Source organism: Rhizobium sp. BR 317, assembly GCF_047445835.1.
Classification (GTDB): Bacteria; Pseudomonadota; Alphaproteobacteria; order Rhizobiales; family Rhizobiaceae; genus Rhizobium; species Rhizobium paranaense.
Genome location: NZ_JARWLB010000012.1, coordinates 115,344 through 173,014, shown reverse-complemented (window position 1 = coordinate 173,014; position 57,671 = coordinate 115,344). Strand labels below are relative to the sequence as shown.

Below are 57,671 nucleotides of genomic sequence, written 5' to 3'. Positions count from 1 at the left end.
GTCATCGCCCGCGACAGGCAGCACCTTGAATTAAGCTTCGGCTAGTACTGTTCAGAGCTTCACGGAATCGCTGAACTGCTCTATCTCTTTGTTTTCACGCAATTACAGACGGAGAGCGGCTCACGCACTTTTCCTGGAATTGCTCTAGCGTCGCTATTGCAACCGAAGCCTATCAAACTCTGCCGCGATCATGCGGACTCCCGAAGCATCAGATCGCCGGACAACAGGAAGCGACCCGTAGCGCTGAAGTTCTCTCTGTCCGAATCGGCCTCACCAAGCATGACGAGAAGCATGTTCACGGCGCGGCCGCCGATCTCGCTGACATTTTGAGCGACCGTGGTTATCGGCGGGCAGGCGTATCGCGACAAGGGATGGTCGTCGTGGCCGGCTATTCTGAGGTTTGCGTTACCCCCATGGCCAACCTTCAGCCCTAATTTGTAGGCGGCCGCGATCGCGCCGAATGCGATACGATCGTTGGCGCAGAGGATGGTCTTAGTGGGCAGGCCGCTTGGACTTCCTGCAAGACGCATGGTTTCCTCGAAGCCAAACCGTTCGAAGTCCCATGTGCGGACCTTCGGCACTGGCAGCACATGTGGCGTCATTCCGAACTGAGCCATTGCATCCAGATACGCATTCTCGCGTGTCCTTGCGTTGGTATTGACGTCCGGCATGCCGAGATAGCTTGGGGGCTCTCCGGAACGGCATAGGTAGTCGACGATAAGCCGGAAGCTCTGCGCATTATCGGTTCCAACGAATGCGGATGTGTCGTCCAACGGCGAGTCCACATAAACAAGGGGAACGCTCTGCCCATACTCGGCCAGAGTTTGCCGGTGAGACTCCACTCCCAGCGGCGCAATAATAGCGCCTGCCACATTCAACGATTTGAGGGTGCGGATCGCCCTGTCCTCGAGATCGGACTGGCCATCCGTCGACAAGACAAGCGGGAAGAAGCCCGCTTCCGTCGCCAGCGCCTCGATCCGCCGCGTCAGCGCCATGTAGAAGGGGTCGATCGAACTCGGAATGATTATGCCAACGATATTCGTGCGTCGGCGATTGAGATTGACCGCGAAAAGGTTCGGCCGGAAGCCGGACTTTTTCAGCGCGACCTCAATGGTTTCCCGCGTCTTCTTTCGAACGGAGCTCGGATCGTTGAAATACTTGGATACGGTAGGACGGGATAGACCGACAAACTCTGAAAAGTCCTCCATCGTTTTGATCGGTTTCGGCACGACCCATGTCTCCTGACGTTGCCACAGAGTCTCTATCCGACTCTCTTCTGATGGAAAAGAGAGTTCCCCCCGATCGGGAGAAACTGAGAGTCAATCCGCCACGAACTGCACCTTCATCGTGCGTGATCCGCCGCCTTTCTCGAAGAAGGGCAGGATCTCCGATAAGGGAAGCCGATGCGATATCAGCCGCGCCATGGCGCCGGTGTCGCTTTGAGGCAGCGAAAGAGCCTCTGGCCTTTTTCATCTCGCGCTCGACCTGCTTCTGGGCATTGTCGAGTGCAGCATCGACACTTTGCTGACCGGCGAGAGCCGAKGCGATCTGCTGACCGACGAGCGTGCCGATGCCCTGGAATTCAGGGATCGCAACGAACTGGACGCCGGTGTAGGGAACCGGATCCTTGGTCGGGTGCGCGGGATCGGCGGAAAGGATGGCCTTAACCACGGTACTCGCGAACGGAGCTGCCTTCTGATATTCAGGCAGCTCATAGGTCGACTTGCGGGTGCCGGGCGGAACCGCAAGCCAGCCCTCCTTTTCGCCCACCATCTTCACATACTGTTTGGAGGTGGCCCATTTGATGAGGGATTTCGCGGCTTCTTCTTTCGTGGAAGACGTCGGGATAGCGAGGTTCCACGACCACGACCAGCTTTATCCGTTCGGCGTCACGTTGACCGGAGCGCGCGTGAACGCAATCTTGTCCGGCACTTGGCTCTGCTTGGGGTCGTAGACGCGGCCGGCTGCGAAGTCGCGTCGATCCACATCGCGCAATGGCCAGTCGAGAACAGAGCCTGGTTCTCGTTGAAGCCGTTCGAGGTCACGCCGGGAGGGCCGTCCTTCTTCCTAAGGTCGACGTACTCGGCGATTGCCTTCTTCCATGGCTCGGAGTTGATCTGGGGCTTCCAGTCCATATCGAACCAACGGCCGCCATAGGTATTGATCATGGTTCCGAGGAATGCCATGTTCTCGCGCCAACCCGGCTTGCCGCGTAAGCAAAGACCGTACTGCTCCTTCGACTTGTCGGTGAGCTTGTCCGCGAATTCCTTGATCTGATCGTAGGTTGGCTGATCGGGCATCTTGAGCCCCGCAGCGTCGAACAGATCCTTGCGGTAGAGGGTAAACGAGCTTTCGGTGTAGAACGGAATGGCGTAGAGCTTACCGTCAACGGTCAGACCGGATTTGATCGGCGCAAGCAGATCGCCATAGTCGTAGTCGTCGCCAAGGTCGTCGATCGACTGAAGCAAGCCCTTCCTGCCCCAGATCGGCGCCTCATAGCCGCCGATCGTCATGATGTCGTATTGGCCGCCCTTGGTTGCGATATCCGTGGTCAGCCTCTGCCGCCGTTGTTGACGGTAGCGATTGTTAACTCTTCGGCTTGGGCAAGGCCCGCAGCCAAAACGCATTCGGCGACGGACGATAGCAATGCTCTCAGAAAATTCCCCATTGCCTTGCTCCTACGTTTACGAGCGTAATCGTACAAACTTACGTGCGTAAACAATAAATCCATCAATTATGGCCTGCTTGTCAACAAAAAGACTTTATCGGAAACCGGCTGGACTCCGCGGTATCAACGTAACGATTTGAAATATTGTAGCGAAATTTTATAAAGCACCGTTGCTGCCAGAATTTGCAGCAAAATCCGTGCGCTCAATAAGTTTTCGCGCGTCAAATTTGTATTTGACACGGCTACTTACGCCGATTATCCAGACTCAATAGTATGGAGGACGAACATGGCTAAGCCTGCCGGAAGACTAGCCCCTGAAAATCTAGGGCCAACGATCACCGTCGGTGAAATCCTCGTGGAACTCATGGCAACCACGACAGGCTTTGGTTTCAAAGAAGCGCAGACCCTGTATGGGCCGTTTCCGAGCGGAGCGCCTGCGATCTTCATCGATCAAGTCGCCCGCCTGGGCGGCGCGGCAGGAATTATCGCAAGCGTTGGCAATGACGATTTCGGAGCCTTGAACGTCGAACGACTTCAAAACGACGGAGTCGATACGTCCGCAATTTMGAAATCGACGGATCGTCCGACAGGCAGTGCCTTCGTCCGCTATCGAGACGACGGATCGCGAGACTTCATTTTCAACATCATGCATTCGGCCGCAGGCTCGATCGAGCTGAGCGCTCAGGCAAAGGCGCTCATCGCCCGAGCCGGTCATGTTCACGTCATGGGATCAGCTTTTGCGATACCCGGAGCGGGCCTTGCGATCCGGACTGCAATTGAGGCCGTGCGTGAAAGAGGCGGATCGGTCTCATTCGATCCGAATGTCAGGAAAGAGCTCCTCGGAAGTGGGAACCTTCGGCAACAGTTCGAATACATGCTTCAAAATGCCGATCTGCTTCTTCCGTCGGGAGAGGAACTTTTCGTTGCCGCCGGGACTGAGGACGAGGCCACCGCAGTAACACACCTGCATGATCTCGGCATCGATGAGCTTGTTCTCAAGCGTGGCAAAGATGGCGCGACCTACTTCGGCGCCACAGGCGCGCGATATGATTTCCATGGCTTTGTCGTTGAGGAAGTCGATCCTACCGGGGCAGGTGACGCTTTCGGAGCAACCTATCTCACATCGCGGCGTCAGGGACTTGGGCCAGAAGTCTCACTCGAGCGGGCGGCGGCGGCTGGAGCCCGCAATGTAACCCTGCAGGGACCGATGACGGGTCTTCCGAACACTACCGAACTCGACACATTCATTGCGTCTACTCCACGGAGAACAAAATGAGCGCTTTTCTTCGAAACCTCGCCGCGGCTCGACATGCAGGGCAACCGGTTGGAATAACCTCCGTATGTTCGGCTCACCCGTGGGTACTCGATGCAACCATGTCTCTGGCTCGCAAAAACCCGGGGCCGGTGCTCATCGAGGCGACCTGCAATCAAGTCAACCAATATGGTGGATACACCGGCAAAACTCCCGCCGCCTTCGCAAAAGAGGTCCTCGAATTGGCAAGGGCCAGGGGTGTCCCGACATCGGACCTCATCCTCGGCGGTGACCATTTGGGACCGAACCCGTGGCGCAAGGAGACTTCTGCAGTCGCTATGGCGAAGGCCGAGGAAATGGTCGCGGCCTACGTGAAGGCTGGCTTTACAAAAATACACCTCGATGCCTCCATGCTATGCGGCGACGATCCCAAGGTACTCGGTGACGCCATAGTCGCCGAGAGGGCAGCAAAACTTGCCACGGTCGCCGAGCGTGCTGCGAAGGAGATCGGAGCGCGACCGCTTTACGTTCTCGGAACCGAAGTCCCCGTGCCAGGCGGTGCGAACCACGCCCTTGATATCGTGGAGCCAACGACGGCTTCGGACGCGCAGGCAACGATAGACATCCACCGCGAGATTTTCACGCGCAATGGCCTTTCCGAGGCGTTCGATCGCTGCATCGCATTTGTCGTCCAGCCTGGGGTCGAATTCGGCAATGAAAACGTTGTGCCCTACAAGCCCGAACTGGCCCAGGAACTCACCAAGGTTCTCGACAAGGAAGACAAGCTAAATTTCGAGGCTCACTCGACGGATTATCAAACCGAAGCATCGTTGGCCGCTTTGGTTCGAGACGGCTTCCCGATTCTGAAGGTCGGACCAGGCCTCACATTCGCGCTGCGGGAAGGCCTGTTTGCCCTCGATTTGGTCGCGACAGAATTGAACCGTGGGTACTCAAGACGCCTCGCCTCCACGATGGAGCGGCTCATGCTGGAGAACAAAGGCGACTGGCAGGGTCACTATCATGGTAGCAACACCGAAATCGCTTTGCAGCTCCTCTATAGCTATAGCGACCGCATCCGCTACTATTGGGGTCTGCCGGCGGCGGCAGACGCAGTCCGAGAATTGGAAGACACGCTGCGGGGTCGCGCCATCCCGGAGACGCTGGCAAGTCAGTTCCTTGGACGCATTGCCGACAAGATTCGCCCAGGCGATGACGTTCCGACCATCGTAAAGCTTTATATCTCCGATGTGCTCGACACGTACGGCCGCGCGTGTCGCTCCATAACTTGATTTTCGCCCGGCAGCTTCCTCTCCAAGCCCCTGACATGGCTGGATCACGGCGAAGCGCATTGCCGGCGCAATTCCCGACTGCATGTGCAAACAGACGGTCCTGACAACTATCGACGCCATCGAGCTTGACCTGATCATCGTTGGACGACAAAGTTCTAATAGACCTGAGACGCCTCGAACCGCCCGGCTTCAGGAGAACATGCAACGAGGATTGTCAAAGTCGATTCAATGGATAGCGACATCAGCCGACTATTTGAACTATTCGAGACCGCCGTTGTTCTTGTAGCTGCCTACGATGAATTTGACCGGTTGCGCTACGCGAACAAGGCGTTTCGGGCGGCCTTTTTCATCGAACCGGATGGGACGCCTTTCTGGCCAGATCTGATGCGGCGGAATTTCAATGCTAAACGCGGCACCGTCATCCACGCTACAGACTTTGACGAATGGCTGATCTCCACTCAATCCCGACGCGGCAAGGTCGGCTTCAGAGCCTTTGAGACGGATCTCGTTGACGGACGTTGGCTTTGGATGACCGAGATGGTCCAAAAGGATGGGTGGATGCTGTGCGTCGCCAGCGATGTGACGGCTTTGAAGGCAAAGTCGCGCGCCGTCCGGCAGGACCGGGATCTAGCGATAAAGGCCTCCTATACCGACGAACTGACCGGTATCGCCAATCGCCGCTTCGTCACCGCCCGGGTCGAAGACATGTTGCGGCAGCGACAGGACGCTGAGCCATCGTTCGGCTGCCTCTGCGTCCTCGATATCGACCGCTTCAAGAGCATCAACGATCAATTCGGCCATCAGACCGGCGACCTGGTGCTCAAAGACTTCGCAAAGCGGGTTCATAGCCTGGTCCGGCGCACTGACTGCTTCGGACGCATAGGCGGGGAGGAGTTCGTGCTCACGCTCCCAGCCACACCCATCGGTCAGGCGCACTTGATCGTTGAACGGATGCTCGTTTCCGTTCGCAAAGCCAGGCCACTGCAGGAGCATCCAGACTTTCAATATACATTTTCGGCAGGCCTAGCGTGCGCCCAGCCGGGTGACACAGCCCTCAGCCTTTATGCCCGCGCCGACCGGGCACTCTATATGGCAAAACTTGCCGGCCGCGATCGGATTCACGCGGAAGATTCATCTGACGATCGATCCGCCAATGCGGTATGAGGCTAGCCTTGTCCGACAGCGCCCTTTGACGCAATCGAGAGCATTCACCAGTTGCCGGGGTCTGCGGTATGATCGATGCTGGCAAATTCTTCTGCCTTCGCCCGATCCAGGATTATGCTTGTGGTGGACTTTGACTCATCCACTACGGAAAAGCGAAGGGGTGGCGGTCGTTTCGTCAGCTCCTGGTACAGGAGCAGAGCGGCCTCTTCGGCGGTATCGGCTTCGATTTCGGTTGTGACGATAACGTTGAACTTTCGCATCTCAGTTCCCTTATCTGTGCACCGCCGATCTTAGCATCACTTCGGAAGACCGTCGCCTGCCGCCGAAGCAACGACCGATTTCACGTCAGGGGAATCCGCTTGATCATACCTTCTTTGACGATGAGATCTGGGGGCCTCTGCGCGCTGCGATCTTATGCCATCTCAGCGAAGCCAAAAGTGGCCCGCAAGCGCGTATCCTTCGGGCTTTCCCCAAAGACGCTGCGATAGGTCGCAGAAAATCTTCCCGCGTGAAAGAAACCCCATCTGGTGCAGATGTCGCGAAGACTTTGCTGATTCAAGGGATCTCGTAGCTGGTCGTGAACGGCCTTCAGCCTGATCGTGCGCAGGTAAGCGCCCGGTGACGTTCCCCTGAAAGCCTTGAAGCCCGTTTGCAGGGCGCGGATTGAAATCCMGACGTCATCCGCCACCATCGACATGGTGAAAGGCTCGGCAATATTGGCGTGCATATAGTCGATGGCGCGCCGCACATGCCAAGGCGCGACCGTCGACGTCTTCTTTTTTTCGAAATGTCCGGAAAGCCGATGCTGGCCAAATCGAATCACAAGGTCCGCGAGCGTCTCACTCATCGTCGACACGGCAATCGGCGAGGATAGAAGCGGGCCGCCATTGCGCATGCCCTGCATGATCGTTTGCGCCAGGTTGCCAATAAGCCGGCCCGATGGTGTTGCGAGGTCGATGACGGGCTCGAGGTCAAGCGATTCGAGGGTCGGCGTTTCCAGAAGCGAAAAAAGCGTTCGCTTCACCACTTTCCAATCGAGGAAAAGAGCGTCCGAGCAGTGAGGGTAGCCTTGGACAAGACGATTGCCAGCCTCATGGTTGTTGGCCATGAGAATGCGACCCGGTCCGCCCTCGACCGTCCTCTTATCGATGGTCAACCGAAAGGATCCCGCGTAGGGAATGTAAAACGCAAGATGCTGCGGGGTTTCATTGAGCGTTCGAATTTCCCAGGAGCTCTGATAGGTTGAATGAATTGCCGTAAGCGTCCCGCTTGTTCGCAAATCCGCTGCCCAGCCAAAGGATCGATCATTGCTCAGCGGCTTTGCGCCAAAAACACCATAGCCCGTCGTAAAGGCTTGCACCATCGACTCGAAATCATTGCCTTCATGTGTCGGTGCGAAGCCGTAATCGGGCTCTCGAGCGCGTGCCGGATTCTGAGATGTCAACCATGCCATGCAGTTCGGCTCTCCCTCATTTCCACAACCCCGTTGCCTACTCGCCCTCTCCTATCCTGCACCTGGACTCGGTCCCCTAGTCTCCGCTAAATGCCGCCACCTCGGCTCGCTTGACCGGTCTCGATAAGCTGAGCACGACGTACAAATTGAGGATCAATCCTTGGTCTGATAGGCTAGTTTCACACCTATAGTGTAAATCAAAATGATCCGAAAATGAAGTACGTTCCCCTAGACCATGTCGCCGCTCATTTTTTGCGGGATTCTCAACCTGCCCGAGTGGCGTCCCGCAATGAGCGAGACCTATTACGGCTGATCTGGAAATCCCCGGGGATCGAGCGCTCCGACCTGACCGAGCCGCTCGACCTTACGCAGCAATCGTTGCACAGGATCGTCGAGCGGCTTCGCGATCGAGGCATGATTGTTTTTTCTGCATCGGAAACCCGGCGCCCCGGACCGCCCAGCCCGGAACTCACGCTGTGCAGGGACTGGTGTTTGACGCTCGGCATCTCGGTGAATGTMGGTTCGATCGGCCTCTGCCTCATGGGTTTTGGTGAGCCTTTGKAAAACATGGAAATTCCGCAGGAGGGATCGTCGCTCGCCGCGGAGATGGAACGGATCGAAGCAGCCGTCGAAGAACTTCTTGCCCGCCGGGGCGCTCAGCGGCGCGACATTCTCGGCGTCGGTCTGGCCGTCGCCGGCCACCGCATGCTGGATACGGCCTTCAACTGCCCACTGCCGCTCGCTCATTGGTCATTGATCGATCTGGCGCCCGTGCTTGGAGAACAGCTCGGCCTACCGGTCTGGGCAGACAATGTGTCCAGAATCGCCGCCTTAGCGGAAGCGATTTTCGGTGTCGGCCGCGATTTCGCCGATTTCGCCTACATTGCCCATCTTCACGGATATGGCGGCGGCCTCGTTTCCGGAGGGATGCCGTTTCGCGGCAGTTTCGGCAATGCCGGCGAATATTCCGTTCTCTTCGGGCGTCAGGATTACGACGATCGCCCAGCTCTCAGTCAATTGCTTCAACATCTCCATGCCAACGGGCGCTCGGACTTGACGCTGAAGGACCTGAAAAACGAAGCCCTTGTGGATTGGGACGGCGTCGCGGAGTGGGTCGACCGCGTCGCGCCCGCGCATAATCGCGCCATCAATGCGATTTGTGCCGTCTTCGACCCGGCATTGATCGTCCTCGGCGGCGAGCTTCCGCATTCCCTGGCAAGAATGCTTATCGAACGAACCGAATTCAACAATCTGCCTCGCCATGGCGTATTGCGCGACGTCCCGAGCCTTGCCGTCGCGCAAGTAGCCGACGCCCCCGGCGCAATCGGCGCGGCTTTGATACCGCTATTTGAGACCGTTCTGTGATGATGCGGCCGGCTTCGTTGGACTAAGATGACCGGCGGGTGATCAGTGGCATCGTCTAGGTTACCATGCACCGACTCCAGTCTCGATGACGGGAGTCCCGCATTCCCGACCAAGGTTGTTCCGGAACTCCCGGCCCTCGCATGGGAGCCCCCGCTTCAGCACATGCAGTAGATCGCCCGTTGCCGGGTTAAACCAGTGCAAACCTCCTCGCGTCAAAAACGCGAGATTAATATCCACTGAGACATGTGCCGTTTCAGGCCGCGGCTGCGCAGAACCGCGGCATTAAAACCATGGAACAAGCGAAGTTTTTCGCCACGCGGTGGGTTGGCTTCAATGATGCGAGCGAAGGAGCACCATCGCCGGGCCGGCCAGAGCCGCGGCCGCGATCACCAGTKAAATCCCCACCTTCAGTGCCTTTATCCGGCGCGTCCTGACGCCGCTCCAATCATACGCCAAGTCATCCCCCCAAGTGCTGCTCCAGCGTAACTAGACCTAGCGGCCTCCTGCCGCACGGCAAGGGGATGAAAATAGCAATCCCCTAAAGAACTGTAGCCGAATGAAGAGGCCCTGCCTCGTGGCAGTGAGGCAGGGCCAAGGCACCGTTTACGGCTCATGCTGCGCGAACAATCTACCGGGTGGGCGTTTGGTTCGCGCAGGGTTTGCTACCACCGCAAGATGAGGTMAAACTGAAGGCACGTTGCGGCAATCAGTATCCGCGCTGGATGTTGTGCAGGAGTCGCTATCCGGGCATGATCGTTGCGTCCGCGCCGATGAAGGAATTTGTCCCGATTGAGCGACGCCCGACGAAAACACCGGCAACGGTCATAAACGCTGGTGAGGATGTAAACATAGAAATGGATGCTGATTTGTTCTGAAAATAGTACCGGGAGGAGGGCCCAATGACGACTATCCATCAGATGCAGTACCGCGAACGGCTGCGATCCGCAAAGGAGGCGGTCGCTCTGATCCCAACGGGCGCGAAGGTCGCGATGCCGATAGCGGCCGGTCAGCCACCCGCCATTCTTGCAGCACTTGCCGAACGGGCGCGGGCGGGAGCCGTCGAGAATGTGCGGCTCCACTATCTTCTTTGTACTGGCGTTGCGGGAACCAGCGTCTTCGATTTCGACCTATGCCACCGGATCATTCCGATAAGTTATTTTCATGGAGGCGTAGAGCGTGCGCTCGACAAGAGGCGATCGGCGGAAGCATTGCCGGCCATCGACCTTGTGCCCTGCCATTTTAGCCAGGTGCCGCGCTCGCTGGTCGAGCATGTCGGGGTCGATACGTTGATTGCAACGGTCGCGCCGATGGATGCGGATGGCAATTTCAGCCTCGGCGCCAGTACCGACTATGCGCTCACCGTATCGCGCAAGCCAGGAATTCGGCTGATCCTCGAAGTCAACGCCAAGATGCCCTACGTGCGGGGCGATTGCATGATCCCCGTATCGAGCGTGACGGCGCTGGTCGAAAATGACGTCAGCCTGCCAATCCTGCCGGCTGCTCCGAGTAATGATGTCGACGATGCCATCGGTGCGATCGTTGCAGGCCTGGTTGAAGACGGCGATTGCCTGCAAATGGGTATCGGCGCCTTGCCGGATGCGGTGTGCTCGCGGCTTTCGCACCATCGCAACCTGGGTATCCATACGGAAATGATGACGGTCGGCCTCGCCAATCTGGTCAAGGCAGGCGTGGTCGACAATAGCCGCAAGCAGACGCATGTCGGGCGGTCGATCTTCACTTTCGCGCTGGGAGATCAATCGCTTTACGACTTCCTGGACAACAATCCGGAAATTGAAGCCCATCCGGTCGACTATGTGAACAACCCCTTTGTCATTTCCCAGAACGACCGGGCGGTGTCGGTCAACGCGACGCTGCAGATCGATTTGAACGGGGCGTGCAATTCTGAATTCATGAACGGCAGGCAGTTCAGCGCATCCGGCGGCCAGGTCGATTTCGTGCGTGGCGCCTATGCTTCGCGGGGAGGGCGGTCGATCATCGCCTGTCATTCCACAGCGGCAAAGGGCACGCTCTCGCGCATCGTTCCGGCGCTGACCGGGCCGGTGACCACATCCCGCAACGACACCCATATCGTCGTCACGGAATATGGATGGATGAACCTCAAGGGCAAGTCTGTGGCCGAGCGAGCAAAAGCGCTGATTGCGCTGGCACACCCGGATTTTCGCGACGAATTAGACCGGGCAGCCCATGGGACAGGGCTTTATGCTGACACTGCTTGAATTCACGAACTTCACATAGCCAGCGTCGAGATGAGGAGGCCGTCGGCGCCTTTGTCATCACTGAGCAGTTCGAGGCAGCTATATTTTATTGTAAGTAGAGGCTTACGACATATCGAAAGCGCAATGATATGGTTCCAAGCTGCGCATTGACTATTGCTTTGATTATTGAGGATTTAGATGAAGCATTTTTTGAACCTCCTGGCATCCCTTCTAGGGCTGTTTGCGGTGACCGGGTTCGGCATTGTTATCAGCGCTCCGATCGCCTTTGCCGGTCAGAACGATTGTGCCGGCCGTGCCGCCGACATCATCCGCCAGGCCTATCCCACGGCGACAGCCGGTTCCGATGGTACCTTTGTGTTTGAAGATGCGACTATCACGCTGCCAGCGCCTGATAGCGTTCGCGATGATCCGCATGCCGTGATCTGTCGGATCTGGCCAGCGCAGCCGGAGCTGATGCTGGTCGCCGTGGCGCTGATGACAGAGCTGTCCGATACTGAAAACGAAGGGGATATAGAACTGCTGATGGTCGACAGTACCAGCCTCAAGGTGAAGCAGCGATTGCGTCTTGAAGGGTTGGTTTCAGACGACGCCGTTCGGGTCACAAGCGTCGCCTTTGATACGGCACGCTATCAACTTGCTCCGGGAAAAATGGCTTTCGGACTGCGTATTGCGCTGGAAGGCAGTTCGCGTCCCAATCCTTTCGGTGAAACGACGTTGTGGCTCTTCGCAATCGATAATGATCGGCTGAAGACAGTTCTCGACAACATCGCGGTCGGCAGGAGCGAGGGAGAATGGGATACCATGTGCGCAGGGGAGTTTCATGAAACCATCCGCACGCTCTCGATGGAATCGTCAGCAAATACTGCGGTTTCAGACATCCTTGTGAGCGAAAAAGTCACGACAACCGTCAACAAGGCCGGCAAGGCCGATGAGTGCAACACCGATGAGAAGGTCACGACCCGTAAACGCCGAGTGCTGTACGAGGGGTCGCAGTATAACGTTCCCAAGGATCTCAAGCGGTTTTGACGCGCGTGCCACTTCGGCGTTCGTGCCGGACGAACTTGTTCCGACAGACTGAAGGAAAATCTTCGCCGAATTCTTGACGTCGGTGGTTCTTCCGCGTCTATCACAAGGGATTTAAGGTAGGTATCAAGAGGGCCAAGTTTTCGAAAATGATTGAATCACCAGCAAGAATTCGAAATTGCGCATGAAGCACCATCCTGCCGTTCTTTTTATCTCTCTCGCTATTGCAGTCATCGTCATGAGTTCATTCGCCAGCCGCTCTGCTTTGGGGCTGGTCGTTAAAGCCTGCGAGATCAACTCTACCCTGACGGGATCGCCGTATCCGTGCCTCAAAGTCGTTGAGGCGCAGGATCCGTTGTCTTCCTTCGCCCTTCTTCGCGAGCCGACTGACAAAGAGCGAACCATCTTTGCGCCGTTAGCCGACGTGCCCGGCATCGAAGATCCCCGCCTTCTGGCGGCGGGAGCGCCGAACTATTTTGAGGCAGCGTTGAGAGAGCAATCAGCCGCAATCGGCCTGCGCGCAGGGAAGGTTTCGCCGCAGGAATTTGCGCTGGCGATAAACGCCGCCAGTTGGCGCACACAAGACCGGCTTCATATCCACATGGGGTGCGAGACGCCTCGCTTTCGCGCTCTGCTGAAGACGCATGCGGGAGAGATTGGAAGCAGCCGGTTTACAAACTTGAGGACCGACGCCGGCTGGTGGGCAACATTCTATGCGGCCGATGACTTATCAAATTTGAACCCGTTGAAGGCTGTTGCAGACGGTGTTGCTGGAGCCCGCTCAAATATGAAGAACGTGGTCGTTGGCGTCTTCGGCTCCACATTGCCGGATGGGCAGCATGGCTTCTATATTCTGGCGAGAATAATCGGAGCCAACAAATCCCGCGGGTCCGCGGAGGATATGATCGATCCCAAGTGCCAACTCTAGGGTCGCTCCTCTTGGCATTGCCGTAGGGTTTGCGATCACGGCCATAGGCACCGTCCTTTCTGGCGTGTATATGACGTCCGGTTCGCGCCTGCCTGCGTCATAGTGTTCGTCTCGCCGCATCCGGCTTGACACTTCGGCGACTGCACAGGACAAGAATGCGGCCTGTGCACATGCGGCGTTGGCTCGATATGGCAAATCGAACCTGGATGCTGAGACATGGCCGATACTTGTACGCAAGGCATAGACACGGGTTTTGTCGCGCTGGGCTACACCAAAACGGCGATATTGGGCGTCGTGCAGGGCCTTACGGAGCTGCTTCCCATCTCGTCCACAGCCCATATGCGCCTTGTCCCGGCGCTTCTTGGCTGGGAGGATCCAGGATCGGCGTTCTCGGCGGCCATGCAGTTGGCTGCCCTGGCCGCGATCGTGTCCTATTTTGGGAGCGATGTGCGATATGTGGCGTTCGGTTCTGTTGCCGCGGTCAGGCAAGGGAATTGGTCGTCGCCTGCATTGCGCCTCGCGTTCGGCATCGTCGTGGCCACGGTACCAATCGTCATCGCCGGCGTTCTGTTGTCCTCGTCTTTGAATGCGTGCGGCACACCCATCAGGCATCTGTGGGTTATCGGAGTCTCCTGCCTCGTCATGGCGATCCTTCTCGCTTTGGCTGAGCTTTATTGCCGGCACCGGCGAGACGTGAGCAGCATGAGCATCGTCGATGCCCTGATCGTCGGTCTCGCCCAGGTCGGAGCGCTTTTTCCCGGTGTTTCGAGGTCCGGATCGACTCTGACTGCCGCTCTGTTTCTTGACTTCAAGCGAGACGAGGCTGCACGCTTCTCGTTCCTGCTCGGACTGCCGGCCATTACCTTGGCTGGACTGAAGGAACTGTTCGAGCTTTACCGGGCGCATCTTTCTCTTCACGCTTGGTCGATCCTTGCCGTCGGTCTGATCGTCGGCAGCCTCTCCTCCTTTGCGACGATCTGGGGCCTCATGCGCTTCCTGGAACGTTTCTCCACTTGGCCGTTCGTGATCTATCGCGCCCTTCTGGGCATCGTCATCCTGGCGGGCGTATTCTATGCCGGCTGGGTATAGTTCAGGATGGATAGGTGCAGTCACATGTGTGGTGTGACCTGACAAAATCGCAGGTTTGCTAAAATGCGAACGATGTTTTTCTGAGTAAATTTGGCGGCATCGGAGCTATAGCTGCGACGACCGACAGCTAGTCGGCGATCGTTGGAAGTGCATCGCCGGGAGCGGCGGCGAGCAGGACGCCCCCCGCCACGAAAAGATGTTGCACCACTCATCCTCCACGACAATCGATCGAACGCGCCGTCGGCTGATGACCGCCGACAAGTAGACCCGGATGTAATCCACAGCGGGTCGGATACACCCGAACAGAATCTCTTCCGATTCGCTTAGGAGAAGAAGCGCTCAGCCTCGTTTCATGGAGCTGATCTAATACCGGGATGGCGCCGTGATCGGGATTTTCCACGAGAGCGCCTGCTGGATCCGCTATAGGCGGGCGCCGCAGGTTTCGAAGAGAGAACGAACGCGATGCAATTAAAATTACGAAAACATGATTTTACTCGGTTTAGGAAGGTTTGAATGCTGCGCATGATTGGAGCGTTCATTAGAAAGAATTTGCCGCTCGCGATGGCTGGTCTGCTCACCGTTCTCGCGATCATCATTTATAATATGGGCGAGTTGCTTGAGAAGTATCATCACAAGCTGATGGAGAACATCCATTACGCGCTCGCAGCCATCGTCCTCTTTGGCATATTCTACATCATTGCCATGCTTGTCCGCGCGGTTTGGACCGCCAGTCAGGACGATGACCCGTGAACCGAAGCTGCAGTCGCCAAGGGCAAGCGGATGTTCGCGGTCGTTGCCGGCCTCTCAGCCATGCCCACAGTTATGTGGGGTAGCTCAACTGGATCTTGCCGCCGCCGCGTGTCGAACTTTCACAACATGGCGGCGCGAGTTCTTAAATCCCTGATCCGTCGAGCTGCTGGGTGTCGTCGCCTTCCCAGGGGGAGGGCATCGAGGTGCGATTAAGATTGGCCGAGGGCATCGGCATCCAACACTTCAATTCCGGCTCGGCATATTCGATGATGTGGCCAGGCGAGGAATCGGAAGCGCGCCAGCTTTCTGCACCAAACTGATCGCCATTCGACCAATAGGCGAGGTCAACTTCTGCCGGGCCCTGTTCGGACGGGCGTATCGTCACGAGGATCCGACTGCCGTCTTTCGGTGCGCTTGCCATATGGCGCCAGCGGTCTGGCTCGTCCATCGTTTTTCCTCCTGACTTGCTTCAGTTTGCAAGTGTCGCCTCGCCATCGAAAACGGTCAACTCAAACTTTGCGCAACCTGTCCCCTATCCTACAGATGCTGGAGGATTGTTTGTGGAAAGGAGCAAGCTGTCTTAGAGCAGTTGCGCGCCACGATACCGTTGTCTTATGGCGAGGCTGTCTCACTTGCACTCTCGGCCCTCGCCAGCCCTTTCGGGCGCCACATCGGCACAGTCGAATGCCATCGCAACATATGACAGAACCTCATGATTGCGTGAGAACAAACCATTTTTGCTCATGAATATTTTCTGTTACGATTTGCACTCGTGAGACGCTAGAAGGCTGTTTTTCCTACATGATCTGGCTTTGGCGATCCTCACATGGATCAGCGGTTACGGAGGACTTCGAATGCTTGAATGGGCAAAATACCGGCAGAAATTATCATCGCGCGTGGGCGAATTAGGGCGGCTGTCGCCGGCTACGCTTGACGGCGTGCGCACGCTCGGCGGCGCGGGCCAGCAGACCGGCCATTTGGACGCCAAGACTCGCGAATTGATCGCGCTTGCGGTTGCAGTCACGACCCGCTGCGACGGCTGTATTGCCAGCCACACGGCAGAAGCAGCCAAGGTTGGAGCGACGCGCGAAGAGATTGCCGAGGCGCTTGGCGTCGCAATTGCCCTCAACGCGGGCGCAGCATTGGTATATTCGTCTCGTGTTCTGGACGCCTTTKACACGGTCGTAGGCTGATCGGATGATGCCCGCTTGGCGGAGAAATACACCTTCGTTCTTCCCGTCAAGCGCGGCGCCATGCACCTACTTATTCGCCAGCGCATCCGTGATTGCGTTTCGCATTTCCTCCAGACTCGGAGCGCCAGTTATTCTTTTTCCATTGATGAAGAATGTCGGCGTCCCTTCGACCTTGAAATCGTTCCTTGCCTGCTCGCTGAGCTTCGTCAATCCATTCAGCTCGGATTGGGCCGATAGCGCGGCATCGAACTTGGCACGATCGATCCCGGCAGAGCGTGCGATTTCCCGCAACGTCTGCTCAGGACTGGGCGAGTTCACGATTTCATCTTGGCGCTCATAAAACGCATCCAGAACTGGCTGTGTTTGGGATTCGGCCTGCGCGTCAGCAAGCATGAAGATGACAAGATCGACATTGTTGCGCAGCAGTGGTCGAAACAGGATCCTGACCTTTCCGCTGCGGACAAACTCCGCTTCTATTTTCGGCGCGACCTCCCTTCGATAGAGGGCACAATGGGGGCAGGTCGGAGATGAATATTCAATCACGGTGACGGGAGCCGAAGCTGAACCTAACGGGCGATCCGCGCGCCCAAGCGGTTGCCCCAGGTCAGCAGCCATTGAGATCATCGGCAAGAAAACAATCCAGATGACGAACTGCGCGGCCGCGAGGCGAGCAAGCTTCGAAGGAACGGTAAAGATAGCGGATACCTCTTATCTGCACCGAAGGTCAGTGACCCAGGATCTGGCCCAGGAATGTCCGGGTGCGTTCCGATTGCGGCGCGCTGAAGAAGGCCTTCGGTTCGTTTTGCTCGACGATCTGGCCCTGGTCCATGAAGATCACCCGGTCGGCCACCGCTTGAGCAAAGCCCATTTCGTGGGTGACGCAGAGCATCGTCATGCCTTCTTGGGCAAGGGCGATCATCGTATCGAGGACTTCCTTGATCATCTCTGGATCGAGCGCCGAAGTCGGCTCGTCGAACAGCATGATGCGCGGTTTCATACAGAGTGCCCGCGCGATCGCCACGCGCTGCTGCTGACCGCCCGAGAGCTGGCCCGGATACTTGTGCGCCTGATCCGGTATTCTGACCTTCTCAAGGAAATGCATGGCAAGGTCTCTTGCTTGCTTTTCCGGCACCTTGCGGACCCAGACCGGCGCGAGCACGCAGTTTTGCAGAATGGTCAGGTGCGGAAAGAGATTGAAGTGCTGGAACACCATTCCGACCTCGCGGCGCACTTCCTCAATCCTCTTCAGATTGTTGGTGAGTTCGATGCCATCGACGACGATCGTGCCGGACTGGTGCTCTTCAAGCCTGTTGATACAGCGGATCATGGTTGATTTACCCGAGCCGGATGGCCCGCAAATGACGATCCGTTCGCCACGCCGTACCTTGAGGTCGATATCGCGCAATGCGTGGTACTCGCCATACCATTTGTTCATGGCGGTGATCTCGACAGCGATGTCTTGAAGTCCAGGCCGGTCGTCCTGCGAATGCGCTTGTTTTGTCATCGTGTTGCTCATGCACACTCCTCCTAACGATGGTCGGTCTTCAGCCGGCGCTCGAGATACATCGAGTAGCGCGACATGCTGAAGCAGAAGACGAAAAACACGGCGCCGATGAAGATGAAGAGTTCCCAGTAGATGCCCTGCCAGTTGGTATCGGCCCGGATTGAATTGGAAAGCGCGATCGGGTCCAGCAGTCCAATGAACACGACGAGCGTCGTGTCCTTGAACAGGCCGATGAAGGAATTCACGATGCCGGGAATTGAGATCTTCAGGGCTTGCGGCAGGATGACCAACCGCTGCGCTTTCCAGTAGTCGAGCCCCAGAGCTTCCGCAGCCTCATACTGACCCCGTGGCAGGGCAGCCAGACCGCCACGAATGACTTCGGCCATATATGCGCTGGCAAACAGCGTCACCATGATGACCACACGCAGAATGAGATCGAAGTTCGTTCCGGGTGGAAGAAAGTAGTTGAGAAGAAGCGAGGCCGTGAAGAGCAGCGTAATCAGCGGCACACCGCGAATAAACTCGATGAAGGTGACGCTGAGGAGATGGATAAGCGGCAAGCTCGAACGACGGCCGAGCGCGAGCAAAATCCCGAGCGGCAGCGACAAAGCGATCCCTGTTACGCCGATGATGATCGAAAGGAGGAACCCTCCAACCTCACGCGAGGCGACAGAGTCAAGCGCGATCGGGAGTATCTCGTTTACGAGGGTCGAGGAAGGCTGGACGGCGTAAATCCACCAAAGCGCAGCGCCGAGAATGGCGGTAGCGACAGCAAGCCCTTGGTTGAGGCGCATAGTCACCGAAAAGAGCCCGACTGCAACCACGAAGCCACAATAGGCAGCAGCCGGAAACCACAGGCTTCCACCCCAGATCAGCCAATAGGCGAGGCCGGGATAGATGGCGCTGAACCAGAGAGCGCGTTGCGGCACGGTGCGAAACAAGATCGGCGCCAAGGCTGCGAACAGCAAGGCGAATGCCAGAACCGGCCGCCAATACAGGAGCGACGGATAGAAGCCAAACAGGAGTTGTGGCCAGCGATCTCTGATGACGCCCCAGCAGGCGCCGGGCGTGCCATCGAGGATCTGGCGACATTCGGCAAGCGAATTGGCCCGCCAGATCGAGTTTCCGAGCCACGGCGCAATCGCCATGGCGCTCCATGCGACTGCGACCAGGGATCCCACCGTCAGAAATGTGCTGAGCCAACCGTTGAAGAGATTGTTTTTGGCCCATCTCACGACGCTAGCCTGACCGACCGGGCGTGACGAGGAAGCGACCATGTCTTGGCGCACCCAGGAGACGTTATGCATGTTCATCTTAACGCTCCTTCAGCCTGACGCGACTGTTGTAGATGTTCATGACGGCGGAGATCGTGAGGCTGATGGCGACATAGATCAGCATCATCAGCAGCATGCCTTCCAGTTCGCGGCCGGTTTGGTTGATGGTGATGCCGCCGAGGGTGGAGCGCAGGTCCATGTAGCCGACTGCGAGCCCGAGCGAGGTATTCTTGGTGATGTTGAGGTATTGCGAGATCAGCGGCGGGACGATGATCCGCAAGGCTTGCGGCAAAATAACCAAACGCATTGTGCGTGCCGGGGAGAGACCAAGCGCATGAGCGGCTTCCGATTGCCCGCGGGAAATGGCTAGAATCCCGGAGCGAACGTTTTCCGCAATGAAGGCGCCGGTGTAGACACTGAGCCCGATCCACAACGCAATGAACGCGTTTCGCAGTTGCAGACCACCGACGAAGTTCAGACCCTTCAGGACCGGACAGTCCAGATGAAAGCCGAGCGCCCAAAGCAGAACAACGCTCGGCACCACAAAAACGCACAGGCTTTTCCACCAGGTCACAGGACGCTGGCCGGTAGCATTTTGGACCCGATGAGCGTGCTTCACCAATGCCCGATGAGCAAGAAGCGAAAGCGCGAGCACGGCCAGGATTGCCGCATAGTTGAGGTCGAATGATCCCAAAGCGCCGGGGGCTTGGCCTAGGCTTCGCGAGAAGTCCGGCACTGGCACATAGATGCCGCGATTGGTGACGGCAATACTGTCCCAGAACATCATGGAGGCTGCCGGGTTTTCGCCCCGAAATGCATTCGGTGTTGGCATGGCCTCCGACATGACGGCAGCGACGACGATGATCCAGAGCAGAGCCGGGATGTTACGGAAACTTTCGACGTAAACCGTCATCAGTCGGGCAACGATCCAGTTGTGTGAAAGCCTGAGAACGCCGGCCAGCACACCGAGAACGGTGGCCGTCGCGCAGGCCATCGCGGCGACTATCAGCGTATTGAGCAATCCGACCAGTGCCGCGCGGGCATGGGTGCTTGTGCTTGAATAGTCGATGGCGTGAGGCGCGATGTCATAACCGGCCCTGCTCCACAGGAAGCCGAACGAGAAGTCTTTCCCGAGCGCCGCGAGATTGCGGATCGTGTTGTCGACAAGCCAGGCCGCTGCAAGAGCGAGCAAGCAGAATGTGATGACTTGGATTGTCCGCGCCCGATAGCGAGCGTCATTGACGAGCATGCTCACGTGAAAGGCTTCGCGCGGAGAGCTGCTATTCATTGCCATGTGGAATCTCCCTGAAGGTTCGCTGCGCGACCTTCGGCACAGAAGCGAATGCCGCCGGGGCAAACGAGTACCGGAAAGGAAAGCGCGCGGGACTAGCCCGCGCGAGACAGCGTTCTTAGCGGAGCGGCAGGCCGTACATCAGTCCACCGTTGGTCCAAAGCGCGTTAAGGCCTCGAGAAAGCCCGATCGGCGTCTTGTCGCCCAGATTTCTCGCGAACATTTCTCCGTAATTGCCTTCGGCTGCGATTGCGCGCTTTGCCCATTCTGCATCCAGCCCCAGCATCTCCCCGAGTTTGTCTTCCTTGCCAAGGAGGCGGTTGACGTCGGGATTGTCGGTGCCGGCGGAAAGCTTCTCGACGTTTTCAGCGGTGACACCGAGTTCTTCAGCAGAAACCAGTGCGTTGAGGGTCCAGCGAGCAACGTCCGCCCACTGGTCATCGCCCTGGCGCACCAGAGGCCCGAGCGGTTCTTTCGAAATGACTTCCGGAAGGATGATGTAATCTCCCGGGTTCTTGAAGCTCGACCGAGTGGAAGCGAGGTCCGATCCGTCTGATGTGATGACGTCACAGCCGCCAGCGAGATATTTCTGCTGCACGTCCGCATTGTTCTCGACTGGAACCGGTTCGTATTTCATGTTGTTTTTCCGGAAATACTCCGCAAGATTGAGCTCCGTGGTGGTGCCGGTCTGAATGCAGACAGTCGCGCCGTCGAGACCCTTTGCGCTGCTGATGCCAAGTGATTTCGGCACCATGAAAGCCTGGCCGTCATAGTAGTTCACGCCAGCGAAGGTGAACTTGAGGTCCACATCGCGCGAGAAGGTCCATGTCGTGGTCCGCGACAGGATATCGATTTCACCGGAGGCAAGTGCCGTGAAGCGTGTTTGCCCCGTCGTCGGAATGAAGTTCACCGCCTTGGGATCCTTCAACACCGCTGCAGCGACCGCCCGGCAATAGTCTACGTCCATACCGTGCCAGGTGCCGGAGGCATCGGGCGCCGAAAAGCCGGCCTGGCCGCCGGTCACGCCACAGTTCAGCTTGCCGCGGGCTTGTACGTCGGCCATCGTTCCTGCTGAAGCGATGCCGGCCGTCAGCGTTGCCGCCGCGATCGTGGCTATTGCAATCGTCATTTTCATAATCATTCTCCCGGTTGGTGATCCGGCGGCGATGGCTATTGCCGTTTTTCTCGCCGAGCGGATCGATTGAGTTCCCGAATAAAGTTCACCGTTGGCCGATACCGACGATCCTCATGGTTCTTGAGCGATCTCGAGGATGGCTTCGATTTCGACTGGTGCGTTCATTGGCAGGGCTGCAACGCCGACCGCTGAGCGCGCATGCTTGCCCTTCTCGCCGAAAGCGCCGACCAACAGGTCGGAGGCTCCATTGGCGACGAGGTGTTGTTCGGTGAAATCCGCAGTTGAGGCCACGAAGACCGTGATCTTCACGATCTTTGCAATTCTCTCGAGGCTGCCAAGATTGGCTTCTGCCTGCGCAAGAATGTTCAAGGCACACTGCCTGGCAGCGAGCGCCCCTGCGGCGACGTCGAGATCCCGTCCAAGCAGGCCGGTAGCGATCAATTTGCCATCGGCGAGCGGTAGCTGGCCGGATGTCAGAACGAGACTTCCGCTTGCCATGACCGGAAGATAGTTGGCCACGGACTTCGCCGCTGCGGGCAGCTCGAGATTGAGTTCCACGAGCCGTTGTCTAATGGTTTGTGACATTGGTTCCTCCGCTCAAATCTCTGCGACGGCAGAGGTGATGCGGCGGATGGCCTCATCGACGGTGGAGCGCGGGCAGCCGAGGTTGACGCGCATGAAGCCGTGCCCCTCAATGCCAAACTTCTGTCCCTTGTCGAGCCAAACGCGGGCCTTGGTCAGCATGAACTTGTCGAGAGCCGCCGCGTCCATTCCCAAGCCCCGGCAATCCATCCATGTGAGATAAAGAGAGTCGGTCGAAAGTACCTTCAGGCGCGGATCGGCTTGATTGATCGCCTTGGCGAAATGCGCGTGATTTGACCGCAGATAGACGAGCATCTCTTCGAGCCACGGTTCGCCATGTGCATAGGCCGCTTCTGCCGCGACCATCCCGAGAACGTTGACCAGCTCGAAGACGTTGCGTTCATACTGGCGGTGCAGTTCATCCCGCAGCCGCCTGTTCGGGATGAAGACATTTGCGCTTTGCAGGCCAGGCAGGTTGAAGGTCTTACTGGGCGCGGTGCAGGTGATGCTGTTTTGAGCAAACTTTTCGCCGAGCGAAGCGAACGGGATGTGCTTCCTAGCCGGATTGAGGATCAGGTCCTCGTGAATTTCGTCGGAAATGACCAGCACGCCGTTGCGGGCGCAGATCTCGCCCATGGTCCGCAGTTCGTCCTCGGACCAGACATTGCCGGTCGGATTGTGCGGGTGGCTGAGGATGAAGATCTTCGTATTGGGACGGATCGCCGCCTCAAAGGTTTTCGCGTTGAAGCGGTAGCCATCGCCGGTAAATTCCAGCGGCGCGTAAGCGAGGTGGCGACCATTCAACAGGACGTCGTTGTGAAAATGCGCATAGACCGGCGGCTGGATCAGGATGGTGTCGCCGGGGGCTGAAAAAGCCTGTACTGCCGTCTTGAGCGTCGTGATGATACCCGAAGTCTGCAGGATCCATTCCTTGGCGATGTCCCAGCCGAAGCGCCGCCGCTGCCATCCAACAACGGCATCAATGTAAGATGCGGTCGCGCCGCCGGGATAACCGAACACACCATGGTCGGCGGCGTCATGAAGTGCATCGATGACGGTTTGCGGGGCTTTGAAGTCGGTATCGGCGACCCACATGGGCAGCGGGTCGGCCGCTGCCTCGTCCGGCGCCAGCAATTTGCTGGCGTAGGCCCACTTCATCGAATTGCTGTTCTTGCGGTCTATGACTTCGTCGAAGATCGACCGTGCGGCTTTTTCGTTTGCGTCAGGTTGAGGTGCGGTTGCCAGCTTCGCCACGGCAGTATTCCTTTTGTCGATCGGACGCCTTGATGGCGCTCGGTTGACGAAAAGCTTATTCGCAATGCATTATGAGCGGAAATGGTATGTTTTCATCTACCCATGAGCGAGCATCATAGATGATAGATCGACAGCATTTGGCGATCCTGCGGGAAGTCAGCCGGCGTGGCAGCGTCACCGCGGCCGCGGAGAAATTAAACGTGACGCAGTCGGCTCTTAGCCATACGGTCGCGAAGTTCGAAGAGCGGCACGGTATCAAGATCTGGATGAAAACCGGTCGAGGCCTGCGGTTGACGCAGACAGGAGAGTATCTACTCAGCGTCGCCGAGCGGGTCTTGCCGCAGATGGAGCACGCGGAGCGGGTGCTGAATGACTTCGCGGTCGGTCGGCGAGGAGCGCTGCGCATTGGCATGGAATGCCATCCCTGCCAACGCTGGCTGTCGCGCATTGCCATACCTTATCTGACACGCTGGCCCGACGTCGATTTCGATGTTCGCACTGCCTTCCGTTTCGACGGTGTCGAAGCGCTTCTCGGCTACGAGATCGACCTGCTCATCACGCCGGATCCCGTTGAGGCGCCGGACCTTATATTCACGCCGGTCTTCGATTACGAGCTTGTCCTGATGGTGCACGAGACGCATCCTCTCGCTAGCCAGCCGTGTGTGCAGCCTCAGGATCTGATCGACGAGGAACTGATCACCGTGCCGGTCACTTTGGAACGCCTGGACATCTACACGCAGTTTCTCGTTCCCGCGCATTGCCGGCCGCGTCAGCATCGCACTGCCGAAACCATCGATCTCATGCTGCAGCTCGTCTGCGCGGGCAGGGGAGTGACCGTGCTTCCGGATTGGCTGCTCAATGAGGATGCTGCCGGCCTGCCGATCCGGGCACTGCGCCTGGGCTCTTCCGGCATTCGGAAGAGCATCAATCTTGGCGTGCGCCGCGGCGAGGAGACGACCTCATACATTGACGGCTTCTTGAAGCTCGCAAGTGAGATGGGGCGCTCTCCCGCGCCCTGATTGCGGAATCCGGCGACGTGATGGGACTTTGGCATAAGCCCGATCGATTGCACCTGGCCGTTAGCTGGCGGGAACGAAAGTGATGGCCGCACCGAAGGCGTTCTCGGCTGCAACGACGATGCGGTCCTCGACCGTGGAGAAAGAGATGCCGGCCGCTGAGAGCAGATCCTGCTGTCGCGCAAAATTTTTAACGGCGACGGTGTAGCCGGCGAAGCGGTTTTCACCCGACGTTTTCGCTACCTTGAAAACTCCGCCCTCTGCCAGCGGGAATATCATGCCTTCATGTTGATCCCGCCTCGCGGAAACTCCGGTAAAATCCGTCAGGAAGCCGGTGTGTTCCGCTGGGTTTCTGGCCGCCAGCGTAACCGCCGCGATATTCGTCGCGCCGTTCGGATGCCGCTGGAATTCCGGGTTCCAGAAGTTCTCCGGGACATGCTGCTGGCAGACGAAGAAGGATGCGTTCGGGATCCCGGGGTCCATGGCGAAAGCGAGTGAAAACGCGACGCGCATTTCGCTACCATCGGGACGCTGGCCCTTGCGCTCGAAAAAGAACGGCTCGAAAGAACCGATGCCTTTTTCCGCAAAGGTCTGGGCGTCAGCCTTCGCATTCGCGCTGTCGAGCACGAACATCGCAAAGCCTTCGCGCTCCTGCAGATAATCGCGCACGAAGGCGCCGAAGCTGAAGCGTCCCGGCCCGTGCGGCGGTATCACCCCCAAGTTGTTGCGAAGCGTAATCAGCTCAATGAAGGACGAGCCGAATTGCACGAGCCGGTTCTCCGTCCCCCAGGGATGGCTGTTGCGAGCTCCGACCTTGAAGCCGAGGCGCGTATAGAACTGCCCGGCCGCTTCAAGATCGTGGACCGCCAGGACAATGTGGTCGATACGCCGTTTTGAGGTAGCCATGAGATGCCTTCCGTTCAGTTGGATTTCGGCAAGCGGGCTGCCCGCCAGACGAGCGGAACAAGGATGAAGGCTACGGTCGGCAGCACCAGCCAGTTGACCGTCGTCCAGCCGGATGTATGCAACAGCGATCCGGCAAAGAACGAGGCGCAGGCGACAGTGCCGAAAACMACGAAATCGTTGGCGCCCTGCGCCTTGCCGCGTTCGGATGGCGTGTGGCAGTCGGCGACCATGGCGGTMGCGCCGATGAAACCGAAATTCCAGCCAAGGCCGAGCAGGATCAGCGCGCCCCAGAAATGCGCAATGTTCATGCCGCCGAGCGCAACGAGCGCCGAGGCTCCGATCAGCAGCAGGCCGACGGCTGCGACACGCTCCTTGCCGAAGCGCGCCATCAAGCGGCCTGTGATGAAGCTCGGTCCGAACATGGCAAGGACATGCCACTGGATACCAAGGGCGGCTGAGCCGACCGAGTGGCCGTGTCCGACCATCGCGAGCGGTGCGGCGGTCATGATGAAGGTCATCAGCCCATAGGAGACGACGCCGGTCGCAACCGCGAGCAGGTAGCGGGGGGAGGCKAGAATTTGAGAAAGCGGGCGCCCGTCTGTTGTCTTGGCCGGCCCCGATCCGACGCTTTGCGGGCGCCGCAGGGCGAGGAGGATCGGGATCGCCAGCATGGCCAGCGCGGCCTGACTTAGGAAACTGCCGGCAAAGGTATGTCCAGGAAGCGCGTCGCGGGTCCAGATGACCAATTGCGGGCCGATAACGGCCGCGACGAGTCCTCCGATCATTACCCGGGAAATGGCTCTATCGCGCTCGGCACCAATCAAGCCGTCCGTGGCGGCAAATCGATAGCTTTGCACATAAGCCGAATAAAGTCCGGCCATGAAGGTGCCAATGCAAAAGACGACGAAGCTCGCCTGGATGATACCGAGCGTTGCGATCAGGCCCGCCGTCATGCCGGTTGTGGCACCCAGGAGATAGCCGGCTCGGCGGCCGAACCGCCGCATGATGACGGCGGCCGGCAACGTCCCCAGAGCCAGGCCGAGATTGAGCATGCTGACCGGCAAGGTGGCAGCGGCTGGATMGGTCGCTAATTGTTGGCCGACGAGGCCGCCGAGTGAGATAATGATCGGCGAGCTGGCACCGCCGAGCGACTGTGCTGCCGTCAGGACCCTGACGTTTCGCGAGACGGTCTTTTGTTGTTCCGACGCAGATATGCTGTCGTGGAATGTCTTCTCGACGATCCCCATGCGCAGTCCTTTCAGTCTTTGTTCGTCGCGAATTTCTGGATGAGGTCGGCGACCGCGGCTGCCGAGGCTTCCACAGCGCCTGCGAGATAGCCGGCTTCGATCGGGCTCACCTCGCTGCCGGCGAGGGTTAGCCGCTCCTTCCAGGGTCTTGTCACCCAGCCACCCTCTGGCGCATGCGGGTGGCCTGTCGAGAACCAGTCGGCGGATGTGGCCGTCAGCGGGTCGGCGGCCCAGTCCTTGTAGAGCGTTGCGCGCGGATGGGCGGCTTGCTCGCCGAAGAGACGGGCAAACTGCTGAATGCAAGCTTCGGTCAGCGACCTTTCTCCGGCCGCTTTACGCTGTTCCGCGCCCATCCCGACGAAGCCGAAGAGTGCCGCCCTGCCGGAGGATGTCGTTGCATCGTGAATTTCCGCGAGAGGTCCGACCATGCTTTGCGCCGTGCCGGAAAAACCCGCCTCCCGCCAGAAGGCGCGATCATAAATCGCGAAGAACTTCGCATGCGGCGCCATCCAGGTCGACGTTTCATTCCAGAGCTGTACGGTCGCGGGCGCCAGTGGCGGTTCAAACCCTACTGTCGCATCGAGAATGCGTGGCGGCAGTGCCGCAATGACGCGCCGAGCCTGTACTCTCTCCTCTTGTCCGTCTGCCAACCGCACGAACAATTCAACGCCATCTTCGGTGAGACGCATCCCGGTGACCTCAGCCCCGCACCGAAGCCGCCCCTCGGGCAGGCTTTCCGCGATTGCCCGGACCAAGGCCGCGGACCCTCCGACGAGCCTAAAGGCTTCGGGTTCCTGAGTGAGGCCCGGGTAGCGCTTCGGCGCCTCCCGCGACATGCGCTCGAAAACGACGTCGCCGTCATCGTTCTGGGCAAAAGTTGGAAGGTCGAGTTCAGCGACCAGATTGGCGATGGCTGGCTGCATGCGCGGCCAGAACCAGGATGGACCGAGGTCAAAGCCATCGGCGTGCGGCTGACCTTTCTCGTTCACCGTCTGAATTCGGCCTCCAAGCGTCGCCCGCGCCTCAAACAGCAGGAAATTAATCCTGGCGGCTTGCAGTAGCCGCGCCGTATTCAGTCCCGCCAGACCGCCACCAATAATCGCAACATTTGTCTTCATCATTGTCTCGTCCAAGGGGAGTGGGATAGGGAGCCAGCCGGTTCGCGGCGCTGAAGAGGCGATTGCGGCTTGGAACCGGGCTCTGGATCAGATCGTGAGCGCCTTATCATGAGCTGACGCAAACTAGAAATGGCGTTGCGTCATGGATCGATGAGCAGCGCTCATAATGACTTGAGAACTCCGGCCGGGAGCCCGCTCCCTTCCACTCAACTCGGCATCGGTAGCACATCCACATGCTGAAGCGGCGCATCCTTGATCCAGATCTCCGCACCTTCGGACCCTACCAAGCCTTCGAACGGCTTGCCTTGCGGCAAGCGAATCCAGCTCTGGGGCTCGAGCTTTTCGCCCGACACCGTCAGAGTGCCGGTGACAATGAGAATCTCAAGGCCGCGCTGATTTTCCACCGTGACAGTTGCGGCGGGTTGCCAGCGCTCGATCGAAACACGTTCCTCGCCGTCATCGAACAGCACGCGCGCGGCGTCAGACCCCGGGCGCAGCGGTCCCGCTCCACCTTCGCCAGGTTGGCGAACGATCTGCGCATCGTCGCCCTCGCGATACTGCCAGAGACGCACAAAGATCGTGCATCCCTCTTTCGAAGCGGGCGTATGCGAAGTGCCGGGCGGATTGCGGAAGTAACTCCCCGCCGGATAGTCGCCATGCTCATCCTGGAATGTGCCTTCGAGGACGAGAATTTCCTCGCCGCCGCTGTGGACATGGCTGGGGAAGGTGCTTTCCGGCGCGTAGCGCACGATCGAGGTGGCGCGTGCGACTTCGCCGCCGACGCGATAGAGCATCCGGCGATCGACGCCCGCCTGAGGGCTTTGGGTCCACGCGAGTTTGGCCGAATGAACGATCAGCGGTTTCGTCAGATCATCATTGATGCGCATTGGATTGATCTCCCATCGTCAGGACTATTCGGAAGTTTGCGTCGCCGGATCTCATCTTTTGCACGGCTTCCTGGGCACGCTCCAGCGGCATGGTTTCGATCCTCGGCCGAACCCCGCTTAGGACGCTGAAGTCCAACGTCTTCTCGTTTTCGAACGGGGAGCCGGTCATCGAGCCGATCACGCCGCGTTCAGCCCCCACCAGATAGCCGGTCGACACCGGCAGCGGATCCTTGCCGACACCGAGCACGATCAGCCGACCTTCCGGCGAAAGTGCGGGCATCAACGCGTTGACAGCGACCGGATTGCCGATGGTGGTCAGAATAGCCTTAGCCCCGCCCATCGCGTTGAGCTCACCGGCGGGGTTCTCCTTGTTCGTGTCGATATAGCGATGCGCTCCGAGCGCGAGCGCATCGGCGGCGATGTCCTCACCACGGCCGACCGCCACCACCCGAAATCCCATTCTGCGGGCATATTGGAGCGCCATATGGCCGAGCCCGCCAATGCCGAGAATGGCGACGGTATCGCCTGCTTCGGCGCCTGATTTCTTCAGAGCACTGAACGTGGCGATGCCGGCGCAGAGGATCGGTGCGGCCTCCTCGGGCGAGAGTTCGTCGGGAATGGAAACGAGGCCGGTCGCGCGCGCGATCATCATCTCGGCATAGCCGCCGTCGCATGAGGATCCGAGAACAGGCTGGTTGCGGCAGAGATTGAAACGGCCGCGCCGGCATTCGCTGCATTCGTTGCAATGGCCGCCGAGACGGCCGACGCCCACACGTTGCCCGATCTTCCAGATTGAAGGCGTATTCGGGCCGAGGGCAAGGATGCGGCCGACCACCTCATGGCCAGGGACGCGCGCTGGCTGCAACGCCGGATCCGCCTTGTCGATGTCGCTGGCATCCGCGCCACAGATGCCGCAGGCTTCGACAGCGATCAGCACTTCACCCGCGTTTGGCACGGGCGTCGGCCGTTCCACCAGTTCGAGACCGGCCGACGTTGTGACCTGCATTGCGCGATAGGTCGAATTCATGGTGTTCTCCTGTTTCGTCTCTCTCAAGTGCCCGAGGTTTCCGGCCGTTTCCGGCTTTCAATCAATTTCTTGGCCGCCTGCTCACCGGCGGCGACCGCGCCAGCCAGATAGCCGGGGTCATGAACTGCCGTTTCACTGCCGGCGAGCGTCATCCAGTCGCTCCATTCGGGGTCCACCCATTCCCGTTTGCCACCTGTGGGATGACCTGACGCCGCCAGGTCCGACGTAGTGGCCGTGAGCGGATCGGCGGCCCAATCCTTGTAAAGCGTTGCGGCAGGCTTTAGCGCCTCCGGACCGAACAACCGGCCGAGCTGATTGACTGAAGCCGCAATGACGGCGTCGCGGCCAGCCTCTCTTCTCACGTTCGCGGGAACGCCGAGGAAACCGAAAACAGCGGCCTTGCCCGAGGCCGTGGTGGCGTCATGGATTTCAACKAGCGGTCCGACCATGCTTTGCGCCGCGCCCGAGAGCCCTGCAGCACGCCAGAATGGCCTTTCGTAAAGGGCGAAGAACTTCGCATGCGGCGCCATCCAGGTCGGCGTAGCATGCCAGAGCTTGCGGAATGCCTCATCCGGCGCCGGCTCGAATTCGATCGTCTGTGCCAATAAACGCGGTGGCAGCGCAAAGATAACATGCGCGGCCTCGATCACCTCGGACGAACCATGATGCGCGACATGGACCTGAAGTCCAACGCCGTTCTCCGTTCGCACGATCCTGGTCACCCTCGTTCCGAGCCGGATGCGATCCTTGGGCAAGCGATCAGCCAGTGCGGAAATGATGGCTCCGCTGCCGCCAACCAATCGCATTGATTGTGGTTCTTGCCGGAGCGTTCGGTAGTGTTCCGGCGCAGATCCGGGTGATCGCTCAAACGCCATTGCACCATCGGCATGTTGCGGAAAGAACGCGAGCCCAAGCTCTTGTGCAAAGCGAGCGATTGCCGGATGCATGTCCGGCCAGAACCAGGAGGGGCCAAGATCAAATCCATCGATCGAAGGTTCATCATCGGCCCTGACCGACAGAATGCGCCCGCCGAGACGTTCCCGAGCGTCGACAAGAGCAAAGTCGAACCCGGCGCGATGAAGGCGATAGGCTGCCGTCAGGCCCGCAAGCCCGCCGCCGACAATCAATATGGTCTTAGAAAAAGTAGGGGTCATTGTCGCTCAGTCACGGCGTAGGCGTGGATCTCCGACGCGGCCGTCAGAAACGGTCCTAGTCCAATCACGGCGTCGTCACTGAACATTGCGCTCTCGAAGCAAGCCACGGTTATTCTCTCTGGTGTCGTTTTCGTCATGTGACGCGCCGATGTATCAGCGGCTCATCGCCGACGGGCGCATCCGGCATGTTGGCGCGCGTCATCGTTCTTGAGTGCCCTGTGCGGTGCGATTTGACAAACGAGAGTTTCTTGGCCGCAGCAAAGAAAATCTTTGCCGGTATGGCACATCGATTTCAGTCGAGCAGCTTGAGATTGGATTAAGCTTGGTACGCCGCCGCTTCCTCGATGAGCCAATCGCGAAACGTCCTTAGTTTCGGAAGCGACGAATATTCCGGCCGATAAACCACATAATAAGCCAGCTTCGAAGGCACATGAACTTCGGAAAACAGCCGCTGCAGCCGACCCGCMGCCAGATCGTCGCGTGCGAGGATACTTCGAGCCAGAGCCACGCCGCGCCCTTCGATGGCGGCCTGGAGCACCGCTCCCGAATTGTCGATCCTCATGCCCCTTTGTGCTTGCCCTTCCCGTACACCGGCTGCCCGCAGCCACATGTCCCAGGTGACGAAACCGATCGCAGGATCGACGGAGAGGTCGTGGATGAGGGTGGTCCGCGTCAAATCGCCTGGTTCGGTAAAGCCGCTCACATCGGAGAAAGAGGGGGAACAGACCGGAAAAATTTCCTCTTCCATAAGTTTTTCTGCGACGAGGCCGGGCCAGGTCCCGTCGCCATATCGCACGCCGATATCGATGCCATGGGCCTTGTAATCGACAAGCTTCAGACTCGTCTCGAGCCGGATGTCCGTTTCCGGGCGTCTCATCTGGAAGCGATCGATGCGCGGCAGCAGCCATTTGGCGGCAAAGGCGGGGCTAACCGCCACGTTGAGAATACCGTCGGTCGAGAACTCGCGAAGCCGATCCAGTCCCATGCCGAGACGATCCAGGCCGGCGCGAATGTCCGGCAATGCGCGCTCCGCGTTTTCGGTCGGAGTGAGCCGGGTTTTCCCGGTCGTGCTGCGATGGAACAACGGCATGCCCAGCCATTCTTCAAGCCCACGCACCATCTGCCCTACCGCAGCGGCGGTGACATTGAGCTCTTCAGCGGCGCCCGAAAAGCTCCCATGGCGTTCGCTTGCTTCGAATGCTCGCAGCGCATTCAGATAGACCGGTGATTTCCTGTTCAACGTTTTTCTCTTGGTCTGGATGTGAACTCGAAAGCGAGCAACATCTCCATTCTCCTCCATTGGCAGGTCAAGTTCCATCAATGGAGAAAATGATGCTGCCGCGACACTGCTGCCCGGGCGGCATGGATGCCGCATTTGGCCGGAAAACAGCCGTCAACATCAAAGCTTGCGCTTCACCTTTTGGGGCGGCAGGTTTCGCAAATTCTGTTTTCGGTTGGCGATGGGCTCGTCCGGGCCATGGTTCTCCAAACCTTCGAGAATGGGGCAGGCCGGGCGCTGATCCCCCGCACATTTCGACACCAGAGTTTCCAGGGTCGCCGCCATCTGCTGCAATTCCTGGATCTTGAGACGAAGCACGGCGATATGGTCAAGCGCGATCCTTTTGACATCGGTGCTTTGACGGTCTCGGTTGGTCCAGAGATCGAGAAGCTTTTGGATTTCGGCCACTTGAAAGCCGACATCGCGCGCGCTGCGGATGAAACGTAGCATATGTACGTCGTCTTCCGAATAGTCGCGATATCCTGAAGCTTTGCGGTCGGCTGCCGAAATCAGGCCGGTCTGCTCATAGTAGCGGATCATCTTGGCCGAAACGCCCGATGCCTTGGCTGCTTGTCCGATATTCATAGTCTTTCCTCATGTGAGAAGGCCGATCCCGGAAGGATCGGCCCTGTCTGCTATGTCAGTTGGTGGCCTTGAACCTGCGAAGCCTCAGCGCATTGCCGAGCACGAAGACGCTCGACATGGCCATGGCGCCCGCTGCCAAGACCGGCGAGAGCAGGATGCCGAAGGCCGGATAGAGCGCGCCGGCGGCGACCGGGATCAGGGCGGTATTGTAGGCAAAGGCCCAGAACAGATTCTGCCTGATGTTGCCGATGGTCGCCTTGGACAGCGCAATCGCATTCGGCACGCCGAGCAAGTTACCCGACATCAGCACCACATCGGCCGCTTCGATGGCGACATCCGTGCCGGTGCCAATGGCAAGCCCCACGTCCGCCTCCGCGAGTGGCGGGGCATCATTGATGCCGTCACCGACAAAGGCAAGCTTGCCATACTGTCCCTTGAGGCGACGGACGGCATCGACCTTGCCGTCCGGCAATACTTCAGCGACGACCTCGTCGATGCCGAGTCGGGCCGCGACAGCACGGGCGGTGCGGGCATTGTCGCCGGTGATCATCGCGACCTTGAGGCCAAGCCCGTGCAAGGCCTTGATCGCTGCGGGCGTGGTGTCCTTGATCGGATCGGCCACGGCAACAATTGCGGCCAGCCTGCCGTCGATCGCGGCATAGAGAGGCGATTTGCCCTCGTCACCGAGACGTTCGGCGGTTGCTGTAAAACCAGTCACGTTCAGGCCAAGTTCGGCCATGTAGCGGTCGGCACCGACCTCGATGCGCTTACCCTCGACACTGGCCGTCACGCCGAAGCCCGTAACCGATTGGAAATCCGACACGGTAGGCAGCGCGATCCCTTCGGCCGTGGCGGCATMGACGATCKCGCGTGCAATCGGATGTTCGGACTTGGCCTCGACGGCGGCGATCAGGCCCAAGACTTGCGCGCGATCAAAGCCTTCCGCCAGCTCCAGATCGGTCAGCCTGGGCTTGCCTTCGGTCAGCGTGCCGGTCTTGTCGAGCGCAACGACATTGGCATCCCTGAGCAATTGCAGCGCCTCGCCCCTGCGGAACAGCACGCCGAGTTCCGCGCCGCGGCCGGTGCCAACCATGATCGAGGTGGGCGTCGCCAACCCCATGGCGCAGGGGCAGGCGATGACCAGCACGGCCACGGCGTTGATCAGCGCATAAGTCAGTTGCGGCGACGGGCCGAAGACATACCAGATTGCGAAGGTCAGCACGGCGACGAGAATGACCGCCGGCACGAACCACATGGTCACCTTGTCGACGATGGCCTGGATCGGCATTTTCGAGGCCTGGGCCTCTTCGACCATGCGGATGATCTGCGACAGAACCGTGTCGCCGCCCACCGCGGTGGCCCGGAACGAGAAGGCGCCTTTCTGGTTGACGGTGCCGCCAACCACGGTGCTGCCTACGGCCTTGGCGACCGGGATCGGTTCGCCGGTGATCATCGATTCATCGACATAGCTGGTGCCCTCGACCACCTCGCCATCGACGGGAATACGCTCACCGGGACGAACCTCGACGATATCGCCGGCAAGGACCGAACCGACCGGCAGTTCGACAACCTTGCCGTCGCGCCGCACCCGAGCGCTGCGCACTTGGAGCCCAGCCAGGCGCTTGATCGCCTCGGAGGTTCGCCCTTTGGCGCGGGCCTCCAGCAGGCGGCCGAGCAGGATCAGTGTGATGATGACCGCGGCCGCCTCATAATAGACGTTGATCGTGGCGGGCGGCAGCAAGGAGGGCGCGAAGGTCGCGACCAGCGAATAGAGATAGGCGGCGAGAGAGCCAATGGCGACGAGGCTGTTCATGTCGGGCCTCAGCCGCCACATCGCCGGCAGCCCCTTCTCGAAAAAGCGCATGCCGGGACCGAAGAGGACGATCGAGGTCAGCGCGAACTGGAGATACCAGCTCCACTGCATGCCGATCGTGGCCCGGATAAACCCGTGCATGGCAGGGATCAGATGCGAGCCCATCTCGGTGACGAAGACCGGCAGGGTGAGCGCGGCGGCGATGATGAAATCGCGGCTAAGCTCGCGCTGCTCCGCGTCCTTCTTTTCGGCACGGGCGGCGTCTTCGTCTATCCGGTCGGCGCCGATCAGCTTGGCCTCGTAGCCGACGCCTTCGATAGCGGCAATCAGGGTGGCGGCATCGGCCGATCCCTTGATCGTCGCCCGCTCGGTCGCAAGATTGACGGTGGCCTCATTGACACCGGGAAGGGCCTTCAGGGCGCGTTCGACATTGCCCACGCAGGAAGCGCAGGTCATGCCTTCGACTGCAAGCTGGATGGCGGCGGCGGGAGCGGCGCCAACCGAATAGCCGACATCCTCGACGGCCTTCACCAACACGTCGCGGTCGATGGGCGCGTGGGCGCTGATGCTCGCCTTCTCGGTAGCGATATTGACCGATACCTCATCGACGCCGGGCACTGCCCTCAGGGCGCGCTCGACAGTGCCGACGCAGGAGGCGCAGGTCATGCCCTCAATGGGGAGTGATATCACTGTGGATAGATCTGTTTTTCGAAGCGGGGCATTCACGGCCGCCTCCTTTCTGTCTCGAAATTTGCATTCGAGCGAAACATGAGGCTTCCAACCATGGGAAGGTCAATAGCAAAAATTTCTGTTTGAAACCCCTTGACCTTCCCATCGTTGGAAGCCCCACTTTGAGCGCCATGAGATCGAAACAAAGGAGATTTCTCATGGAACTCAGAATCGAAAACATGACCTGCGGCGGCTGCGCGAGGGCCGTCACCAAGGCGATCCAGTCGGTCGACGCCGACGCTAACGTCACTGCCGATCCTGTCTCACGCACGATCAAGGTTGAGACGAACGCCAATACGGCGGAGGTCCGTCAAACGCTCCAACAGGCCGGCTATCCGGCGGTAAACTGACCGCGGCGTTGGATAATGCTTCGGCAATCAACAAACAGGATGCAAGGCAGCGAATGGCCTCGCCGGCCGATCGTTCTGCGCGATTAAAGAGGAAACCACTCGATGCATAGACGCACCTTTCTAACGAGCGTGGCGGGTCTTGCGGTCACCAGCGTCGTCGGGGCGCTCGTCGCAATCGACAAAAGCAGCAAGAGCGCCAGTGCCATGGACATGGGCGACATGAACATGGGCGGGATGGATATGGGCGGCGTCAGCAATCCGAGAGCGGAAGGCATGCCCGTGCTCCCTGAAGGGCAGCCGCTGCGCGAATTGCCACGGCTGGCCAACCAGTCGGGCGAAGTCGGCCTGTTCCGTGCCAACCTTGCCGCCGAACCCGCAATTGTGCGCTTCGCCGAAGGGCTCGACACGCGTGTCCTCCTTTATAATGGCGGCAATCCGGTGATCGAGGCTCGCGAAGGCGACCGAATCGAGATCGACTTCAGGAACGGCATTCCCGATCAGCCGACAACCGTTCACTGGCATGGCATGCCGGTGCCGGCCGATCAGGATGGCAACCCCATGGTTCCCGTGGCCGCAGGTGCGTCGCAGCGATATGTTTTCGACCTGCCGCAGGGCAGTGCCGCACCCTACTGGTTCCATCCGCATCCGCATGGGCATACCGCTGAGCAGGTCTATCGCGGCCTTGCCGGTATCTTCCTGGTCAAGCCCGAGAAGGACCCGATCCCCGCCGAATACGGCGACACGATCCTGATGTTCACCGATCTCCGGCTTGCTGCCGATGGCTCGATCCCGGAAAACGGCATGATGGACCGCATGAACGGCCGCGTTGGCGATCATGTGCTGGTCAACGGCGAGAAGAACCCGGTGTTGGCCGTGGCGAAAGGCGAGAAGCGACGTCTGCGGCTGTTCAACGCGACCAATGCGCGCTTCCTGCGCCTAAGCTTCGAGAATGCCTCGATGGTGCTGATCGGCACCGATGGCGGCCTGCTCGAGGCGCCGGTCGCGCTCGATGAACTCCTGCTTGCGCCCGCCGAGCGGGCCGAGCTTGTCGTCGCTTTCGATCAGCCGGGACCGGCCAAGCTCACCACGCTTGACTATGAACGCGGTTGGATGGGGCCGGGCAAGCCCGAGGAGGCCGGCATGACCTTGCTCACGGCAAATATCTCCGACAGTCCAGCGCCTGCCATGCCGGCGTTACCGGCGAAGTTACGCGAGATCGCGCCCTTGCCCGCGCCAGTCAAAAGCCGCCGCTTCGTACTAAGCGAATCGATGAGTGGCATGAGCATGGCCTTCCAGATCAACGGCGCCAGCTTCGACATGAACCGCATCGACGAGGTGATGAAGCGCGGCGATGTCGAGCTTTGGGAAATCGTCAACAAGGCAGACATGGATCATCCGTTCCATGTGCACGGGACGCAGTTTCAGATTGTCGAGTACGAGAAGGACGGCAAGGTGACAAAGGCGCCCTACCGCTCCTGGAAGGACACCGTCAACGTCGTCTCAGGCCAAACGGTGCGCTTCCTCATCCGTCAGGATATGCCGGGGCAGCGCATGTATCACTGCCATATCCTCGAACACGAGGATCTCGGCATGATGGGCCTACTCGACGTCCAGGCCTGAACCTGCAGCCAACACGGGCAGATCCCGGTTGGCAAGGTTCTTCAACCCTTGTGCATCTCGAACCTCTGCGCATCTCGCTGGCCGCGGCGGGATGCACTTGACCATATCCTCTCCGGGAGGATAGGAGAAGGGCAATCTGTGGCGTCGGCACGATCATGGCCGGACGATCGATTGCTGTGAGGGTTGCATGTTTACGACGATAAAGGCTTGGCTTGGCTTCGGTACGCACGACCATCATGCAGCCGGCCATAGCCATGGAGCTCACGGTCATTCCCATGGCGATGCGGGGGGACACGGTCATACTCACGGTGTTGTCGATCCAAGCATCGCGACTTCGGAGCGAGGGATCTGGGCCGTCAAATGGTCTTTCGTCATCCTGGCGATCACGGCGCTGCTGCAATTGATCGTTGTTTTTGTATCGGGCTCGGTGGCGCTGCTGGCGGATACGATCCACAATATCGCGGATGCGACCACGGCTATTCCGCTCTGGATTGCCTTTGTGTTGGTGCGGCGCCCGCCTACGGGCAGGTTCAACTATGGCCTGGGTCGCGTCGAGGATTTGGCAGGCATGCTGATCGTTCTCATCATCCTGTTCAGCGCGATCGTCGCCGGCTACGAGGCCATCAACCGCCTTATCCATCCGCAGCCAATCACCCAGCTCGGCTGGGTGACGGCAGCAGGCATCATCGGTTTCGTCGGAAACGAGATCGTGGCGATCTTCCGCATCAAGATCGGCCGTGAGATGAACAGCGCCGCATTGATCGCCGATGGTTATCACGCGCGAACCGACGGGCTGACGAGCCTTGCCGTCGTGTTGGGCGCAACCGGTGTCTGGCTGGGTTTTCCGCTTGCCGATCCGATCATCGGGCTTCTCATCACCATCGCGATTTTCGGCATCGTCTGGCAGTCGGCCCGCGCGGTMATTACGCGAAGCCTTGATGGTATCGAGCCCGGTGTTGCTGATGAAGTGCGTCATGCCGCGGAACACGTGCCAGGCATCCAGCAGATTACCGATGTCAAGGCCCGCTGGCTTGGTCACAAGCTGCACGCCGACGTCACGATTGCGGTCGAGCAGGCTAAATTGATTACGGAAGCAAACGCTATCGCGCGCGCTCTCCGCGAGGAGCTGCATGCCCATCTGCCGCCTCTTGGCAGCGCGACGATCCAGTTCGGCATGACGGATGTTTCTGCCGCCGTCGCTGCAAGTCATGGTGACCATGGACATCATCATGCCCCGGCCCCCTTTACCGTCAGATCTTCGCTGGCGAGGGGGCTTCTCGAAATCATCGACACCCCGGATGGCGAGCGGATGCGGCTTTCAGTCGCCAGCCACGCGCATGGCCTGCAGGCGGTCGTCAACATCAAACGGGCGGGCGGCATAATCGAGATATTGACGCTGTCGGCGTCTCCGTCAGACCATCACGCAATGCTGAGCGCGCGGGCTCCGGCCGAACCGCACGAGTTCGATGCGGAGCTCGTGCTCACCGCCGGCGACAAGGTTGAAGCCCTGCCATTCCGGATGGAGGAGCCGGAGGGGCATCATCATTGATCCGGCACGCGGTTTGAGCCGACGGCCCCTTGACCCCGAGTCAAGTGCACTACCGCGCTGGCATTGACAGTCATCCCCTCTAGGGGGATACAGGACATCATGACGGAACACACACACGCCACTCATCCGGAGATCATCAAGCGGCTCAAGCGCGCTGAGGGCCATTTGAAGAGCGTGATCACCATGATCGAGGACGGCAAGCCATGCCTCGACATCGCCCAGCAGCTATCCGCCGTCGAGAAGGCGATCGTCAACGCAAAGCGCACTCTTATCCAGGACCATCTCGATCATTGCCTCGAAGAAACTGTCGGAGCGCTGCCTCGCGACAAGCGGCAGTCCATCGACGAATTCAAGACCATTACGAAATACCTCTGACGGCATGGCCGATCTGCTGGCTTATTTCGGATTGTTCGCAGCAGCCTTCGGCGCAGATCCTCACGGCTGCGGGGGTCCAAGAAGACGATGGATTGGATTTGCAAAAACCAATCTAAAGGAACGCAAATTCGCCACTCAGGCGCCGGCCTTGTTTTCGGTAACAGATTGGCCTCTGAACCAATCGATTGCGGAACGAGTCTCTTATTTGTCCGTGGTTAGCGGCACAAGCTAGAAGGCTCCGGGACTTCTGATCTCGGACCGATTTCCGGTGCCAGGCCTTCAATGCTCAGGTCTTTTCGGTCAGACCCGTTCCACACCAAGGCGATACCGTGACCTTGCTGGGCGGCCAGTACGGCATCGTAATAGCGGCCGACGGAAAGCGCTGGCGCACTTGCCGCCAAGCTTGGCAAAACTTAAAATGGCCCCGACGTTTCGGCGTGGCGCGAGGTCTTACACGAGACTGACGGTGGGCAGGCTCTGCTTCCCACCGGGACGTCCGCCCTGCAACTTATGCTTGATTTAATCACTTATTCCTGTGATGCTCATTTCATTGCTGAGATACTTCGTATCTGACGCTGGATTTGATTGAGATCAAAGTCGTCCCCCTGCATTCGTAGTTATTCCTGATTTCGAGACTGAAGAAGGACACATCCCTCGTCACGAATGGAATATCGCCATGCCTGCTCTCGAAGACATTGACGTAAAGGCTCAGCGTACCGCCCTCACCGCAAGCACGGTTGCGTTTACCGTGTGTTTTGCAGCCTGGACCATTTTCGCCATTATCGGAATTCGAATTCGAGACGAGCTCGGGCTCAGCGAGACCGAATTTGGCCTTCTGGTCGGCACGCCGATTCTGACCGGTTCATTGATCCGTGTCGCGCTCGGAATCTGGACGGATATTTATGGCGGGCGCATCGTGCTCGTCGGGACCATGCTGGCCGCGGCTGCCGCAACCTTTTTGCTGACATTCGCTCATACATATCCGCAAATGCTGCTCGCGGCCCTTGGGGTCGGTATCGCAGGCGGTTCGTTTGCCGCTGGGGTTGCCTACGTTTCGCGGTGGTATCCGCCTGGCAGGCAAGGCATGGCGCTTGGAATTTTCGGGGCAGGGAATGTCGGTTCGGCCGTTACAAAGTTTCTGGCGCCCTTGGTCCTGGTCGCCTGGGGCTGGCATGCGGTTGCAGAAATCTGGGCGGCAGGCCTGGTAATCACCGCGATCCTCTTCTGGTTCACGACGAAAGACGATCCCGTCCAAGCCGAACGGCGCCGCACCGGTCAAAGGCCGAAGAGCGCATGGCTCGAGCTTGAGCCGCTGAAGAATGTGCAGGTCTGGCGGTTCTCGCTCTATTATTTCGTTGTATTCGGCGCTTTCGTTGCCCTTGCACTGTGGCTGCCGCAATATCTGATCAGCGTTTACGGGCTCGATATCCGCACCGCCGGTATGATCGCCGCCTTCTTCTCCGTGCCGGCCAGCCTTTTTCGCGCTTACGGGGGCCATCTCTCGGACGTCTATGGCGCGCGCCGCGTGCTCTATTGGACGTTCTTCGTCTCCGTTGTCGCCACTTTCATCCTCGCCTATCCGCCGACCGAATACGTGGTCACAACACTCAAAGGCCCCGTGAACTTCCACCTCGAGATGGGGCTGGTGGGTTTCACCGTCGTTCTCTTTGTCCTCGGCTTCTTCATGGCGCTCGGCAAGGCTGCGGTCTACAAGCACATTCCGGTCTATTATCCGGATCATGTCGGCGCCGTCGGCGGGCTGGTCGGGATGATCGGCGGTCTCGGTGGGTTCCTGTTGCCGATCCTCTTCGGTGTCCTGCTCGACCTTACCGGCCTCTGGACGAGCTGCTTCATGGCGCTTTTCCTGCTGGTCTCGGTCGCTCTCCTCTGGATGCATGTGGCCATCCGTCAGATGGAGCGCGGTGCCACGGAAAAGACCCTCGCTGCGCTGCCGCCCTTCCCGGAAATGCAGGGCATGCCGGCACCGAAGGCCGAGCCTCGCCGCAGCGATGCGGTGCTGACCGACTGGCGTCCGGAAGATCCGACTTTCTGGGCGGAAAAAGGCCGGCGCATCGCGCGGCGCAATCTCCGGCTTTCGATCCCGGCGCTGCTTCTGTCCTTCGCTGTCTGGCAGGTCTGGTCGGTGGTCGTCGCGAAGCTGCCGCTCGTAGGCTATGCCTTCACCACCGATCAGCTCTTCTGGCTGGCGGCTCTTCCCGGCATTTCCGGCGCAACCTTCCGGATTTTCTATTCCTTCATGGTGCCGATTTTCGGCGGGCGGCTGTGGACGACGCTGACGACCTGGTCGCTGATCATACCCGCTGTCGGCATAGGTTTTGCGGTGCAGAACCCGGATACGCCCTACGTCGTCTTCCTTCTTCTTGCCCTGCTTTGCGGCTTCGGCGGCGGTAACTTCGCCTCGTCGATGTCCAATATCTCCTTCTTCTTTCCGAAGTCGGAAAAGGGCAATGCGCTGGCCCTCAATGCCGGTCTCGGCAATCTCGGCGTGAGCGTCGTCCAGTTCGTCGTGCCGCTGGTTATCACCACCGGCATCTTCGGTTGGCTCGGCGGCGATCCGGTCATGACGAAGGCAGCGACCGGCGCAACGCCGCTCTGGCTTCAGAATGCAGGCTTCTTCTTCGTCCCGTTCATCGCGATCTCGGCTTTCGCCTCCTGGTTCGGGATGAACGACATCGCTTCGGCAAAGGCGTCCTTCGCCGAGCAGGCGGTCATCTTTCAACGCCGGCACAACTGGATCATGTGCTGGCTCTATACCGGAACCTTCGGCTCCTTCATCGGCTATTCGGCGGGCTTCCCGCTGCTTGCCAAGACGCTGTTTCCCGATGTCAACGCGCTGCAGTTCGCCTTCCTCGGCCCACTGGTCGGGGCGCTTTCCCGCTCGGGAACCGGCTGGCTTGCCGACCGCTTCGGTGGCGCTCGGGTCACCTTATGGGTCTTTGTGCTGATGATGGCCGGTGCCTGCGGTGTCCTCTGGTTCATCGCGACCAAGGATCAGCCGGATGCCTTCTGGGGCTTCTTCATCTCCTTCCTGGTGCTCTTCTTCGCGACAGGTGTCGGCAATGCCTCGACCTTCCAGATGATCCCGGCGATCATGGGTAAGGAAATGATCCGGCTGATGCCGGACGCGACGCCCGAAGCCCGCCGTCTGGAGGCCGAAAAGGAATCCGCCGCGATGACCGGCTTTACCTCGGCGATCGCCGCCTTCGGCGCCTTCTTCATTCCGATGGGCTACGGGCTGTCGATCACCTTCACGGGCGGGCCGCAGGCAGCACTCTGGGCCTTCCTCATCTTCTACGTGACCTGCCTCGTCCTCACCTGGGCCGCCTATACCCGCAAGGGCGGCCTTCTCTACGACGTCGAGCGCAACAAGCGAAGCACCGCCGGCAAGGCCGCTGCCGCTGAATAAGACCAGGAGAACCACATGTCTCATTTCCTCGACCGGCTCACCTTCTTCCGAAAGAATGTCGGCCAGTTTTCCAACGGCCACGGCATCGTCACCAGCGAGGATCGCTCTTGGGAGGATGGCTACCGCAAGCGCTGGCAGCACGACAAGATCGTCCGCTCCACCCATGGCGTGAACTGCACGGGCTCCTGCTCGTGGAAGATCTACGTGAAGGGCGGCATCGTCACCTGGGAGACGCAGCAGACGGACTATCCGCGCACGCGGCCGGACCTGCCGAACCATGAGCCGCGCGGCTGTTCGCGCGGCGCGTCTTATAGCTGGTATCTCTATTCCGGCGCGCGTGTGAAATACCCGATGATCCGAGGCCGGCTCCTGAAGCTGTGGCGCAAGGCGCGGCAAACCATGTCGCCGGTCGCCGCCTGGGCGTCGATCGTCGAGGATGCCGAAAAGCGCAAGTCTTACATCTCCATCCGCGGGCACGGCGGCTTCGTGCGGGCGAATTGGGACGAGGTGACGGAAATCGTTGCTGCCGCCAACGCCTACACGATCAAGGCGCATGGCCCGGACCGCGTCATCGGCTTTTCGCCGATCCCGGCGATGTCGATGGTCTCCTATGCGGCGGGCGCGCGTTATCTCTCGCTTATCGGCGGCGTGTGCATGTCCTTCTACGATTGGTATTGCGACCTGCCGCCGGCAAGCCCGCAAACCTGGGGCGAGCAGACCGATGTCCCGGAGAGTGCTGACTGGTACAATGCCGGCTTCATCATCGTCTGGGGCTCGAACGTGCCGCAGACGCGCACGCCGGACGCGCATTTCTATACCGAAGTCCGCTACAAGGGCACCAAGAGCGCCGTCGTCAGTCCGGACTATGCCGAGGCGACGAAATTCGCCGATATCTGGCTGAACCCGAAGCAGGGAACCGATGCGGCGCTGGCGCTCGCGATGGGCCATGTGATCTTGCGGGAATATTATCTCGAACGGTCGGTTCCCTATTTCGAGGATTACACGCGTCGCTACACTGATATGCCGTTCCTGGTGCGGCTTGTGGAGCGGGAGGGCCGGCTGGTTCCCGAGCGCCTGCTTCGGGCTTCGGAACTGGAAGGCACGCTGGGCGAAACCAACAATCCGGAATGGAAGACGGTCGCGATCGACGAAAAGACGGGCGAACTGGTCGCGCCTCTCGGCTCCGTCGGCTATCGCTGGGGCGAAGCGGCCAAGTGGAACCTTGAGGAGAAAGATGGCCATGGCCACGACACCTGTCTCAAACTCTCGCTTGCGGGCGAGGGGGCTGAGATCGAGGCAGTGGACTTCCCCTATTTCGGCGGCCGGGCCACGGAGCACTTCGTGGCGACTGAGCATGGCGAAATCCTGACCCGCAATGTCCCTGTCCGGACGATATCAGGCACCGATGGCGCCCCCATCAAGGTCGCGACTGTCTACGATCTGATGATGGCCAACTACGGTCTCGATCGCGGTTTCGGCGGTGCGAACGTTGCCCGCGATTACGATGAGAATGTGCCGTTTACGCCCGCCTGGGCGGAGAACATCACCGGGGTCAAGCGCGATGCGATCATCACCGTCGCCCGGGAGTTCGCAACCAATGCCGAGAAGACCAATGGCCGCTCGATGATCATCATCGGCGCCGGCATGAACCATTGGTACAACATGGATATGAACTACCGCGGCGTGATCAACCTCCTCGTCTTCTGCGGGGCGATCGGTCAGTCCGGCGGCGGCTGGTCCCATTATGTCGGGCAGGAGAAATTGCGGCCGCAGACCGGCTGGACGCCGCTTGCCTTCGGGCTCGACTGGTCTCGTCCGCCGCGCCACCAAAACTCGACGTCGTTCTTCTATGCCCATACCGACCAGTGGCGCTATGAGACGCTGACGGCGGCTGAGATCCTGTCGCCGACGGCGCCGGAAGGCGATTGGCAAAGCAGTTTCATCGACTACAACGTCCGCGCTGAGCGCATGGGCTGGCTGCCGTCGGCCCCGCAGTTGAAGGTCAACCCGCTMTCGATTGCCGCAACAGCGAAGGCGGCCGGCCTGGAGCCGAAGGATTACGTCGCCAAGGCGCTGAAATCCGGCGAGCTCGAGCTTTCATGCGAGGATCCGGATGATCCGGCCAACTGGCCGCGCAATATGTTCGTCTGGCGCTCTAACCTGCTCGGCTCCTCCGGCAAGGGGCACGAATACTTCCTAAAGCACCTGCTCGGCACCGAAAACGGCGTCATGGGCAAGGACCTCGGACCGGAAGGGGCTGTTCGCAACAAGGAAGTCGTCTGGCATGACGAGGCGCCGCGGGGCAAGCTTGACCTGCTGGTGACCCTGGATTTCCGCATGTCGACCACATGCGTCTACTCCGACATCGTCTTGCCGACGGCCACCTGGTACGAGAAAAACGACCTCAACACTTCGGATATGCATCCCTTCATCCATCCGCTATCGGCGGCGGTTGATCCCGCCTGGGAAGCTCGTTCCGACTGGGAGATCTACAAGGGCATTGCCAAGGCCTTTTCGCGTATTGCCCCGGAAGTGCTCGGCGTCGAGCAGGATGTCGTCTTGACGCCGATTCAACACGACACCGCCGGCGAAATGGCGCAGCCCTTCGATGTCAAGGATTGGAAACGCGGCGAAATCGAGCCGATACCAGGCCTTAGCATGCCATCGGTCGCTGTTATCGAGCGCGACTACCCGAATACCTACGCCCGCTATACGGCGCTCGGACCGCTGATGACCTCGATCGGCAATGGCGGCAAGGGCATCAACTGGAAGACCGAGCATGAGGTGGCGGCGCTCGGCGCACTGAACGGCGTGCATCCGGACGGTGCGGCAAAGGGCATGCCGAAGATCGAGACGGATATCGATGCCGCCGAGGTTATTCTGATGCTCGCGCCGGAGACCAATGGCGAAGTGGCGGTGAAGGCCTGGGAGGCTCTCTCGAAAGCGACCGGCCGCGAACACAAGCATCTCGCCCTTCCCAAGGAAGACGAGAAGATCCGATATCGCGATATCCAGGCGCAGCCGCGCAAGATCATTTCGTCGCCCACCTGGTCGGGCATCGAGAGCGAGAAGGTCTGCTATAATGCCGGCTACACGAACGTCCATGAGCTGATCCCATGGCGTACGCTCACGGGCCGCCAGCAGCTTTATCAGGATCATCTTTGGATGCGGGCTTTCGGGGAGGGTTTCGTCACCTGGAAACCGCCGGTGGACCTGAAGACGATCGGTGTTGTGAAGGATCGCCATCCGAACGGCAATAAGGAAATCGTCCTCAATTTCCTGACGCCGCACCAGAAGTGGGGCATCCATTCCACCTATACCGACAACCTGTTGATGCTGACCCTGAACCGGGGCGGGCCCGTCGTCTGGGTTTCCGAGACGGATGCGAAGTCGGCGGGCATCGTCGACAACGACTGGGTCGAAGTCTTCAACGCCAATGGCGCGCTGACGGCCCGTGCCGTCGTTTCGCAGCGCATCAAGCAGGGCATGGTGCTGATGTATCACGCCCAGGAAAAGATCATTAACACCCCTGGCTCGGAGATTACCGGTAACCGCGGCGGCATCCATAACTCGGTGACCCGCACGGTCCTGAAGCCGACCCATATGATTGGCGGCTATGCCCAGCTCGCTTACGGTTTCAACTATTACGGCACCGTCGGTTCCAACCGCGACGAGTTCGTCGTCGTGCGCAAGATGTCCAGGGTCGATTGGCTGGAAGAGCCGCTCGCAACCAATACCCAGAAGGAGGCTGCAGAATGAAGATCCGTGCTCAGATCGCGATGGTTCTGAACCTCGATAAATGCATCGGCTGCCATACCTGTTCTGTGACCTGCAAGAACGTCTGGACCAGCCGCGAGGGCGTCGAATATGCCTGGTTCAACAATGTCGAGACCAAGCCCGGCGTCGGCTATCCCCGCGAATGGGAAAACCAGGAGAAATGGAACGGTGGCTGGCGGCGCAAGCGCAATGGCAAGATCGAACCTAAGATCGGTGCGAAATGGCGCATCCTCGCCAATATCTTCGCCAACCCCGATCTGCCGGAGATCGACGACTATTACGAGCCCTTTACCTTCGACTACGACCATCTGCACACGGCGAAGGAATCGAAGGCCTTCCCGACGGCGCGCCCGCGGTCGCTGATCTCAGGCGAACGCATCGAGAAGATCGAATGGGGTCCGAACTGGGAGGAAATCCTCGGCGGAGAATTCGAGAAACGCTCCAAGGACGTGAACTTCGAGGGTATCGAGAAGGAAATCTACGGCCAGTTCGAAAATACCTTCATGATGTACCTGCCGCGGCTGTGCGAGCACTGCCTCAACCCGGCCTGTGCTGCCGTCTGTCCTTCGGGCGCCATCTATAAGCGCGAAGAGGACGGCATCGTGCTCATCGACCAGGACAAGTGCCGCGGCTGGCGTATGTGCGTTTCCGGCTGCCCTTACAAGAAGATCTATTACAACTGGTCATCCGGTAAGTCGGAAAAGTGCATCTTTTGCTATCCGCGTATCGAGGCCGGCCAGCCGACGGTCTGCTCGGAAACCTGCGTCGGGCGCATTCGCTATCTCGGCGTGCTGCTTTACGATGCCGACCGCATCGAGGCGGCCGCAAGCGCACCGAACGAGAAGGATCTCTACCAAGCCCAGCTCGATCTTTTCCTCGACCCGAAGGATCCGAAGGTGATCGCCCAGGCGCGCGCCGACGGCGTACCGGAAGCGTGGCTCGAGGCCGCTGTTGTTTCGCCGATCTGGAAGATGGCGATGGACTGGAAGGTCGCCTTTCCGCTGCATCCCGAATATCGCACGCTGCCAATGGTCTGGTATGTGCCGCCGCTTTCGCCGATCCAGTCGGCAGCTTCTGCCGGCAAGATGGGCCTGAACGGCGATATGCCGGATGTTCGTTCGCTGCGCATCCCGCTGCAATATCTCGCCAACCTCCTGACTGCTGGCAACGAAGAGCCCGTGGCGCTGGCGCTGGAGCGCATGCTTGCCATGCGCGGCTATATGCGCGCCAAGTCCATTGACGGCCGCATTGACGAGCGTATCGCGGAGAATGTCGGGCTCACCGGAGCCGATATCGAGGACATGTACCGGATCATGGCCATCGCCAACTACGAGGATCGCTTCGTCATCCCGACGGCGCATCGCGAATGGAGCGAGGACGCCTATGATCTGCGCGGCTCCTGCGGCTTCACCTTTGGCAATGGCTGTTCCGGTGGCTCAAGCGAGACCAATCTCTTCGGCGCGAAGCCGCAGAAAAAGGCCAAGAACCCGATGGAGATCGCATGATGACCGAGAGACAAGCCGTTCTTACCTTCCGCGCACTCTCCGCACTCCTGACCTATCCGTCGGAGGAGCTTTGTGCTGCCGTACCGGAGATCGAAGAGGCGATCACCTCCGAGAAGCTCGTGCCGCCTGCGATCGCATCGGCGCTTCGCCCGCTTCTCAATGATCTTACATCACTCGATCTCTTCGAGCTGCAGGAACGCTACGTCGAACTATTCGACAGAAGCCGGCGCCTTTCGCTGCATCTCTTTGAGCATGTGCATGGAGAAAGCCGCGATCGCGGGCAGGCCATGGTCGATCTCGCCGCTCTTTACGAAAAGGACGGACTGGAACTCCAGGCCAACGAACTGCCGGACTATCTGCCGCTCTTCCTCGAATATCTGTCGACGAAGCCGCTTGGCGAGGCTCTCAACCTTCTCTCTGAGACCGCTCATATCCTGGGTGCGCTCGAAGAGCGGCTGGTATCACGGGAATCTCCTTATGCGGCCGTGCTAACGGCCATTCGCGTCATGGCGGGTGTCTCGCTCGATACGTCCACTGAAGTCGAGCTTCCCGCTTCAGCGTCCGGCGACCTTGCCGCCCTTGATGCGGAGTGGGAAGAAACCGCCGTCACCTTCGGCCCTGGAGGCGGCGCCATGGACGGTTGCTCCAGTGAACGGCTTCAGACCCGATTGCGTGCGGCACATCGCGATGTGCGCAGCAACGCTCATTGAAGGAGGAAGATCATGTCCGAGACGATCAATTCCGCACTCTTCGGCTGGTATCCCTATCTCTGTCTCACGGTCTTCCTACTCGGCAGCTTGATCCGCTTCGATCGCGAGCAATATACTTGGAAGACCGGTTCGTCGCAGTTGCTGCGCCGCAAGCAACTGCGCTGGGGTTCGAACCTGTTTCACATCGGCATATTGGTGATCTTCTTCGGCCATGCCGGCGGATTGCTGACACCGATTGCAATCTTCGACGCGCTTGGGATCTCGCACAGTTTCAAGCAGGGACTCGCGATCGTCGTCGGCGGTGTCTCCGGCATCGCCTGCTTCATCGGCATTACGCTTCTTGCCCATCGCCGCTTCTTCGATCCGCGCATCTGTGCGACGTCGAGTTTCGGGGATATGGCGATCCTGCTCATTCTGTGGCTGCAACTGACGTTCGGCCTCTCCACCATCTTCGTTTCGCTTCAGCATATGGACGGACATGAGATGGTGAAGTTCATGAACTGGGCGCAGGGCATTTTGACGCTGCAGCCGGCTGCCGCTGCCTACGTCGCGGATGTGCATCCCATCTTCAAGATGCACCTGTTGCTCGGCATGACGATCTTTTTGCTGTTTCCGTTCACCCGCCTTGTCCATATCTGGAGTGCGCCGATCTGGTATCTCGGACGTCCCGGCTATCAGGTCGTGCGGAGCCGCTTCGATCGCGAGCGTCATCCGTCCCGTTCCTACAGGCATCCGGGGGAGTGAGCCATGGTTTCCATCATCATCGACCGTACCACCACGCAGGTAAGCGGCGAGCACGAGCACCGGCACGAGCATAAGCCAAACCGGTCCGAGGCAGTCGTCATGCCGCCGGTCAGCGTCAACGGCGTGTCGATCTCCCGCAAGGACATCGCCGCAGAGACGCAGAATTTCCCGGCCGACAATCCGGGCGCTGCATGGCATGCCGCGACGCGAGCGCTCGTCGTTCGCCATCTGCTTTTGGAGGAGGCGCAGCGCCTGGGCATCCTCATCGAGCCACAGGCCGATGCCGAGGGGCGCGTCGAAACCGATGAAGACGCGTTGCTGCGTGCACTCCTCGAACGGGAAGTGCAGACGCCCGCGGCGGACGAGGAGGCGTTGCGTCGGTTCTATGACAATAACCGCAAGCGTTTCTTGACGTCGCCGCTTTTCGAGGTGGATCATATCCTGATCGCAGCGCGGCGGCAGGATGCCGTCGCTTTCGCAGAAGCGCGGGAGCGGGTGGTTTCGCTTGCCGGCGCTCTGGAGCGCGAGCCGGAGCGCTTTGCCGAATTGGCCAGAGACTGTTCCGACTGTCCCTCACGCGAGGTCGGCGGCAGTCTCGGGCAGGTCAGCCTGGGAGATACGACGCCGGAATTCGAGGCCGCGCTGATCGAGCTTGCTGTCGGCCAGATATCAGCGCCCGTCGAAACCCGCTATGGGGTCCACCTCATCCGCCTCGCCCGGAAGATCGAAGGTTCGCTCCTGCCGTTCGAAGCGGTCAAGGCGCAGATCGCCTTCTATCTCGAAGAGCACGTCCGTCGTCAGGCAACGGCGCAGTATATCTCGCTGCTCGTTGGCCGCGCAGATATCCGCGGAATCGCGCTTAAGGGTGCTGCGACACCTCTTGTGCAGTGAGGGCAAGGCATGTTCGGCACTCTCATCGCTTCGCTCGACAATCCGGAGACTGCTGCGGCGCTCATGGACGCGCTGGGGATGGAAGGTCTGGCGGAACGGCTTGAAATGGCGGCCGCCGCGGAGGGGATCGAGCCGGCCGCCTATCTTGCCACCACCGTCAGGTCGTTCATGGAGACGGCATCCGACGATCATTTCGTCCAGTTGATCGGCATCATGAACAGCGCCAAGGATCCAGGCCTTGCCGCAATCCGCGCTATTCTCGCCAAGGCTTTGCCGGAGGCTGCACCATGAGGGGGTCCTGCCCGCTGACCGATCTCTTCGGCCGCAGGATCACTTATCTCAGGCTGTCGGTGACCGATCGCTGCGATCTGCGCTGCGTTTATTGCATGCCGGAAAGCATGGCGTTCCTGCCGCGCCGGGACCTGTTGACACTGGAGGAAATGGACCGTTTGGCATCGGCGTTTGTCACGCGTGGCGTCAGCAAGATTCGCATTACCGGCGGCGAGCCCCTGGTGCGCAAGGGGGTGATGGGTCTGTTGGAAAGCCTGTCCCGCCATCTTGCAAGCGGCCGGCTCAAGGAACTCACCTTGACGACGAATGGCACTCAGCTTGCCCGCCATGCGGAGCAATTAGCCCGCGTCGGCGTGCGGCGGATCAATGTCTCGCTCGATACGCTGGATGCGGATCGGTTTCGAGCGATTACCAGGCGGGCCGAATTCCATGCGGTGATGGATGGATTGCTGGCTGCGCAGAAGGCCGGCCTTGCCGTAAAGCTCAACGCGGTTGCCTTGAAGGGCATCACCGAAGGCGAAATCCATGAGCTGATTGCCTTTGCCCATGGCAGGGGCATGGACCTGACTTTGATCGAGACCATGCCGCTTGGCGATGTCGGTGCGGACCGGACCGATCAATATTTACCGCTGGGCGATCTCAGGCGGCTGATCGAGGCGCGCTGGACACTGGTCGACACGCCGGAGCGGACCGGTGGGCCGGCGCGATATGTTCGGGTGGCCGAAACCGGCGGTCGCATCGGCTTCATCACGCCGATGAGCCATTCCTTCTGCGAGAGCTGCAACCGCGTGCGCGTCAGCGCGACGGGCGTGCTCTATACCTGCCTTGGTCAGGAGGACAAGACCGACCTGCGCGCGGCCCTGCGTGGCTCCGAATCCGACGAGACATTCCATGCGGCGATCGATGAGGCCATCAGGGCGAAGCCGCGTGGCCATGATTTCCACATCGATCGTACAGGCGCGCCAAAGCTTGCTCGCCATATGTCGACGCTCGGAGGCTGATCGATCTGCACTCTCGCTGCTGGCGGCGAGAGATTACCCCTGATAGTGCAACTCGTCCGCCAGGAAATCGATGAGGGCTTGAACGCGATGACTGGCCGCGCTGCCGTTCGTGACCGCATATAAATTGGCGCTTTCCGGTAGAAACCGTTCGAGCGCCGTCACCAGTGCCCCGGACGCCAATTCTTCGCGGACGTCCCAGATGGGGCTCAAGATGACGCCATAGCCCTTCAAACCCCAGCGTTTTAAAATGGAGCCGTCGTTTGCCACACGGTTTCCAGAGACTCGCGTCGAGATTTTCCGGCCGTCATCCACAAAATGCCAAGTCGAGAACGTCGTTGCCGGCCTCGAGACCAACAGGCAATTGTGACCAGCAAGGTCGTCAGGATGCGCCGGCAGCCCGTGTGAGTTCCAATAGGAGGGGGCTGCACATATGACCCGCTGGCCGCGCAAGATCAGGCGCGCCTTCAGCGAAGAGTCTCGCAGAGGTCCGTTGCGTATCGCGAGATCGATATTTTGCTCCACGAGATCGATAACGGCATCCGAGAGATGCAGATCTATCGAAACGCCCGAGTGCAGTTCCATGAACCGGTCGATTGCGGGGACGATTTTGCTCCTGCCGAAGTCAACGGTTGAAGTCATTCTGATAGGGCCACGCAAGGGGCCTCCTCTCACTCCTTCGACGGACGCATCCCAATCGGCGAGCAATCGCCGGGCATTGGACAGGAACTGCAGACCCTCGTATGTGAACGAAAGGCGTCGCGTTGATCGTCTGATCAATGTCGCGCCCGCCTGCTCCTCCAACTGCTGCAACGCCACCGTAACCGTCGACGTGGCAACGGCGCTCTGTCGTGCCGCCGCTGACAGGCTTCCCGCCTCCGCGATGCCGACGAAAAGACGGAGCGCATCCAAAGTGTCCATTTCTCGAAAACTCCGAAAGGTGTTGTCGGAACTTACCTGATTATCAAGCAAACCGAAATGATCGATATTTCCGGCATCAAGTTTGGATGCAGCCGCTCGGTGAGTGGCGCCAGGAAGGAAATCGAAATGCCGGTCAAAGCACGAGCAGCGCGGATTCATCAGTATGGTGCGCCAGAGGTTTTAACGTTCGAGGACATTCTCGTCCCGGAACCGGGCGATGGCGAGGTCCTCGTCCGCAGCACGATGATTGGTCTCAATTTCGTCGATGTCTATTTCAGGCGTGGTTCGATGGAGGTGCCGTCGTTCCCTGCAACGATCGGCAACGAGGCTGCGGGGATCGTCGAGGCTGTCGGACGCAACGTCACATCCGTAAAGGTGGGTGATCGCGTCGTTTTCGGCCACAGCACCGGCGCTTACGCCACCGCCGGTCTCCATCCCGCTGACCGGTTGGTGGTCATTCCGGACGGCGTCTCCGATGCGCAGGCGGCTGGCAGTTTCCTCAAGGGATTGACCGCCAGATATCTGATCAAGGACGTCGTGCCGTTGAAGCGCGGCGACACGATCCTTTATCACGCCGCGGCTGGCGGGGTCGGCCAAATCTTCGTGCAATGGGCAAAGTCGCTCGGGTATCGGGTTATTGGTACGGTATCCAGCGACAGCAAGGCAGAGGTTGCGCGCCAGGCGGGGTGTGATCACGTCATCAACTACCGCACGGAAGATTTTGTAGCGCGAACCTTCGAACTGACGGATGGTCTCGGCGTCGACGCTGTCTTCGACTCCGTCGGACGGGATACCTTCCGTGGCTCCCTTGCCGTCCTCAAAGTTCGCGGCACGCTGGTTCAATTCGGTAAGGCGTCTGGCGAGATCGCGCCCATCGATCCTTATGAACTGGGTCCGCGGGGGCTGCACGTCACATGGCCGATGCTGCAGCATTACGTCACCACACCGGCTGAGACCGCAGAAGCCGCTGCCGATCTGTTCGCTGCAATCCAATCAGGCATTCTGCAGGTCGAACCTTCCCGCATTTATTCGTTCGATGACGTCGTCCAGGCTCATCACGATCTGGAAGAGCGACGCACGACGGGTTCGGCGGTCCTTCGCGTAACCCAATAGCGAGGATGCCGAACGGCACCCGTGGGCGCCAAGGCTTTGGCGGCAAGAACGTTAGCCGGGTGTGACAGGCAGCATTTCGGCGCGTCTGGGTATCCTACAGTAACTTACCGGCGATCCAGCGTATCTTACTACGAGGCTGGGCGCCGCTGTTCTATTATCCTCCAAACAGCGGAGGGTAATGTCATGACTGGAGAGGAAAAATCGGAATCCCACTCTTCGATGATCAGTGCGGAGGAGCTGCGTAAGCGCGCGCTTGAACTGCAGCTCGTGGAAATGCAGCGCGACGAGAAGATCAGATCGCGCGAAGCCGAAAAACATGCGGAGTTTGTCGAAGAATTTTTTGGAAAACAGATTAGCGACAAGGAGCGGGAGACCATTCGCCGCGTGGTGATGAAGTCCGTTGCCGACGGTAAGGTAGAAGCATTGATCTACAGTTTCCCTTCCGACTTCTGCACCGATGGTGGTCGCGCCATCAACAGCCAGCGCTCCGATTGGCCTTCCACCCTGCAAGGAAAAGCCAAAGAGCTTTACGAGCTTTTCAATGAAGTTGCTCGTCCGAAGGGCTACACCCTCACCGCTGCGGTCATCAACTTCCCGGGTGGCATGCCCGGCGACATCGGCTTTTTCCTGAATTGGGAAGCGCCGGTCGCCTGATCCCTACCGAAATCGGCGCTTCGATGGAATTGGCGACCAACAGGGCTTCCTCAGTGGATTTGATATACGGCAAGGACGGCTGGCTTTGCCGCCTGTATTGTCGGTTCGAACATCGACCAGGCAAGGGGGCAACTCATGAGGACAAGGGAGATCGAGCGGAAGTTTCTTGTCCGAAACGACATGTGGCGACGCAAAGTAGTGGCGGCAAGTGAATTGCGCCAAGGCTATCTTCTTTGCGACGCCGGCAAGTCGGTCCGCGTGCGCGTGGTGGACAATCGGACGGCTTTCCTGACCATCAAGTTCAAACGGCAGGGGATTGTCCGCGATGAGTTCGAATATGCCATCCCGATTCCCGAGGCGGAAGAATTGCTTGAACGCGCGGCCGGTGCAGTGATTGAGAAGTCCCGCTACCAAGTGCCCGTTGGCAAATTTGTCTGGGAAATCGATGTATTCCACGGCGCCCATTCCGGCTTGACGATCGCCGAGATCGAAATGCTCTGTGAGACCGATCGGCCCGTGCTGCCGCGTTGGCTCGGACCGGAGATCACGGGGGATCCAAAGTATTCCAACCAGACCCTGGCCATGACCATTCTGGATCCGCAGGCACAGCCTCGCCCCCTCGTTGCCAAGAGGGCCATCGTTCCAGAGGAGGCATCTGACTCTATTCGCCGACTACCGACCAGTTGTGGTCTGGATTGAACTCTTTGATGGATGCCGCAATCTCTGCAGTATTCTCACCGAGATCCCGTTCGTAAATCACGCTCTGGTCGCTGATCATGAACGTCTGCACGCCCGTTTCTCGATACTTCACCGGCCATGCGATGAGCGCAAAGCCGTCGGTCATGTGTCCGTTGACCACGTAGCTGTGCCGGCCGCCGAAAACGTTCGGGCCCTGGCTAGTCAGGATGCGATATCGGTAACCAAAATAGCCTTCGCCTTTCAGCGCCTTTCCGAATGCCGCATTTTCGATCAGATCACTGGCAGGGCTTTCGTCATCGTCCGTCTCGGCCACCCAGTAGAGCCCGTTCTTCTTTCCCTTGTCGCTGATCAGCACTTGCGCGTACTCGTAAACGCCGTCGCCGTTTCTATCCTTGCTGGCGTAAACGCGCTGCGCCTGCACATAGTCATGCATCGTCTGGATGGTTTGCAATTCATTTTCGCCGATGCGCCGGTTGAGGATTTCTTCCAGGCCCGCTTTCGTGTCAAACGCCCATTTGCCATCCTCTCGCTTGACCAGAGGGAACGGCAGCGGCCAAAGCTTGTCTCCGATCAAGACGATCTTGCGATCCCAGATATCCTGCATGGCGACCTGATTAGCCGCACCTTCCTTGATAAGGCCGAGGGCGGTCATGGCTTCTTCGCTCGCCTTCAGCTTGGCGCCATCAAGCCCCAGCAACTGCGCCAGACCGTCGACATCGTTGGAGGATAGCGCCGTTTTGAGGCGATCGACGGCCTCTGGCGGCTGATCGAACTCTGGCGACTTGCTGTGTGATGCAAAGCCCGCGAGCCTTTGCCGGTCCTGCGCCTCGCTGACATGCCAGCTTGATAAGACGGCGACCGAAGCCGCGAATATCAATGTGGGCAACTGCATTCTGGGCGTCGTTCTCATCGCCTGCCTCCCCGAAAAATATCGCGCCTATCTCCGACCTCTACCACCGCCGCCGCCTCTGCCGCCGCCCCTGCCGCCGCCGCCATGTGGCATCGGGCGCCGACCGCCTTGGTGCATTGATCTGGAGGGCGGCCGCTGTGCGCCCCCCATGCTTTGACGGCCACGCTGGGATGCCATCGCCTCCCGGCGGCCAGATGAGACGTTGCCAAGGGCCGAAGGCTGACGCCCTCTATTGTCGGGCCTGGAGGCCAATGCCTGCTTGCCTTGGCGAGCTCCGGCGGCCTGCCCGCCGCGATTTGCACCCGCCCCAGCCTTTGGCGATTTGGGATTGTTCCGGGCGACATTTGCCGGCCGATTGGCACCTTCCGTCGTCCTGGCCGTCGTCCTGGCTGCTGGCCTTTGTTGCAAGCCTTGCATCGTGTCTCTACGGACGTCAGCCGCACGGTTGACGCGCTCGGACGCGGGACCGCTTCGCTCCCGATTGATGCTCTCGGCTCGGTTACGCAAATTGTTGCCGCTGTCGGATTGGAGATTGTTTCTGATGGCAGACCTGTCCATTTTCGCAAGCTGGTCCTTGCCGATACTCAACTTGCTGCGGTCGACATTCTTCCAATCGACATCATTCCATTTAACCTTGCCGCTGAAATTTCGATTGTTGAAGCAGTTGTTGCAGTCGATATCGACATCGCCGCGCCAATTGCCGCCCCATACGCCCCAATTGTTCCAGTTGACGGCCGCAGCCCACGCAATGCCCGTGACGGCGGCCGCAAAAAAGGGTGCTCCCGGATAATAATAGTTGGGATAGGAATCCGAATAATAGGAGACGGGCTCAGAAGCGTAACCGGGTTGATAGAGCATCTCCGGCGCATACTGGGGAATGTAGATCTTCTCGGGATTTGTCGGCTGGATAACAACGTTGTCGTTTTCGTTGACGACGGTGATTTTGTCGTCGCTCTTGATAATGCCTTTCGCGACGGCTTCATCGCGCAACTGCTGGATGGCGACCAGAACGTCCTTTTGCTGGTTCGTCAGGGCATTTCCGAAGGCCTGTGTCCATTCCAGGTCATCGCTCATCATCTTGACGACTTCCGGATAGTTCAGCAGTGAAATAACGCTGCCGTCCCAGTCGCTTTTAGGCTTGAGGTCCGCATTCTTTTTTTTCGCTTCCAGGAAGCGGCTTGCCTCGACGATCTGGAGCGGAAAGAGCGACGCTGCCGAGATGGCTGCGACAAGGTCGTCGGGATAGAGTGCGATGCGGGCAACGAGAACTTCCAGCTCGTCGTCGGAAAGTAGCGCCGGCGCATCTGCCGCCGTTTGGGCTGCGGGCGCGCTGTTCGCCGATGTTTGTGAATAGGCGGGAAACTGCGCCTGGATCGCAAGAAGCGATACTGCTGACAAGCCGAAGACGAGCTCTCGAAGTTTCATCCCCATAGCGATCTCTCCCCCATAGCGATTGGTCTGATATGCCGTTTCGTCTTCTCGGCTGCCGCACTGCTTATTGCTTTTCGTTCCGAAGCTTTGTCTTAATCGGCGTTCCCGGCCGGACCAAAAAGCGGCGCGGGCTTTCCCCACCTAAGGCCCTTGCAACGCCCAACGGCCTGCAGATGCTTGCATTGCACTTGCCGCTGCTCCCATCGGCGTCGTGTTCGATCGCAACCATAATATTGCAGGCGATTGCATTAGTTATGTATAATACAAGAAGTTACGCCGCTGACCGGACGGACATCGGGGATTGCAGCTTGCTCTGCGCATCGGAAAGCGCCGCGCCGGGGAAGATTACCGTGCGGCAGGCGGGACTGTCAGAAGAGGGACATTCCTCGGAGGGTGATAAACTGTGGAGCCGCCGGCAGGTCCGCTATCTCGAATCTGATCGCGCGGTTTGGTAGCCAAAGGCTTACCTTCGCAGCGGTGATAGCCGTTGCGAG

The 57,671-nt window shown here is 59.3% G+C and carries 50 protein-coding genes and 1 pseudogene (1 of these 51 only partly in view); 27 read left to right on the top strand and 24 right to left on the bottom strand.

Features of this window, described 5'->3' with window-relative positions:
- Window positions 1–45: the end of a diguanylate cyclase gene (locus tag QD357_RS19965; RefSeq protein ID WP_414124879.1), read on the top strand. Its footprint begins 1,206 nt before the window's first position; the window shows 45 of its 1,251 coding nt (coding positions 1,207–1,251); its start codon lies off the left edge, out of view; it ends in the stop codon at window positions 43–45.
- A 143-nt stretch (window positions 46–188) separates the two neighbouring features.
- Here QD357_RS19965 and QD357_RS19960 read toward each other — a convergent pair whose 3' ends face one another.
- Complete coding sequence (locus tag QD357_RS19960) at window positions 189–1,208, bottom strand: LacI family DNA-binding transcriptional regulator (RefSeq protein ID WP_183938980.1); 1,020 nt, start codon at window positions 1,206–1,208, stop codon at window positions 189–191.
- A 253-nt stretch (window positions 1,209–1,461) separates the two neighbouring features.
- A pseudogene (locus QD357_RS19955) lies at window positions 1,462–2,668 on the bottom strand (ABC transporter substrate-binding protein); the annotation flags it as partial.
- A gap of 286 nt (window positions 2,669–2,954) precedes the next feature.
- On the opposite strand from QD357_RS19955, the gene QD357_RS19950 reads away from it, so the two are divergent.
- The 3 genes from QD357_RS19950 to QD357_RS19940 all read left to right on the top strand — a co-directional run bounded on the left by QD357_RS19950 (window position 2,955) and on the right by QD357_RS19940 (window position 6,373).
- The gene (locus QD357_RS19950) at window positions 2,955–3,944 is read left to right on the top strand and encodes a sugar kinase (RefSeq protein WP_414124878.1); all 990 of its coding nucleotides are present in this window, start codon (window positions 2,955–2,957) and stop codon (window positions 3,942–3,944) included.
- On the top strand, window positions 3,941–5,209 hold the full coding sequence (locus tag QD357_RS19945; protein ID WP_414124877.1) for a class II D-tagatose-bisphosphate aldolase non-catalytic subunit: 1,269 nt from the start codon (window positions 3,941–3,943) through the stop codon (window positions 5,207–5,209). Before QD357_RS19950 ends, QD357_RS19945 begins: the two co-directional genes overlap by 4 nt.
- Before the next feature lie 228 nt (window positions 5,210–5,437).
- Complete coding sequence (locus QD357_RS19940; RefSeq protein WP_183938723.1) at window positions 5,438–6,373, top strand: sensor domain-containing diguanylate cyclase; 936 nt, start codon at window positions 5,438–5,440, stop codon at window positions 6,371–6,373.
- Between the two features lie 44 nt (window positions 6,374–6,417).
- On the opposite strand, the gene QD357_RS19935 is transcribed toward QD357_RS19940, so the two are convergent.
- Complete coding sequence (locus QD357_RS19935; RefSeq protein ID WP_183938724.1) at window positions 6,418–6,633, bottom strand: hypothetical protein; 216 nt, start codon at window positions 6,631–6,633, stop codon at window positions 6,418–6,420.
- Between the two features lie 152 nt (window positions 6,634–6,785).
- The gene (locus QD357_RS19930; RefSeq protein WP_414124876.1) at window positions 6,786–7,826 is read right to left on the bottom strand and encodes an AraC family transcriptional regulator; all 1,041 of its coding nucleotides are present in this window, start codon (window positions 7,824–7,826) and stop codon (window positions 6,786–6,788) included.
- 213 nt (window positions 7,827–8,039) lie between these two features.
- Between QD357_RS19930 and QD357_RS19925 the strand changes: the two genes are divergently transcribed.
- From QD357_RS19925 to QD357_RS19900, 6 genes are all read left to right on the top strand, one after another.
- Window positions 8,040–9,191 carry an ROK family transcriptional regulator gene (locus QD357_RS19925; RefSeq protein ID WP_414124875.1) on the top strand — a complete coding sequence of 384 codons (1,152 nt, stop codon included), beginning with the start codon at window positions 8,040–8,042 and terminating at the stop codon, window positions 9,189–9,191.
- A gap of 899 nt (window positions 9,192–10,090) precedes the next feature.
- Complete coding sequence (locus QD357_RS19920) at window positions 10,091–11,428, top strand: acetyl-CoA hydrolase/transferase family protein (RefSeq protein WP_414124874.1); 1,338 nt, start codon at window positions 10,091–10,093, stop codon at window positions 11,426–11,428.
- Window positions 11,429–11,605: 177 nt separating this feature from the next.
- A complete protein-coding gene (locus QD357_RS19915; RefSeq protein ID WP_414124873.1) occupies window positions 11,606–12,454 on the top strand; it encodes a hypothetical protein in 849 nt (282 codons plus the stop codon).
- Between the two features lie 181 nt (window positions 12,455–12,635).
- Window positions 12,636–13,379 carry a CDP-diacylglycerol diphosphatase gene (locus QD357_RS19910; protein ID WP_183938729.1) on the top strand — a complete coding sequence of 248 codons (744 nt, stop codon included), beginning with the start codon at window positions 12,636–12,638 and terminating at the stop codon, window positions 13,377–13,379.
- A 216-nt stretch (window positions 13,380–13,595) separates the two neighbouring features.
- Complete coding sequence (locus QD357_RS19905; RefSeq protein WP_414124872.1) at window positions 13,596–14,468, top strand: undecaprenyl-diphosphate phosphatase; 873 nt, start codon at window positions 13,596–13,598, stop codon at window positions 14,466–14,468.
- A gap of 513 nt (window positions 14,469–14,981) precedes the next feature.
- Complete coding sequence (locus tag QD357_RS19900) at window positions 14,982–15,218, top strand: hypothetical protein (protein ID WP_183938731.1); 237 nt, start codon at window positions 14,982–14,984, stop codon at window positions 15,216–15,218.
- Between the two features lie 142 nt (window positions 15,219–15,360).
- Here QD357_RS19900 and QD357_RS19895 read toward each other — a convergent pair whose 3' ends face one another.
- Window positions 15,361–15,666 carry a hypothetical protein gene (locus tag QD357_RS19895; RefSeq protein ID WP_183938732.1) on the bottom strand — a complete coding sequence of 102 codons (306 nt, stop codon included), beginning with the start codon at window positions 15,664–15,666 and terminating at the stop codon, window positions 15,361–15,363.
- Between the two features lie 406 nt (window positions 15,667–16,072).
- On the opposite strand from QD357_RS19895, the gene QD357_RS19890 reads away from it, so the two are divergent.
- Window positions 16,073–16,411 carry a carboxymuconolactone decarboxylase family protein gene (locus QD357_RS19890; protein WP_414124871.1) on the top strand — a complete coding sequence of 113 codons (339 nt, stop codon included), beginning with the start codon at window positions 16,073–16,075 and terminating at the stop codon, window positions 16,409–16,411.
- Between the two features lie 66 nt (window positions 16,412–16,477).
- Here the strand turns inward: QD357_RS19890 and QD357_RS19885 are convergent, their stop codons facing one another.
- The 7 genes from QD357_RS19885 to QD357_RS19855 all read right to left on the bottom strand — a co-directional run bounded on the left by QD357_RS19885 (window position 16,478) and on the right by QD357_RS19855 (window position 23,451).
- Window positions 16,478–17,026: a DsbA family protein gene (locus QD357_RS19885; protein WP_414124870.1), complete on the bottom strand. Its 549-nt coding sequence runs from the start codon at window positions 17,024–17,026 to the stop codon at window positions 16,478–16,480.
- Between the two features lie 109 nt (window positions 17,027–17,135).
- Window positions 17,136–17,927 carry an amino acid ABC transporter ATP-binding protein gene (locus QD357_RS19880; RefSeq protein ID WP_414124869.1) on the bottom strand — a complete coding sequence of 264 codons (792 nt, stop codon included), beginning with the start codon at window positions 17,925–17,927 and terminating at the stop codon, window positions 17,136–17,138.
- Between the two features lie 11 nt (window positions 17,928–17,938).
- Window positions 17,939–19,228: an amino acid ABC transporter permease gene (locus tag QD357_RS19875; RefSeq protein WP_414124868.1), complete on the bottom strand. Its 1,290-nt coding sequence runs from the start codon at window positions 19,226–19,228 to the stop codon at window positions 17,939–17,941.
- A gap of 1 nt (window position 19,229) precedes the next feature.
- Window positions 19,230–20,483, bottom strand: coding sequence for an amino acid ABC transporter permease (locus QD357_RS19870; protein ID WP_414124867.1), 1,254 nt, complete (start codon window positions 20,481–20,483; stop codon window positions 19,230–19,232).
- Between the two features lie 115 nt (window positions 20,484–20,598).
- The gene (locus tag QD357_RS19865) at window positions 20,599–21,615 is read right to left on the bottom strand and encodes an amino acid ABC transporter substrate-binding protein (protein WP_414124866.1); all 1,017 of its coding nucleotides are present in this window, start codon (window positions 21,613–21,615) and stop codon (window positions 20,599–20,601) included.
- A 111-nt stretch (window positions 21,616–21,726) separates the two neighbouring features.
- The gene (locus QD357_RS19860) at window positions 21,727–22,200 is read right to left on the bottom strand and encodes a RidA family protein (RefSeq protein WP_414124865.1); all 474 of its coding nucleotides are present in this window, start codon (window positions 22,198–22,200) and stop codon (window positions 21,727–21,729) included.
- 12 nt (window positions 22,201–22,212) lie between these two features.
- Entirely contained in the window at window positions 22,213–23,451 is a 1,239-nt protein-coding gene (locus QD357_RS19855) for a MalY/PatB family protein (protein ID WP_414124864.1), read from the bottom strand.
- 119 nt (window positions 23,452–23,570) lie between these two features.
- Between QD357_RS19855 and QD357_RS19850 the strand changes: the two genes are divergently transcribed.
- The gene (locus QD357_RS19850) at window positions 23,571–24,470 is read left to right on the top strand and encodes a LysR family transcriptional regulator (protein ID WP_183938741.1); all 900 of its coding nucleotides are present in this window, start codon (window positions 23,571–23,573) and stop codon (window positions 24,468–24,470) included.
- 60 nt (window positions 24,471–24,530) lie between these two features.
- Here the strand turns inward: QD357_RS19850 and QD357_RS19845 are convergent, their stop codons facing one another.
- The 9 genes from QD357_RS19845 to QD357_RS19805 all read right to left on the bottom strand — a co-directional run bounded on the left by QD357_RS19845 (window position 24,531) and on the right by QD357_RS19805 (window position 35,149).
- Window positions 24,531–25,373, bottom strand: coding sequence for a VOC family protein (locus tag QD357_RS19845; RefSeq protein ID WP_414124863.1), 843 nt, complete (start codon window positions 25,371–25,373; stop codon window positions 24,531–24,533).
- Between the two features lie 14 nt (window positions 25,374–25,387).
- Window positions 25,388–26,620 (bottom strand): MFS transporter, encoded by a 1,233-nt coding sequence (locus QD357_RS19840; RefSeq protein WP_414124862.1) that lies wholly within the window; start codon window positions 26,618–26,620, stop codon window positions 25,388–25,390.
- An 11-nt stretch (window positions 26,621–26,631) separates the two neighbouring features.
- A complete protein-coding gene (locus tag QD357_RS19835) occupies window positions 26,632–27,741 on the bottom strand; it encodes a flavin monoamine oxidase family protein (RefSeq protein WP_414124861.1) in 1,110 nt (369 codons plus the stop codon).
- 203 nt (window positions 27,742–27,944) lie between these two features.
- Entirely contained in the window at window positions 27,945–28,625 is a 681-nt protein-coding gene (locus QD357_RS19830) for a cupin domain-containing protein (RefSeq protein ID WP_414124860.1), read from the bottom strand.
- Window positions 28,612–29,652 carry an alcohol dehydrogenase gene (locus tag QD357_RS19825; protein WP_414124859.1) on the bottom strand — a complete coding sequence of 347 codons (1,041 nt, stop codon included), beginning with the start codon at window positions 29,650–29,652 and terminating at the stop codon, window positions 28,612–28,614. Before QD357_RS19825 ends, QD357_RS19830 begins: the two co-directional genes overlap by 14 nt.
- Before the next feature lie 23 nt (window positions 29,653–29,675).
- Complete coding sequence (locus QD357_RS19820; RefSeq protein WP_414124858.1) at window positions 29,676–30,806, bottom strand: flavin monoamine oxidase family protein; 1,131 nt, start codon at window positions 30,804–30,806, stop codon at window positions 29,676–29,678.
- Window positions 30,807–31,122: 316 nt separating this feature from the next.
- Window positions 31,123–32,046: a transcriptional regulator GcvA gene (gene gcvA / locus QD357_RS19815; RefSeq protein WP_414124857.1), complete on the bottom strand. Its 924-nt coding sequence runs from the start codon at window positions 32,044–32,046 to the stop codon at window positions 31,123–31,125.
- Window positions 32,047–32,205: 159 nt separating this feature from the next.
- Window positions 32,206–32,670 carry a Cu(I)-responsive transcriptional regulator gene (gene cueR / locus QD357_RS19810; RefSeq protein ID WP_414124856.1) on the bottom strand — a complete coding sequence of 155 codons (465 nt, stop codon included), beginning with the start codon at window positions 32,668–32,670 and terminating at the stop codon, window positions 32,206–32,208.
- 55 nt (window positions 32,671–32,725) lie between these two features.
- Entirely contained in the window at window positions 32,726–35,149 is a 2,424-nt protein-coding gene (locus QD357_RS19805; RefSeq protein ID WP_414124888.1) for a heavy metal translocating P-type ATPase, read from the bottom strand.
- A gap of 221 nt (window positions 35,150–35,370) precedes the next feature.
- On the opposite strand from QD357_RS19805, the gene QD357_RS19800 reads away from it, so the two are divergent.
- The 12 genes from QD357_RS19800 to moaA all read left to right on the top strand — a co-directional run bounded on the left by QD357_RS19800 (window position 35,371) and on the right by moaA (window position 51,452).
- Complete coding sequence (locus QD357_RS19800) at window positions 35,371–35,562, top strand: heavy-metal-associated domain-containing protein (RefSeq protein ID WP_414124855.1); 192 nt, start codon at window positions 35,371–35,373, stop codon at window positions 35,560–35,562.
- Between the two features lie 102 nt (window positions 35,563–35,664).
- Complete coding sequence (locus QD357_RS19795; RefSeq protein WP_414124854.1) at window positions 35,665–37,182, top strand: multicopper oxidase family protein; 1,518 nt, start codon at window positions 35,665–35,667, stop codon at window positions 37,180–37,182.
- Between the two features lie 187 nt (window positions 37,183–37,369).
- Entirely contained in the window at window positions 37,370–38,731 is a 1,362-nt protein-coding gene (locus QD357_RS19790; RefSeq protein ID WP_414124853.1) for a cation diffusion facilitator family transporter, read from the top strand.
- 99 nt (window positions 38,732–38,830) lie between these two features.
- Complete coding sequence (locus QD357_RS19785) at window positions 38,831–39,106, top strand: metal-sensing transcriptional repressor (protein WP_183938754.1); 276 nt, start codon at window positions 38,831–38,833, stop codon at window positions 39,104–39,106.
- Between the two features lie 676 nt (window positions 39,107–39,782).
- On the top strand, window positions 39,783–42,533 hold the full coding sequence (locus QD357_RS19780; protein WP_414124852.1) for a nitrate/nitrite transporter: 2,751 nt from the start codon (window positions 39,783–39,785) through the stop codon (window positions 42,531–42,533).
- 15 nt (window positions 42,534–42,548) lie between these two features.
- The gene (locus QD357_RS19775) at window positions 42,549–46,292 is read left to right on the top strand and encodes a nitrate reductase subunit alpha (RefSeq protein ID WP_414124851.1); all 3,744 of its coding nucleotides are present in this window, start codon (window positions 42,549–42,551) and stop codon (window positions 46,290–46,292) included.
- A complete protein-coding gene (gene narH / locus QD357_RS19770; RefSeq protein WP_183938756.1) occupies window positions 46,289–47,815 on the top strand; it encodes a nitrate reductase subunit beta in 1,527 nt (508 codons plus the stop codon). The genes QD357_RS19775 and narH overlap by 4 nt, the downstream gene beginning before the upstream one ends.
- Window positions 47,815–48,525, top strand: a complete 711-nt coding sequence (narJ, locus tag QD357_RS19765) for a nitrate reductase molybdenum cofactor assembly chaperone (RefSeq protein ID WP_414124849.1) — start codon at window positions 47,815–47,817, stop codon at window positions 48,523–48,525. Before narH ends, narJ begins: the two co-directional genes overlap by 1 nt.
- 12 nt (window positions 48,526–48,537) lie before the next feature.
- Entirely contained in the window at window positions 48,538–49,269 is a 732-nt protein-coding gene (gene narI, locus QD357_RS19760) for a respiratory nitrate reductase subunit gamma (protein ID WP_414124848.1), read from the top strand.
- A 99-nt stretch (window positions 49,270–49,368) separates the two neighbouring features.
- Window positions 49,369–50,160: a peptidylprolyl isomerase gene (locus tag QD357_RS19755; RefSeq protein ID WP_414124887.1), complete on the top strand. Its 792-nt coding sequence runs from the start codon at window positions 49,369–49,371 to the stop codon at window positions 50,158–50,160.
- A gap of 9 nt (window positions 50,161–50,169) precedes the next feature.
- A complete protein-coding gene (locus tag QD357_RS19750; RefSeq protein ID WP_414124847.1) occupies window positions 50,170–50,451 on the top strand; it encodes a hypothetical protein in 282 nt (93 codons plus the stop codon).
- A complete protein-coding gene (gene moaA, locus QD357_RS19745) occupies window positions 50,448–51,452 on the top strand; it encodes a GTP 3',8-cyclase MoaA (protein WP_414124846.1) in 1,005 nt (334 codons plus the stop codon). The genes QD357_RS19750 and moaA overlap by 4 nt, the downstream gene beginning before the upstream one ends.
- A gap of 33 nt (window positions 51,453–51,485) precedes the next feature.
- Here moaA and QD357_RS19740 read toward each other — a convergent pair whose 3' ends face one another.
- A complete protein-coding gene (locus tag QD357_RS19740; protein WP_414124845.1) occupies window positions 51,486–52,370 on the bottom strand; it encodes a LysR family transcriptional regulator in 885 nt (294 codons plus the stop codon).
- 126 nt (window positions 52,371–52,496) lie between these two features.
- On the opposite strand from QD357_RS19740, the gene QD357_RS19735 reads away from it, so the two are divergent.
- From QD357_RS19735 to QD357_RS19725, 3 genes are all read left to right on the top strand, one after another.
- Window positions 52,497–53,483 (top strand): quinone oxidoreductase family protein, encoded by a 987-nt coding sequence (locus QD357_RS19735; RefSeq protein WP_414124844.1) that lies wholly within the window; start codon window positions 52,497–52,499, stop codon window positions 53,481–53,483.
- A 183-nt stretch (window positions 53,484–53,666) separates the two neighbouring features.
- On the top strand, window positions 53,667–54,137 hold the full coding sequence (locus QD357_RS19730) for a hypothetical protein (RefSeq protein WP_183938984.1): 471 nt from the start codon (window positions 53,667–53,669) through the stop codon (window positions 54,135–54,137).
- A gap of 135 nt (window positions 54,138–54,272) precedes the next feature.
- On the top strand, window positions 54,273–54,836 hold the full coding sequence (locus tag QD357_RS19725; protein WP_183938763.1) for a CYTH domain-containing protein: 564 nt from the start codon (window positions 54,273–54,275) through the stop codon (window positions 54,834–54,836).
- Here QD357_RS19725 and QD357_RS19720 read toward each other — a convergent pair.
- Window positions 54,799–55,746 carry a DUF2950 domain-containing protein gene (locus tag QD357_RS19720; protein WP_183938764.1) on the bottom strand — a complete coding sequence of 316 codons (948 nt, stop codon included), beginning with the start codon at window positions 55,744–55,746 and terminating at the stop codon, window positions 54,799–54,801. The genes QD357_RS19725 and QD357_RS19720 overlap by 38 nt on opposite strands.
- A gap of 27 nt (window positions 55,747–55,773) precedes the next feature.
- On the bottom strand, window positions 55,774–57,171 hold the full coding sequence (locus QD357_RS19715) for a DUF3300 domain-containing protein (RefSeq protein WP_414124886.1): 1,398 nt from the start codon (window positions 57,169–57,171) through the stop codon (window positions 55,774–55,776).
- Between the last annotated feature and the right edge of the window lie 500 nt (window positions 57,172–57,671).

Excerpts from the sequence above, each read along its gene's own strand:
- QD357_RS19960 (WP_183938980.1), bottom strand. The coding sequence starts at position 1,208 with ATGGAGGACTTTTCAGAGTTTGTCGGTCTATCCCGTCCTACCGTATCC.
- QD357_RS19945 (WP_414124877.1), top strand. The coding sequence starts at position 3,941 with ATGAGCGCTTTTCTTCGAAACCTCGCCGCGGCTCGACATGCAGGGCAA.
- QD357_RS19940 (WP_183938723.1), top strand. The coding sequence starts at position 5,438 with ATGGATAGCGACATCAGCCGACTATTTGAACTATTCGAGACCGCCGTT.
- QD357_RS19935 (WP_183938724.1), bottom strand. The coding sequence starts at position 6,633 with ATGCGAAAGTTCAACGTTATCGTCACAACCGAAATCGAAGCCGATACC.
- QD357_RS19920 (WP_414124874.1), top strand. The coding sequence starts at position 10,091 with ATGACGACTATCCATCAGATGCAGTACCGCGAACGGCTGCGATCCGCA.
- QD357_RS19915 (WP_414124873.1), top strand. The coding sequence starts at position 11,606 with ATGAAGCATTTTTTGAACCTCCTGGCATCCCTTCTAGGGCTGTTTGCG.
- QD357_RS19910 (WP_183938729.1), top strand. The coding sequence starts at position 12,636 with ATGAAGCACCATCCTGCCGTTCTTTTTATCTCTCTCGCTATTGCAGTC.
- QD357_RS19905 (WP_414124872.1), top strand. The coding sequence starts at position 13,596 with ATGGCCGATACTTGTACGCAAGGCATAGACACGGGTTTTGTCGCGCTG.
- QD357_RS19900 (WP_183938731.1), top strand. The coding sequence starts at position 14,982 with ATGCTGCGCATGATTGGAGCGTTCATTAGAAAGAATTTGCCGCTCGCG.
- QD357_RS19895 (WP_183938732.1), bottom strand. The coding sequence starts at position 15,666 with ATGGACGAGCCAGACCGCTGGCGCCATATGGCAAGCGCACCGAAAGAC.
- QD357_RS19885 (WP_414124870.1), bottom strand. The coding sequence starts at position 17,026 with ATGGCTGCTGACCTGGGGCAACCGCTTGGGCGCGCGGATCGCCCGTTA.
- QD357_RS19880 (WP_414124869.1), bottom strand. The coding sequence starts at position 17,927 with ATGAGCAACACGATGACAAAACAAGCGCATTCGCAGGACGACCGGCCT.
- QD357_RS19875 (WP_414124868.1), bottom strand. The coding sequence starts at position 19,228 with ATGAACATGCATAACGTCTCCTGGGTGCGCCAAGACATGGTCGCTTCC.
- QD357_RS19870 (WP_414124867.1), bottom strand. The coding sequence starts at position 20,483 with ATGGCAATGAATAGCAGCTCTCCGCGCGAAGCCTTTCACGTGAGCATG.
- QD357_RS19865 (WP_414124866.1), bottom strand. The coding sequence starts at position 21,615 with ATGAAAATGACGATTGCAATAGCCACGATCGCGGCGGCAACGCTGACG.
- QD357_RS19860 (WP_414124865.1), bottom strand. The coding sequence starts at position 22,200 with ATGTCACAAACCATTAGACAACGGCTCGTGGAACTCAATCTCGAGCTG.
- QD357_RS19850 (WP_183938741.1), top strand. The coding sequence starts at position 23,571 with ATGATAGATCGACAGCATTTGGCGATCCTGCGGGAAGTCAGCCGGCGT.
- QD357_RS19845 (WP_414124863.1), bottom strand. The coding sequence starts at position 25,373 with ATGGCTACCTCAAAACGGCGTATCGACCACATTGTCCTGGCGGTCCAC.
- QD357_RS19835 (WP_414124861.1), bottom strand. The coding sequence starts at position 27,741 with ATGATGAAGACAAATGTTGCGATTATTGGTGGCGGTCTGGCGGGACTG.
- QD357_RS19830 (WP_414124860.1), bottom strand. The coding sequence starts at position 28,625 with ATGCGCATCAATGATGATCTGACGAAACCGCTGATCGTTCATTCGGCC.
- QD357_RS19825 (WP_414124859.1), bottom strand. The coding sequence starts at position 29,652 with ATGAATTCGACCTATCGCGCAATGCAGGTCACAACGTCGGCCGGTCTC.
- cueR (WP_414124856.1), bottom strand. The coding sequence starts at position 32,670 with ATGAATATCGGACAAGCAGCCAAGGCATCGGGCGTTTCGGCCAAGATG.
- QD357_RS19800 (WP_414124855.1), top strand. The coding sequence starts at position 35,371 with ATGGAACTCAGAATCGAAAACATGACCTGCGGCGGCTGCGCGAGGGCC.
- QD357_RS19795 (WP_414124854.1), top strand. The coding sequence starts at position 35,665 with ATGCATAGACGCACCTTTCTAACGAGCGTGGCGGGTCTTGCGGTCACC.
- QD357_RS19785 (WP_183938754.1), top strand. The coding sequence starts at position 38,831 with ATGACGGAACACACACACGCCACTCATCCGGAGATCATCAAGCGGCTC.
- QD357_RS19780 (WP_414124852.1), top strand. The coding sequence starts at position 39,783 with ATGCCTGCTCTCGAAGACATTGACGTAAAGGCTCAGCGTACCGCCCTC.
- narH (WP_183938756.1), top strand. The coding sequence starts at position 46,289 with ATGAAGATCCGTGCTCAGATCGCGATGGTTCTGAACCTCGATAAATGC.
- narJ (WP_414124849.1), top strand. The coding sequence starts at position 47,815 with ATGACCGAGAGACAAGCCGTTCTTACCTTCCGCGCACTCTCCGCACTC.
- narI (WP_414124848.1), top strand. The coding sequence starts at position 48,538 with ATGTCCGAGACGATCAATTCCGCACTCTTCGGCTGGTATCCCTATCTC.
- QD357_RS19755 (WP_414124887.1), top strand. The coding sequence starts at position 49,369 with ATGCCGCCGGTCAGCGTCAACGGCGTGTCGATCTCCCGCAAGGACATC.
- QD357_RS19750 (WP_414124847.1), top strand. The coding sequence starts at position 50,170 with ATGTTCGGCACTCTCATCGCTTCGCTCGACAATCCGGAGACTGCTGCG.
- moaA (WP_414124846.1), top strand. The coding sequence starts at position 50,448 with ATGAGGGGGTCCTGCCCGCTGACCGATCTCTTCGGCCGCAGGATCACT.
- QD357_RS19740 (WP_414124845.1), bottom strand. The coding sequence starts at position 52,370 with ATGGACACTTTGGATGCGCTCCGTCTTTTCGTCGGCATCGCGGAGGCG.
- QD357_RS19735 (WP_414124844.1), top strand. The coding sequence starts at position 52,497 with ATGCCGGTCAAAGCACGAGCAGCGCGGATTCATCAGTATGGTGCGCCA.
- QD357_RS19730 (WP_183938984.1), top strand. The coding sequence starts at position 53,667 with ATGACTGGAGAGGAAAAATCGGAATCCCACTCTTCGATGATCAGTGCG.
- QD357_RS19725 (WP_183938763.1), top strand. The coding sequence starts at position 54,273 with ATGAGGACAAGGGAGATCGAGCGGAAGTTTCTTGTCCGAAACGACATG.
- QD357_RS19720 (WP_183938764.1), bottom strand. The coding sequence starts at position 55,746 with ATGAGAACGACGCCCAGAATGCAGTTGCCCACATTGATATTCGCGGCT.
- QD357_RS19715 (WP_414124886.1), bottom strand. The coding sequence starts at position 57,171 with ATGAAACTTCGAGAGCTCGTCTTCGGCTTGTCAGCAGTATCGCTTCTT.